50 protein-coding genes, 5 tRNA genes and 2 pseudogenes are annotated in these 57,671 nt (G+C 53.6%); 20 read left to right on the top strand and 37 right to left on the bottom strand.

Annotated elements, in window-relative coordinates:
- The 5 genes from V5P19_RS13815 to V5P19_RS13835 all read right to left on the bottom strand — a co-directional run.
- The coding region (locus V5P19_RS13815) for a GTP-binding protein (RefSeq protein WP_227507214.1) at positions 1–158 on the bottom strand (158 nt) is incomplete at its 3' end.
- Between the two features lie 118 nt (positions 159–276).
- Positions 277–352, bottom strand: a tRNA-Thr gene (locus V5P19_RS13820).
- A gap of 6 nt (positions 353–358) precedes the next feature.
- Positions 359–433: transfer RNA gene (locus tag V5P19_RS13825), tRNA-Gly, on the bottom strand.
- Between the two features lie 117 nt (positions 434–550).
- Positions 551–635, bottom strand: a tRNA-Tyr gene (locus V5P19_RS13830).
- Between the two features lie 8 nt (positions 636–643).
- A tRNA-Thr gene (locus V5P19_RS13835) sits at positions 644–719 on the bottom strand.
- Between the two features lie 318 nt (positions 720–1,037).
- Between V5P19_RS13835 and coaA the strand changes: the two genes are divergently transcribed.
- Entirely contained in the window at positions 1,038–1,988 is a 951-nt protein-coding gene (coaA, locus tag V5P19_RS13840) for a type I pantothenate kinase (protein WP_334404182.1), read from the top strand.
- 43 nt (positions 1,989–2,031) lie between these two features.
- On the opposite strand, the gene dppF is transcribed toward coaA, so the two are convergent.
- The 9 genes from dppF to V5P19_RS13885 all read right to left on the bottom strand — a co-directional run bounded on the left by dppF (position 2,032) and on the right by V5P19_RS13885 (position 12,521).
- Entirely contained in the window at positions 2,032–3,030 is a 999-nt protein-coding gene (dppF, locus tag V5P19_RS13845; RefSeq protein WP_334404184.1) for a dipeptide ABC transporter ATP-binding subunit DppF, read from the bottom strand.
- Positions 3,027–4,010 (bottom strand): dipeptide ABC transporter ATP-binding protein, encoded by a 984-nt coding sequence (gene dppD / locus V5P19_RS13850; protein ID WP_334404186.1) that lies wholly within the window; start codon positions 4,008–4,010, stop codon positions 3,027–3,029. The genes dppF and dppD overlap by 4 nt, the downstream gene beginning before the upstream one ends.
- A 9-nt stretch (positions 4,011–4,019) precedes the next feature.
- On the bottom strand, positions 4,020–4,922 hold the full coding sequence (dppC, locus tag V5P19_RS13855) for a dipeptide ABC transporter permease DppC (RefSeq protein ID WP_334404188.1): 903 nt from the start codon (positions 4,920–4,922) through the stop codon (positions 4,020–4,022).
- A 9-nt stretch (positions 4,923–4,931) separates the two neighbouring features.
- Positions 4,932–5,951 carry a dipeptide ABC transporter permease DppB gene (dppB, locus tag V5P19_RS13860; protein ID WP_211446289.1) on the bottom strand — a complete coding sequence of 340 codons (1,020 nt, stop codon included), beginning with the start codon at positions 5,949–5,951 and terminating at the stop codon, positions 4,932–4,934.
- Positions 5,952–6,054: 103 nt separating this feature from the next.
- On the bottom strand, positions 6,055–7,662 hold the full coding sequence (dppA, locus tag V5P19_RS13865; protein ID WP_334404194.1) for a dipeptide ABC transporter periplasmic-binding protein DppA: 1,608 nt from the start codon (positions 7,660–7,662) through the stop codon (positions 6,055–6,057).
- 621 nt (positions 7,663–8,283) lie between these two features.
- Positions 8,284–8,360, bottom strand: a tRNA-Pro gene (locus tag V5P19_RS13870).
- Between the two features lie 91 nt (positions 8,361–8,451).
- Positions 8,452–10,146 carry a kdo(2)-lipid A phosphoethanolamine 7''-transferase gene (gene eptB, locus V5P19_RS13875; protein WP_334404196.1) on the bottom strand — a complete coding sequence of 565 codons (1,695 nt, stop codon included), beginning with the start codon at positions 10,144–10,146 and terminating at the stop codon, positions 8,452–8,454.
- Positions 10,147–10,380: 234 nt separating this feature from the next.
- Positions 10,381–11,583 carry an MFS transporter gene (locus tag V5P19_RS13880; RefSeq protein ID WP_334404198.1) on the bottom strand — a complete coding sequence of 401 codons (1,203 nt, stop codon included), beginning with the start codon at positions 11,581–11,583 and terminating at the stop codon, positions 10,381–10,383.
- A gap of 239 nt (positions 11,584–11,822) precedes the next feature.
- Positions 11,823–12,521, bottom strand: coding sequence for an autotransporter outer membrane beta-barrel domain-containing protein (locus V5P19_RS13885; protein ID WP_334404200.1), 699 nt, complete (start codon positions 12,519–12,521; stop codon positions 11,823–11,825).
- A gap of 162 nt (positions 12,522–12,683) precedes the next feature.
- Between V5P19_RS13885 and tag the strand changes: the two genes are divergently transcribed.
- Together tag and V5P19_RS13895 are read left to right on the top strand one after the other, a co-directional pair.
- Positions 12,684–13,265: a DNA-3-methyladenine glycosylase I gene (gene tag / locus V5P19_RS13890; protein ID WP_334404202.1), complete on the top strand. Its 582-nt coding sequence runs from the start codon at positions 12,684–12,686 to the stop codon at positions 13,263–13,265.
- The gene (locus V5P19_RS13895; RefSeq protein WP_334404203.1) at positions 13,243–13,689 is read left to right on the top strand and encodes an N-acetyltransferase; all 447 of its coding nucleotides are present in this window, start codon (positions 13,243–13,245) and stop codon (positions 13,687–13,689) included. Before tag ends, V5P19_RS13895 begins: the two co-directional genes overlap by 23 nt.
- On the opposite strand, the gene V5P19_RS13900 is transcribed toward V5P19_RS13895, so the two are convergent.
- Positions 13,652–15,979 carry a molybdopterin guanine dinucleotide-containing S/N-oxide reductase gene (locus tag V5P19_RS13900; RefSeq protein ID WP_334404205.1) on the bottom strand — a complete coding sequence of 776 codons (2,328 nt, stop codon included), beginning with the start codon at positions 15,977–15,979 and terminating at the stop codon, positions 13,652–13,654. The two genes, V5P19_RS13895 and V5P19_RS13900, sit on opposite strands and share 38 nt — an antisense overlap.
- A gap of 163 nt (positions 15,980–16,142) precedes the next feature.
- On the opposite strand from V5P19_RS13900, the gene V5P19_RS13905 reads away from it, so the two are divergent.
- From V5P19_RS13905 to ghrB, 6 genes are all read left to right on the top strand, one after another.
- Positions 16,143–16,805, top strand: coding sequence for an OmpA family lipoprotein (locus tag V5P19_RS13905; RefSeq protein ID WP_334404208.1), 663 nt, complete (start codon positions 16,143–16,145; stop codon positions 16,803–16,805).
- A gap of 118 nt (positions 16,806–16,923) precedes the next feature.
- Positions 16,924–17,940, top strand: coding sequence for a LacI family DNA-binding transcriptional regulator (locus tag V5P19_RS13910; RefSeq protein WP_334404210.1), 1,017 nt, complete (start codon positions 16,924–16,926; stop codon positions 17,938–17,940).
- A gap of 104 nt (positions 17,941–18,044) precedes the next feature.
- On the top strand, positions 18,045–18,794 hold the full coding sequence (locus V5P19_RS13915; protein WP_334404212.1) for a sugar phosphate isomerase/epimerase: 750 nt from the start codon (positions 18,045–18,047) through the stop codon (positions 18,792–18,794).
- Positions 18,795–18,797: 3 nt separating this feature from the next.
- Positions 18,798–19,736, top strand: coding sequence for a sugar kinase (locus V5P19_RS13920; protein ID WP_334404214.1), 939 nt, complete (start codon positions 18,798–18,800; stop codon positions 19,734–19,736).
- Between the two features lie 79 nt (positions 19,737–19,815).
- Positions 19,816–21,096 carry an MFS transporter gene (locus V5P19_RS13925; protein WP_334404215.1) on the top strand — a complete coding sequence of 427 codons (1,281 nt, stop codon included), beginning with the start codon at positions 19,816–19,818 and terminating at the stop codon, positions 21,094–21,096.
- A gap of 28 nt (positions 21,097–21,124) precedes the next feature.
- Entirely contained in the window at positions 21,125–22,099 is a 975-nt protein-coding gene (gene ghrB, locus V5P19_RS13930; RefSeq protein ID WP_334404217.1) for a glyoxylate/hydroxypyruvate reductase GhrB, read from the top strand.
- Positions 22,100–22,157: 58 nt separating this feature from the next.
- On the opposite strand, the gene cspA is transcribed toward ghrB, so the two are convergent.
- Both cspA and V5P19_RS13940 read right to left on the bottom strand, forming a co-directional pair.
- The gene (cspA, locus tag V5P19_RS13935; RefSeq protein WP_006177792.1) at positions 22,158–22,370 is read right to left on the bottom strand and encodes an RNA chaperone/antiterminator CspA; all 213 of its coding nucleotides are present in this window, start codon (positions 22,368–22,370) and stop codon (positions 22,158–22,160) included.
- A gap of 243 nt (positions 22,371–22,613) precedes the next feature.
- Positions 22,614–23,324 carry a DUF3053 domain-containing protein gene (locus tag V5P19_RS13940; RefSeq protein WP_334404222.1) on the bottom strand — a complete coding sequence of 237 codons (711 nt, stop codon included), beginning with the start codon at positions 23,322–23,324 and terminating at the stop codon, positions 22,614–22,616.
- Between the two features lie 331 nt (positions 23,325–23,655).
- Here V5P19_RS13940 and V5P19_RS13945 point away from each other — a divergent pair, with 331 nt between their 5' ends.
- Positions 23,656–23,943, top strand: coding sequence for an HTH-type transcriptional regulator (locus V5P19_RS13945; protein WP_334404224.1), 288 nt, complete (start codon positions 23,656–23,658; stop codon positions 23,941–23,943).
- A 39-nt stretch (positions 23,944–23,982) separates the two neighbouring features.
- Here the strand turns inward: V5P19_RS13945 and V5P19_RS13950 are convergent, their stop codons facing one another.
- The 4 genes from V5P19_RS13950 to V5P19_RS13965 form a co-directional block, all read right to left on the bottom strand.
- Positions 23,983–25,602, bottom strand: a complete 1,620-nt coding sequence (locus V5P19_RS13950; RefSeq protein ID WP_334404226.1) for an ABC-F family ATP-binding cassette domain-containing protein — start codon at positions 25,600–25,602, stop codon at positions 23,983–23,985.
- A 246-nt stretch (positions 25,603–25,848) separates the two neighbouring features.
- The gene (gene glyS / locus V5P19_RS13955) at positions 25,849–27,918 is read right to left on the bottom strand and encodes a glycine--tRNA ligase subunit beta (protein WP_334404228.1); all 2,070 of its coding nucleotides are present in this window, start codon (positions 27,916–27,918) and stop codon (positions 25,849–25,851) included.
- A gap of 9 nt (positions 27,919–27,927) precedes the next feature.
- Entirely contained in the window at positions 27,928–28,839 is a 912-nt protein-coding gene (gene glyQ / locus V5P19_RS13960) for a glycine--tRNA ligase subunit alpha (RefSeq protein WP_003860141.1), read from the bottom strand.
- Between the two features lie 160 nt (positions 28,840–28,999).
- Complete coding sequence (locus V5P19_RS13965) at positions 29,000–29,305, bottom strand: YsaB family lipoprotein (RefSeq protein ID WP_334404230.1); 306 nt, start codon at positions 29,303–29,305, stop codon at positions 29,000–29,002.
- 183 nt (positions 29,306–29,488) lie between these two features.
- Between V5P19_RS13965 and V5P19_RS13970 the strand changes: the two genes are divergently transcribed.
- On the top strand, positions 29,489–30,484 hold the full coding sequence (locus tag V5P19_RS13970; protein ID WP_334404232.1) for an acyltransferase: 996 nt from the start codon (positions 29,489–29,491) through the stop codon (positions 30,482–30,484).
- Here the strand turns inward: V5P19_RS13970 and V5P19_RS13975 are convergent.
- The 4 genes from V5P19_RS13975 to xylA all read right to left on the bottom strand — a co-directional run bounded on the left by V5P19_RS13975 (position 30,477) and on the right by xylA (position 34,895).
- The gene (locus V5P19_RS13975) at positions 30,477–31,397 is read right to left on the bottom strand and encodes a helix-turn-helix domain-containing protein (protein ID WP_334404234.1); all 921 of its coding nucleotides are present in this window, start codon (positions 31,395–31,397) and stop codon (positions 30,477–30,479) included. The genes V5P19_RS13970 and V5P19_RS13975 overlap by 8 nt on opposite strands.
- On the bottom strand, positions 31,397–31,936 hold the full coding sequence (locus V5P19_RS13980; protein WP_334404236.1) for an isochorismatase family protein: 540 nt from the start codon (positions 31,934–31,936) through the stop codon (positions 31,397–31,399). The genes V5P19_RS13975 and V5P19_RS13980 overlap by 1 nt, the downstream gene beginning before the upstream one ends.
- A 104-nt stretch (positions 31,937–32,040) precedes the next feature.
- Complete coding sequence (xylB, locus tag V5P19_RS13985) at positions 32,041–33,495, bottom strand: xylulokinase (protein ID WP_334404238.1); 1,455 nt, start codon at positions 33,493–33,495, stop codon at positions 32,041–32,043.
- Positions 33,496–33,572: 77 nt separating this feature from the next.
- Complete coding sequence (xylA, locus tag V5P19_RS13990; RefSeq protein ID WP_334404240.1) at positions 33,573–34,895, bottom strand: xylose isomerase; 1,323 nt, start codon at positions 34,893–34,895, stop codon at positions 33,573–33,575.
- A gap of 371 nt (positions 34,896–35,266) precedes the next feature.
- Between xylA and xylF the strand changes: the two genes are divergently transcribed.
- The 4 genes from xylF (at position 35,267) to xylR (ending at position 40,244) form a co-directional block, all read left to right on the top strand.
- Complete coding sequence (gene xylF / locus V5P19_RS13995) at positions 35,267–36,259, top strand: D-xylose ABC transporter substrate-binding protein (RefSeq protein WP_334404242.1); 993 nt, start codon at positions 35,267–35,269, stop codon at positions 36,257–36,259.
- Between the two features lie 72 nt (positions 36,260–36,331).
- A complete protein-coding gene (locus tag V5P19_RS14000; RefSeq protein WP_334404244.1) occupies positions 36,332–37,873 on the top strand; it encodes a xylose ABC transporter ATP-binding protein in 1,542 nt (513 codons plus the stop codon).
- Positions 37,851–39,032, top strand: coding sequence for a xylose ABC transporter permease XylH (gene xylH / locus V5P19_RS14005; protein ID WP_334404246.1), 1,182 nt, complete (start codon positions 37,851–37,853; stop codon positions 39,030–39,032). The genes V5P19_RS14000 and xylH overlap by 23 nt, the downstream gene beginning before the upstream one ends.
- A 33-nt stretch (positions 39,033–39,065) precedes the next feature.
- Complete coding sequence (xylR, locus tag V5P19_RS14010; protein ID WP_334404248.1) at positions 39,066–40,244, top strand: D-xylose utilization transcriptional activator XylR; 1,179 nt, start codon at positions 39,066–39,068, stop codon at positions 40,242–40,244.
- A 38-nt stretch (positions 40,245–40,282) separates the two neighbouring features.
- Here the strand turns inward: xylR and V5P19_RS14015 are convergent, their stop codons facing one another.
- On the bottom strand, positions 40,283–41,107 hold the full coding sequence (locus tag V5P19_RS14015) for a protein bax (RefSeq protein ID WP_334404250.1): 825 nt from the start codon (positions 41,105–41,107) through the stop codon (positions 40,283–40,285).
- A 314-nt stretch (positions 41,108–41,421) separates the two neighbouring features.
- Here V5P19_RS14015 and V5P19_RS14020 point away from each other — a divergent pair, with 314 nt between their 5' ends.
- Positions 41,422–43,452: an alpha-amylase gene (locus tag V5P19_RS14020; RefSeq protein ID WP_334404252.1), complete on the top strand. Its 2,031-nt coding sequence runs from the start codon at positions 41,422–41,424 to the stop codon at positions 43,450–43,452.
- Between the two features lie 176 nt (positions 43,453–43,628).
- Positions 43,629–44,885, top strand: coding sequence for a valine--pyruvate transaminase (avtA, locus tag V5P19_RS14025; protein ID WP_334404254.1), 1,257 nt, complete (start codon positions 43,629–43,631; stop codon positions 44,883–44,885).
- 4 nt (positions 44,886–44,889) lie between these two features.
- Here the strand turns inward: avtA and V5P19_RS14030 are convergent, their stop codons facing one another.
- Together V5P19_RS14030 and V5P19_RS14035 are read right to left on the bottom strand one after the other, a co-directional pair.
- Positions 44,890–45,360: a 4Fe-4S dicluster domain-containing protein gene (locus V5P19_RS14030; RefSeq protein ID WP_334404256.1), complete on the bottom strand. Its 471-nt coding sequence runs from the start codon at positions 45,358–45,360 to the stop codon at positions 44,890–44,892.
- 3 nt (positions 45,361–45,363) lie between these two features.
- A pseudogene (locus V5P19_RS14035) lies at positions 45,364–45,708 on the bottom strand (IclR family transcriptional regulator C-terminal domain-containing protein); the annotation flags it as partial.
- A 257-nt stretch (positions 45,709–45,965) separates the two neighbouring features.
- On the opposite strand from V5P19_RS14035, the pseudogene V5P19_RS14040 reads away from it, so the two are divergent.
- Positions 45,966–46,860: pseudogene (locus tag V5P19_RS14040) on the top strand (type I restriction enzyme HsdR N-terminal domain-containing protein); the annotation flags it as partial.
- Positions 46,861–46,863: 3 nt separating this feature from the next.
- On the opposite strand, the gene V5P19_RS14045 reads toward V5P19_RS14040, so the two are convergent.
- The 3 genes from V5P19_RS14045 to V5P19_RS14055 form a co-directional block, all read right to left on the bottom strand.
- Positions 46,864–47,271 carry a type II toxin-antitoxin system HicB family antitoxin gene (locus V5P19_RS14045; RefSeq protein WP_334404259.1) on the bottom strand — a complete coding sequence of 136 codons (408 nt, stop codon included), beginning with the start codon at positions 47,269–47,271 and terminating at the stop codon, positions 46,864–46,866.
- Positions 47,272–47,285: 14 nt separating this feature from the next.
- Positions 47,286–47,471: a type II toxin-antitoxin system HicA family toxin gene (locus tag V5P19_RS14050; protein WP_334404261.1), complete on the bottom strand. Its 186-nt coding sequence runs from the start codon at positions 47,469–47,471 to the stop codon at positions 47,286–47,288.
- A gap of 212 nt (positions 47,472–47,683) precedes the next feature.
- Positions 47,684–48,424: a MipA/OmpV family protein gene (locus V5P19_RS14055; RefSeq protein ID WP_334404263.1), complete on the bottom strand. Its 741-nt coding sequence runs from the start codon at positions 48,422–48,424 to the stop codon at positions 47,684–47,686.
- A gap of 117 nt (positions 48,425–48,541) precedes the next feature.
- Here V5P19_RS14055 and V5P19_RS14060 point away from each other — a divergent pair, with 117 nt between their 5' ends.
- Complete coding sequence (locus V5P19_RS14060) at positions 48,542–49,507, top strand: LysR family transcriptional regulator (RefSeq protein ID WP_334404265.1); 966 nt, start codon at positions 48,542–48,544, stop codon at positions 49,505–49,507.
- On the opposite strand, the gene V5P19_RS14065 is transcribed toward V5P19_RS14060, so the two are convergent.
- On the bottom strand, positions 49,504–51,042 hold the full coding sequence (locus tag V5P19_RS14065; protein WP_334404267.1) for an aldehyde dehydrogenase family protein: 1,539 nt from the start codon (positions 51,040–51,042) through the stop codon (positions 49,504–49,506). The genes V5P19_RS14060 and V5P19_RS14065 overlap by 4 nt on opposite strands.
- Before the next feature lie 165 nt (positions 51,043–51,207).
- Between V5P19_RS14065 and V5P19_RS14070 the strand changes: the two genes are divergently transcribed.
- Positions 51,208–52,092 carry an ROK family protein gene (locus V5P19_RS14070; protein ID WP_334404269.1) on the top strand — a complete coding sequence of 295 codons (885 nt, stop codon included), beginning with the start codon at positions 51,208–51,210 and terminating at the stop codon, positions 52,090–52,092.
- A gap of 4 nt (positions 52,093–52,096) precedes the next feature.
- On the opposite strand, the gene selB is transcribed toward V5P19_RS14070, so the two are convergent.
- The 5 genes from selB to V5P19_RS14095 all read right to left on the bottom strand — a co-directional run bounded on the left by selB (position 52,097) and on the right by V5P19_RS14095 (position 57,617).
- Positions 52,097–53,935 carry a selenocysteine-specific translation elongation factor gene (gene selB / locus V5P19_RS14075; RefSeq protein WP_334404271.1) on the bottom strand — a complete coding sequence of 613 codons (1,839 nt, stop codon included), beginning with the start codon at positions 53,933–53,935 and terminating at the stop codon, positions 52,097–52,099.
- Positions 53,932–55,317, bottom strand: a complete 1,386-nt coding sequence (gene selA, locus V5P19_RS14080; protein WP_334404273.1) for an L-seryl-tRNA(Sec) selenium transferase — start codon at positions 55,315–55,317, stop codon at positions 53,932–53,934. The genes selB and selA overlap by 4 nt, the downstream gene beginning before the upstream one ends.
- A gap of 104 nt (positions 55,318–55,421) precedes the next feature.
- Positions 55,422–56,030 (bottom strand): glutathione S-transferase, encoded by a 609-nt coding sequence (locus tag V5P19_RS14085; protein WP_334404275.1) that lies wholly within the window; start codon positions 56,028–56,030, stop codon positions 55,422–55,424.
- A gap of 91 nt (positions 56,031–56,121) precedes the next feature.
- Entirely contained in the window at positions 56,122–57,258 is a 1,137-nt protein-coding gene (locus V5P19_RS14090) for an HlyD family secretion protein (protein WP_334404277.1), read from the bottom strand.
- A 2-nt stretch (positions 57,259–57,260) separates the two neighbouring features.
- The gene (locus tag V5P19_RS14095) at positions 57,261–57,617 is read right to left on the bottom strand and encodes a DUF3302 domain-containing protein (protein ID WP_334404279.1); all 357 of its coding nucleotides are present in this window, start codon (positions 57,615–57,617) and stop codon (positions 57,261–57,263) included.
- Between the last annotated feature and the right edge of the window lie 54 nt (positions 57,618–57,671).

Below are 57,671 nucleotides of genomic sequence, written 5' to 3' on the forward strand. Positions count from 1 at the left end.
GCGTTATCGATCTGGTCGAATGCACGAGCAGAACCACCGTAGGTTTTAGCCAGTACGGTAGTGATTGCAGCGGTCAGCGTTGTTTTACCATGGTCAACGTGGCCGATAGTACCGACGTTAACGTGCGGTTTTGTACGTTCAAACTTTTCTTTAGACATCGATTGTCCCTCTAAGACACGGATAAATCGGTGATATCACCACATCAACCAGGCGAAATGCCTGAACTGTTGAATACATTTAAATTGAAACAGAGAGAAACGGGAGGGAGAAGTGAAGTGGTGCTGATACCCAGAGTCGAACTGGGGACCTCACCCTTACCAAGGGTGCGCTCTACCAACTGAGCCATATCAGCACGTATTGGAGCGGGCAGCGGGAATCGAACCCGCATCATCAGCTTGGAAGGCTGAGGTAATAGCCATTATACGATGCCCGCATCCTGAAACTCGGCTACCCAGTTCTTTCTGTAACAAAAAAAGAGATTTCTCTCTTTTTAAGTTCGAGCTGGCTAATTTTTTCAACCAGCTCCGGCGGCGTTAACGCTGCCAGAAAGTGGTGGTGGGGGAAGGATTCGAACCTTCGAAGTCTGTGACGGCAGATTTACAGTCTGCTCCCTTTGGCCGCTCGGGAACCCCACCGGACTTGATGGTGCCGACTACCGGAATCGAACTGGTGACCTACTGATTACAAGTCAGTTGCTCTACCTACTGAGCTAAGTCGGCATCAAGTAGCGCGCATTCTATGGAGACCTGCGCAGTCATGCAACTAAAAAATTGCATAAAACGTTCTTTCGCTCACATTTTATGCGAAAGGAGCGCTGAGTGCTGTAAAAACAGTCGTTCGTGGTTAAATATTCATCATGAAAGCGTGATTTACACCGTATATAGCGTAGCGTGATGGCTCCCGCGTAAAGCATCGCTTCCCCATATTTTTTCTTATTATTCCTGTCATCTGGTGTTAACCTCCTGCCCATTGTCCAAAATTAACTATGTAATGGGCCATGGCGGGCGGTTTTGTCGATGGTTCACTGAAGCATGCTTATGAGCAAAAAAGAGCAAACGTTAATGACACCTTATCTTCAGTTTAACCGCAGCCAGTGGGCTGCCCTGCGTGATTCCGTCCCTATGACGCTGACGGAAGGTGAAATCGCACGGTTAAAAGGGATAAACGAAGATCTCTCGCTGGAAGAAGTGGCGGAAATTTATCTCCCCCTCTCCCGCTTGCTTAACTTCTATATAAGCTCTAACTTGCGCCGTCAGGCCGTACTGGAGCAGTTCCTTGGGACGAACGGTCAACGCATTCCTTATATCATTAGTATCGCGGGCAGCGTCGCGGTAGGGAAAAGTACCACTGCACGTGTGCTGCAGGCGTTGCTGAGCCGCTGGCCAGAACACCGCAGCGTGGAGCTCATCACCACCGATGGTTTTCTGCATCCGAACGAAGTTTTAAAAGAACGCGGTCTGATGAAGAAGAAGGGCTTCCCGCTCTCTTATGATATGCACCGTCTGGTGAAATTCGTTTCCGATCTGAAATCTGGCGCGCCGAATGTGACTGCACCTGTCTATTCGCACCTTATATACGATCGCATCCCAGAGGGAGACAAGACGGTTGTACAACCGGACATCCTGATTCTGGAAGGGTTAAACGTTCTGCAAAGCGGAATGGATTACCCGCACGATCCGCATCACGTGTTTGTGTCTGATTTCGTCGACTTCTCTATTTATGTCGATGCGCCGGAAGATTTGCTGAAAAACTGGTATATCAACCGCTTCCTCAAGTTCCGCGAAGGCGCGTTCACCGATCCTGATTCTTACTTCCACAACTACGCGCAGCTCTCTGAAGAAGAGGCTATTAACGTCGCGACCGGGCTATGGAATGAGATCAACTACGTGAACCTGAAAGAGAACATCCTGCCTACACGCGAGCGCGCCAGCCTGATCCTCACCAAAAGTGAGAAACACGCAGTCGACCAGATTCGGTTGCGGAAGTAATAACGCAGACATAAAAAAACCGGCTTATCGCCGGTTTTTTTATTTACGCATGCGGCTTTTCGCCGTTTTCATCCTGATCGACGGCAAAGCAGGCGACCAGTTGTCCACCGTAATCCTTCAGCTGCGGCTGCAACTGCGTGCAAGGACCAAAGCGGCGACGGCAGCGAGCGTTGAACGCGCATCCCGGAGGCGGATTCAGTGGGCTTGGCAGCTCACCGGTCAGCTTAATACGCTCACGGCGGTCGTCCGGGTTGAGACGCGGCGTCGCAGACAGCAGAGCCTGTGTATACGGATGGCGAGGGTTATTAAAGATCTGGTCTTTTGTCCCCTTCTCGACGCAACGCCCTAAATACATCACCATGACTTCATCAGCAATGTGTTCTACCACAGACAGGTCGTGTGAGATGAAGACGTAGGACAGACCCAAATCATGCTGCAGATCCATCATCAGGTTCAGCACCTGTGCGCGCACGGAGACGTCGAGCGCAGAGACAGGTTCATCGGCAATCACCACGTCCGGGTCGAGCATCAGACCACGGGCGATAGCAATACGCTGGCGCTGCCCACCCGAGAACATATGCGGATAGCGATCGTAATGCTCGGTTTTAAGGCCGACTTTCGCCATCATCGCCAGCGCTTTTTCACGACGCTGCTCTTTGCTCAGATTGCTGTTAATCAACAGCGGCTCTTCCAGGATCTGCCCTACTTTCTTACGTGGGTTCAGGGAGCCGTAAGGGTTCTGGAACACAATCTGGATTTTCTGGCGACGCAGCTTTTGCGCCTGCGGATCGTGCTTGAGGAGATCTTGCCCCTGATAATAGAGCTCACCGCCGGTTGGCGTTTCGATCATCGTAAGCAGGCGGCCCAGCGTGGATTTCCCGCAGCCTGACTCCCCTACCACTGCCAGTGTTTTGCCGCGTTCAAGGGTAAACGAGACCCCATCCAGCGCTTTCACCAGGCGCTCGGGAGCAAACAGACCCTTCTTCACCGGGTAGTGTTTTTTCAGGTCGGTAGCCTGCAACAACGGTTGTTGCGTACTCATAGTGTTGGCCTCCCGGCATCATCGAGTGGGTAGTGGCATTTCGACTGACGACCGTCAGCAAGCGGGTTAAGCTCCGGCTCTTCTGCACGGCATTTATCTGTCGCATACGGACAGCGCGGATTGAGCAGACAGCCCAGCGGGCGGTCATATTTGCCCGGTACCACACCCGGCAGTGATGCCAGACGCGCTTTATCCTGAGCAAACTCCGGCAACGCGCGCAAAAGCGCTTGCGTATACGGATGCCGTGGCGCGCGGAAGATATCGTGTGAACTTCCTGTCTCAACCACCTGTCCTGCATACATCACGATGATTTTATGCGCTGCTTCCGCCACTAATGCCAGGTCATGCGTAATCAGCACCAGCGCCATATTCTCTTTCTGCTGCAGCTCCAACAGGAGCTCGATGATTTGCGCCTGAATAGTGACGTCCAGCGCGGTGGTCGGTTCATCTGCAATCAGCAGTTTTGGCCGACAGGCAATTGCCATGGCGATCATCACGCGCTGGCTCATCCCACCCGACAGCTGATGCGGGTAAACGTCGAGGCGCGATGACGGGTCAGGGATCCCCACCTGCGTCAGCAAATCGATGGCGCGCTGACGACGGGTTTTCTTGTTGCCGCCCTGATGCACCTTAATGGCTTCCATAATCTGGAAGCCAACGGTATAACACGGGTTGAGGCTGGTCATTGGGTCCTGGAAGATCATCGCCACTTCCGCGCCCACCAGTTGGCGGCGCTGTTTTTCGGAAATGCGCTGCAGATCCTGTCCGTTAAACGCCAGGCTTTCCGCCATGACGCGACCCGGATAATCAATCAGACCCATAATCGCCAGTGAGCTCACTGACTTACCGGAACCCGACTCACCGACAATACCTACCACTTCGCCCTGATTTACGCTGTAGCTGATGCGGTCCACGGCGCGAAACGGTGTGCCTTCATCGCCGAAGTGCACCGATAATTTATCTACATTTAATAACGCCATTTCGAGCCTCTACTGCTTCAGTTTGGGATCAAGTGCATCACGCAGACCATCACCCATCAGGTTAAATGCCAGCACCGTTAGCAGAATCGCCAGACCCGGGAAGGTGACGACCCACCAGGCGCTTTGCGCGAACTGCAACACATCAGAGAGCATCGTGCCCCACTCCGGTGTTGGCGGCTGCGCACCCATGCCAAGGAAGCCAAGAGCGGCCATATCGAGAATGGCGTTAGAGAAACCGAGCGACGCCTGAACAATCAGCGGCGCAAGGCAGTTCGGGAGAATATTGACGAACATCTGGCGCATGGCGCCCGCACCTGCAACGCGAGAGGCGGTAACGTAGTCGCGATTAACCTCCACCAACACTGCCGCTCGGGTTAATCGCACGTAGTGGGGAAGTGCCACAAAGGTTAACGCCAGGGCAGCATTACTAATCGACGGCCCAAAGACCGCCACCAGCACCAGTGCGAGCAGCAGGCTCGGCAGCGCCAGCATAATGTCGACGATACGCATGATGATATTATCGACGATGCCGCCGAAGTAACCGGCAACCAGTCCGAGAATAACCCCCATGATCAGCGACAACACCACCACCAGACAGCCGACCAGCAGCGACAGACGTGCGCCGTACATCAGACGCGACAGCACATCGCGGCCAACGTCATCGGTACCCAGCAGATGCGTCAGGCTACCGCCGTCCTGCCAGGCCGGTGGCGCGAGCAGCGCATCACGGAACTGATCCGCTGGGTTGTATGGGGAAAGGAAGTTCGCAAAGACCGCGATAAGAATCATGATGGTGACATACACCAGCCCGACTACCGCGCCTTTGTTGCGCTTAAAGTAATGCCAGAATTCCTGCAGCGGCGTCATTGGAACCGGTGCAGCAACCACTTTATTTTGAGAAACATGTGACATGATGGCCCCTTACTTCTTATGACGAATACGCGGGTTCACCACGCCGTACAGCAAATCGACCAGCAGGTTGACGAGGATAATCATCGTCGCGACCAGCAATACACCGCCCTGCACAACCGGATAGTCACGGCGCTGCAGCGCGTCAATCAGCCAGCGTCCAAGGCCAGGCCAAGAGAAGATAGTTTCCGTCAGGATCGCCCCCGCCAGCAATGTCCCCACCTGCAGTCCAATAACGGTGACCACCGGCAGCATGGCGTTACGCAATGCGTGGACGATGATGACGCGCATGCGGGTCAGGCCTTTTGCACGGGCTGTACGGATGTAATCCTCGCCCAACACTTCCAGCATGGAGGAACGGGTCATACGTACGATCACCGCCAGCGGAATAGTGCCCAGCACCATCGCAGGCAGGATCATATGCGCCACGGCATCGATGAAGTTACCCTCTTCACCCCAGATGGCCGTGTCGATCAGCATAAAACCGGTCAACGGATTAGTATCGTCAAGGAAGACCATATCGCTGACGCGTCCGGAGACCGGCGTCAGGTTCCATTGCACGGAGACCAGCATGATCAGCATCATGCCCCACCAGAAGATAGGCATGGAGTAGCCGGTCAGCGCCAGGCCAACGGCAGTATGGTCGAAAATAGAACCACGCTTGACGGCAGCCAGTACTCCAACCGGAATACCCACCGCAGTTGCAAAAATCATGGCGCAGATGCCCAGTTCCAGCGTTGCTTTAAAACGCGGTACGAACTCGTCCCACACCGGAAGGCGGCTTTTCAGCGAAATACCCAAATCACCGTGCAACACACCCCAGATATAGTTGAGGTATTGCTGCCATAACGGCTTGTTCAGACCAAGCTCAGCCAGCAACTGTGCATGACGTTCAGGGGAGATACCACGCTCGCCCGCCATAATCATTACCGGGTCGCCGGGGATCATATGAACGAAGGCAAATGTGAGAAGGGTGATACCGATAAACGTGGGGATAACAAGTCCCAGACGTCGGAGGATGAACTGCAACATAACCCGGATTCTCTCTGATGACGCACGACCAGCGGCGTGACGTCTGTATTGCTCAAAAATGTAAATTCCCTCTCCCACTGGGAGAGGGACAAAACCCTACTTATTATTCAACAGAGACGTTTTCGAAGTGGTGTTTGCCAAGTGGATCAACCACATAGCCCTTCACTTCTTTACGCACTGGTTCATACACGGTGGAGTGAGCAACAATCAGCGCCGGAGCCTGATCGTGCATAACAACCTGAGCCTGCTTATACAGTTCAATACGTTTGTTGTGATCGTCGGTCGCACGTGCCGGTTGGATCAAATCTTCAAACGGCTTGTAGCACCAGCGAGAGTAGTTAGAACCGTCTTTGGCCGCCGCACAGCTGAACAGGGTAGCGAAGAAGTTGTCCGGATCCCCATTGTCGCCGGTCCAGCCCATCATCACGGCCTGATGCTCACCCGCTTTGGCGCGTTTCAGATACTCGCCCCACTCGTAGGTCACGATCTTCGCCTGAACGCCTACCTTAGCCCAGTCAGCCTGAACCATTTCCGCCATACGGCGTGCGTTCGGGTTGTAAGGACGTTGAACAGGCATCGCCCACAGTTCAACGGTAAAGCCCTTCTCCTGGCCTGCTTCTTTCAGCAGCGCTTTCGCTTTCTCAGGATCGTAGGTGTAATCTTTAATATCGTCGTTGTAGCCCCACATGGTTGGTGGGATCAGGTTCTTAGCGGCAACGCCTGCACCCTGATAAACCGCTTTGATGATCGCTTCTTTGTTCACCGCGTAAGTCAGCGCCTGACGGACTTTCACGTCATCAAACGGTTTCTTCTCGGTGTTGAAGGAGAGATAGCCCACGTTCAGGCCAGCCTGCTCCAGCAGGTTGATGTTTTTGTCCTGCTTCATGCGCGCGATATCGGCCGGGTTCGGATATGGCATGACCTGGCATTCGTTTTTCTGCAGTTTTGCGTAACGCACAGACGCATCCGGCGTGATGGAGAAGACCAGACGGTCAATCTTCGGCTTAGTGCCCCAGTAACCTTCGAAGGCTTTATACAGAATACGGGAGTCTTTCTGGTACTGCAGCAGCTGGAATGGACCGGTGCCGATTGGGTTCAGGTCCACTTTTTCCGGCGTGCCGGCTTTCAGCATGTTATCCGCATACTCTTTTGACAGAATAGAGGCGAAGTCCATAGCCAAGTCAGCCAGGAATGGTGCTTCCGGACGAGACAGCACGAACTGAACGGTATTGTCGTCCACTTTTTTCACTTCAGTGATCAGGTCTGGCAGGCCCATCCCTTCGAAGTATTCATAGCTGCCGCCAGAGACTTTGTGGTACGGGTTCTGAGCGTTTTTCTGACGGTCGAAGGAGAACACAACGTCGTCGGCGTTAAAATCGCGCGTTGGTTTGAATTCTTTGCTGTCCTGCCACTTCACGCCCTGGCGCAGATGGAAGGTATAGGTTTTACCGTCTTCGCTGACGTCCCACTTCTCCGCCAGACCCGGAATCACTTCCGTAGTACCGGTTTTGAATTCAACCAGACGGTTATAGATCGGTACAGAGCTTGCGTCGTAAGTCGTACCAGAGGTAAAGAGCTGTGGGTTAAAGCCTTCCGGCGAGCCTTCAGAACAGTAAACCAGGGTTTTTGCCTGTACGCTTGCTGCCACGGTCATAGCCACCAGGCTCAGACCAAGCTTCAGCATCCCTGACTTCTTCAAGGAAATACTCATTATTCTGCTCCAATGTGATGTTTTGCTTTGTTGTGTTACGCCGCCTGACCTTTATTTATTTTTTACCCGGTCCGGTCGGTGATGCCCGAAGGCGTTATAAGGGATGGAGAATCCTTTCAGAAGAGCGTTTGAGTTGCAGCGCAGATCGTCCCTGAAATGCCCCTCGTGCCCTACAATCTGTCAACAGAATGTGAAAACGTCAATACAGGTGACGGGGATTTACGCGGAGTGTGAGAAACCGCAAACAAAGATTAAAAAAACCTTCAGTGCCAGTTTTCAGCAGGGAAATTTATGCTACTCGGCATGTTGCAGCACAAGTATCTTCATATTTAGCAACAATCAGTGATTAACTTTTATTCAGAATGGGTAAATTTTCTTGCAAAATGGTGATTATCTGAGCACTAAATTCCGCGAACGTTAAAACGCACAGCGAAAAATGCTGAGGTTATCCATAAGCAACGCGAAAAAAGATCAATCTATATATAAAAAAATACAATGGATTATGTCACGAAATCGTTAACAGGCAGGGAGAAGCAGGGATAAGGGTCATTTTGGTTAATTGGGATGAGTAAATCGCTAATGCAAAAAGGGCTAACCTTGCGGTTAGCCCTTTTTTAAATGTGGTCGGCGAGAGAGGATTCGAACCTCCGACCCACTGGTCCCAAACCAGTTGCGCTACCAAGCTGCGCTACTCGCCGAATGCGGAGCGCATCTTACTGCTGAGGTGCGCCCCCGTCAATCCCTTAATTTCAAAAAGCCACTCAACTGGCGATTATCTCGCCAGAGAAGCTATTGCGTGGCTTTCTTGCTGCTTTCAGGGATGTTGCACCAGTTGTTATTTTCATTGATGCCGCCGTTCGGGGAGGTGTAGCCGAGACAACCCATAATGGTGTCGTACAGCTCAACGTGACGGCGAGGGACCTTAATTTCCGCCTGCTGTTTCAGATGGGCAAACATTTTAGCTTTGTCAGGGTTTTCAAGGTACTTATCCGACATCCACATGATCATCGGCACACGGAACTGCTCTGGCGGCGCCAGCTTGCGCGGTGTACCGTGCAAATGTTCTTGTTCGTTGATGGATTCGCCGTGGTCAGCCGCGTAGATCACAATCGCTTTCTTATCGCGTAGCTGGTCTATTACCCGGCTCAGGAAAGTATCGACATACAGCACCGTGTTATCGAAAGCATTTACCAGCTCTTCCTTACTACAGCTGGCATTAATACTGACACACTCCGGCTGCCACTTCGCATAATCGCGCGTATAACGCTGGTAATAGCTGTAATGTGAACCTTTGGTATGCAGAATGATGAGATGTTTACCCTTAGGATGGCTTTTCAGAGACTGTGACATTTCCTCAAGTAATAACATATCATCGACGCTCTTTCCACGGTTACGCGGCTCAGCACCAATCTGCTCACGATAGGCGATGTTATCCGCCAGGGTGTTGGTGTAGAACCACATCTCACTTTGCATGGCGAAAAGGTCAGAGCTAAAGCCAAGCTGCTTCAGCACAGCAAACACGTTTTGCTCTTTAAGGGTACGCTGAGGGTTATCACTCGCGCCGCCCTCACGCACAAACATACAGCGCAACGAGAGCTTTGTGGCGGTATCGCAGGAGTACCCACGGTAAGCCACAAGGTTCTTTTCCTGGGCCAGTTTTGGCGTGGTATCGCGATCGTAGCCCAGAATTCCCATATGATCCCAGCGCGTCGTTTCGCCTATGACAAAAACGACGTAAGTATCATCGAGACCGTCTGCCGGAGCCTCGTAACTGAATTTCTTCAGCGGGTTAATCAGCGATTTCACATCACTGGACTCATCCGCCTGCGCCCAGGCATAAAGGCCTAACGCCGACAGCCAGTTGGACGGCAGATACGAGTTGGCGACCACGCCGCCATAGCTTGGCATATCTACGCCCGTCGCCTTTTCGACATTTCTTTGCTGTTTTTCCATCAGGCGAATTGGCGCCCATACCAGCAGACCCGCCAGCAGAACGACGACGACGTTGCGGATACGCTGACCCCGTGTACGCAACTGGCGTAACAGGGTATAGCGGCAGGTATTACTCCAGATAAAGAAGAGCGGCACCAGGCAGGTTAAAATGGTCCACAAAATGAACCCTTTTCCCACCACCTCTTTAGAGAGGTCAATGTCCGTGGTCATCACTGAGGCGACAATACCGTAGCCAATAACCACGTTCATGAACGTCATGTAATAGCTTGCAGCGGCGGAGATGATCACCACAAGCGAGGCCAGAATTTGCCAGGTACGGCGACCAAAAAGCGAGAGCAGGCGTAACAGGAAGAATGTCGCGAGGACGGAGCCAAACACTTCAATCGTGGCGAAAATCCCATTTCTTACGGTGAGGTCTTCAAAATAACCTTCCACTCGTCTGAACAGCACCGCGCCATTCAGAAATAATCCGATATAGACAGCCAGCATCAAACACAATCTTTGCTGGGTAAGAGACCTAATATATTTCATGCAAACAACCCTGGGGGAAGGGGTATATAGACCCGCCGAATCTCAATGAGAAAGTTGACAGAGTAAGTAGTTGCGAGAGAAACCGTTATCAGAAACGTCTACAAGCGCGATAAGTAGACCACAGCGGGGAAGAAAAGTGGCAGCAGAGAATGTGATCGTTAAAGATTTTTACAAAATAACAAGTCTGAAAGTGATGCTGGGATAAAAAAGAGGCCCTGCGGCCTCTTATGAAAATCATGCATGCGCTTCGTTAAACACCTCGCGCTGCGGCTGGCGAATCGTTGTGGAAAGCGCCAGTGAAATAATCAACAAGGCGAATATCACGCAGAAGGTCACATAGAACCCACCAAACAGCGAAGCGATAAGCGAACCGCAAATGCTGCCGATACCGAACCCCAGGTAAATGACACCGTAGTTTTTCGCCAGGTTGTTGAGGCCGAAGAACTCGCTCACCAGCGACGGGAAAACGGTAATAGTGCCGCCGAAGTTAAAGGCCACACAGGCAATCGCGGCAAAGAAGGTTGCTTCATTCAGCGGCGCGAACAGCAGTGCTGCCATACCCACCAGCGACACCACCTGCCCAATCGTGATGACGCGGATGCGGGCAATTTTGTCAGACAGAATACCCAGCACCAGACGGCCTGAAAGGTTGGCAATGGAGATAACGGTCACCGCGTTTGCCGCCGTCATCGCATCCAGTTTCACCATGCCCTGAGCGATATCTTTCGCCACTCCGATAACATACAGTCCGCTCATGCACGCCGTCAGGAACATCACCGCCAACATCCAGTACTGTGGCTTACGCATGGATTGCGCCAGCGTAAAGTCATTCTCCACCACGCCGTTAACGCTTTTCACTTCCTGCTGCGGAGCGTCTTTCATCAGCGTTGCGCCAAACAGGATCATCACGAGGACAATAACGCCCCAGATCATGAAGGTTTTCTCGAGGCCAACGGAAGCCAGCAGGTGGGAATCAATAAATTTGAACCCGAGGCTACCCAAACCATAAGAGCCGATGGCAAATGCAGAGATTAAGCCTTTACGCTCCGGGAACCATTTCACGCAGTTCGACAGGGTCAGCAGATAACCTGCACCGTCCGCCAGGCCGACCAGCACCCCGGCGCTCAACCACAGCATCATCAGGTTGTTTGAATGCGCTGTCAGGAAAAAGCCCACCCCCAGCAGGATGCCGGACGCCATGGTGACGCGCTTCACGCCAAAGCGCTCCTGCAATTTACCCGCAACGGAAGAAGAAAGTGCTAACCCCAGACTCAGAAGACCAAATGAGAAAGCGACCTGGCTAACCGGCGCACCGAGCTTATCGGAAAGCGCGCTGTTAAACAGGCTCCAGGTATAGACTGAACCCAGCGCAAACTGCGTGACGATAGTGCCAAAGAGCGTCAGCCAACGTGTACGGTTATATGTTGAGGTATTCATGGCAGTTGTCCTGCAAGAGAAATTAAGGGAATTCGCTGAGGACAACAATAAACAAAACCCTAATACACCTGGGGTAAAACGGCATGAAATGCAGGCGAGGCGGAATGAAATGCCTGGAATCGGGAATGAATGACCTTGCCGGGGGAGTAAAGCGAGCTTTAGTTAGTAATCGCTATCACCACAAGCCCCGTGGTTATTGTATTCAAAATGTTATCGCAACGTTTAAAATGCGTTCAATGTTAAAAATTCGCGCTCACGCCAAGGGTGTACATAAACTGCTCCCCTGTCGTGCTGTTTTCGCCCTGAGCCAAAGACGCATAGGCCGCCAAATGGGTATTAAACGGGATATCTGTACCCACGGTCACATCCATCCAGCTGCCATTTTGGGCTAGCGCGGGCGTTTGTGGCATACCAAACTGGGATTTCCATTGGCTTTCGCCTAACTGCTGGTTATAGCTAATTTGGGCCCAGGGACGAAGGTCGCCATACCGGGTATCGACGCGCCAGCCAAGGGAACTGACGCTGGCGTGCCAAAGCGGATCGGTAAGCGATTGCGTGCTCACCGTATCGCCAAACTCGTTCACCATCGCAGGGGCTGTACCATCATAGCGCCATGCCATTACCGGACCTGTTGAAATATTCGCGGATACGGGAAAGTTCCAGCCCACGCTCATGGCATCTGACGCATCTGCACCCGAAGGCAGATTCAGAGCGAAACCGGCGGCGTTCTGTGAGGTGTAAATACGTTCAGCAAGAATATCCTCATAACGTGGTTGGTGATCCGCATCCCATGTATAGCGTTCCGCCGTATTACTTTGTGCGTCTGAAACGATATATTCCTGTTGCCAGGCAATCGCTGTATTACAGAAAAACAAACAGGCTGAAATCCCCACCAGGCCAAAAACAGCATGGCGACCACTGATTTTTTTTATCATCATCAAAGCGACTCCAGAAAGAGCCGAACGCGGCGATTTTTATCATTGTTGAGAAAGAGGTATAAGGGCATATGGCCCTGTATTAACTATTGTCTTTATAGTAGACACGTCAAGCCAGACAGATTGAAAATTTTGCGATGACCGAATGAATAAGGGATATAACCTATGCAACGTTGCGGTTGGGTAAGCCAGGATCAGCTCTATATCGACTATCACGATCGGGAATGGGGCGTTCCGGAAAGGGATGGGAAAAAACTTTTTGAGATGATCTGTCTTGAGGGTCAGCAGGCGGGTTTGTCATGGATCACGGTACTAAAAAAACGGGAAAACTATCGGAATGTTTTCCACCAGTTCGATCCTGTCGCGGTCGCCGCCATGACCGACGAGGACGTGGAACGGCTGGTGCTGGATGCCAGTATTATCCGCCATCGCGGTAAGATTCAGGCCATTATCGGCAACGCACGCGCCTTTTTGGCGATGGAACAAAACGGTGAATCGTTCTCAGAGTTTGTCTGGACATTCGTCGATAACACGCCGCAAGTCACCCAGGCCGCGACGCTCGCGGGGATCCCTGCATCCACCCCTGCGTCAGATGCACTCTCTAAGGCTCTGAAAAAACGCGGCTTTAAATTTGTTGGTTCCACCATCTGTTATGCCTTTATGCAGGCCTGTGGACTGGTTAATGACCACGTTACTGACTGTTTCTGTCACCCAGGAGGTCACGATGATCCGCAAATGGCAGAGTGATAATACCGATCCGCTTCTGAGTTTGTGGCTTGAAAGCACCACCGAAGCGCATCCGTTTATCGACGCGAGCTACTGGGAAGAGAACGAGAGCATGGTAAGGGATGTCTACCTACCCGCCGCCGAAACCTGGGTCTGGGAAGAGGAAGGAATACCGCGCGGGTTTATTAGCGTAATGCAATCCCAATTTATAGGCGCGCTGTTTGTTTCACCGTCGTTTATTGGAAAAGGTATCGGGTGGGCGCTGCTGAGCCATGTTCAACAGCGCTTCCCTTATTTAAGCCTGGAGGTGTACCAGAAAAACGCGCGGGCGGTGAATTTCTACCATGCTCAGGGTTTTCGTATTGAAGACAGCGCCTGGCAGGATGATACTCAACACCCGACCTGGATCATGAGCTGGCAGGCGGATCAAACGCCGTTAACGTGAGTTCTGGTCCCTGATATTTCTCGACCCAGGCCAGTGCCGTATTGCCCGCACAGCCGTTCCCCAGCTTCGAGCTGGGGAGATCTTTGGTCAGTACGTTAACCGCCCCGTTTTTACAAAGACTGCCTTCACTCTGCTCCAGGTCCGGCCATGCGCCTTGGTGGATGCAGATAACGCCGGGTTTAATCCCCTCGGTGACCACCGCCCCTGCCAATACCTGCCCTCGCTGGTTCCACACGCGGACCACATCGCCGTCCTTAATCCCGCGGGCTTTGGCATCATCGGTATGTAAGGTGATCGGCTCACGGCCGGCAACCGCGTACTGTTCTCGCAGCGACGTATAGTTCAGCTGGCTGTGCAGGCGGTGCGCGGGATGCGCGGATAACACCTGCAATTGCTCCGGCTGGGCATTGCCGTGCCACTCGTCCGGTTCCAGCCACGCGGGATGCGGCGGGCAGTCGGCATACTCAAAGCTGGCAATGCGCTCGCTGTAGATCACAATCTTACCGCTTTCGGTTTTAAGAGGGTGATTATCAGGATCCCGACGGAAGTCGGCAAAGCGGACAAACTGCGCGTTCTGCTCGCTCTCCGGCATCTCAAAAATCGCGTTCGCTTCCCAGAATTCAGCAAATGGCGGCAATGTCACACCCTGGGCGGCTCCCCGTTGAGCGGCGATCTGGTAGAACGTCTCCAGCCATTCCAGGTCTGTTTTGCCTTCGGTGAAACGCTCGCGACCGCCTGCTTCCCACAGCTCGCTCAGTTCAGCAAAGACATCAAGATCGTCACGCGCTTCATCACGCGGGGGCACAACGCGCTTCATCGGCACCATATGCTGATTACTGTAGTCGCCGGTCATGGTGAGATCGTTACGCTCAAATGAAGTGGTGGCGGGTAGAACGATGTCAGCATGCTTGGCCGAGGCGGTCCAGAAGCACTCTGATATCACCACCAGCTCAGGTTTCTGCCAGGCGCGGATCAGGCGATTAGTATCCTGATGATGCGTAAAGTTTGCCCCACCCGCCCACCAGACAAAGCGGATATCCGGGAAGTGACGATCCAGACCATTGTGCTGATAAAACCCGCCCGGTTTTTCCAGTGCCTCAACGATGCGTGCTACCGGAATTTTATCAACGGCATCTATGCCGTCCTGTACCGAGCCCTGCAGTGAGGCCAGCACGGCGGCTTTGCGGGTCGGGTTACCGCCATTGGCGAAGTGATAAGAGAGGCCGAAACCGCCGCCCGGCGTACCAATCTGCCCAAGCATCGCGGCGAGCGTCACCAGCATCCAATGTTTCTGCTCGCCAAACTGCTGGCGCTGCATACCCCAGCCGGACATCAGCATGGTGGTGTTTTGATGGAACAACGCCGCCAGTCCACGGATTTTAGGGGCATTAATGCCACAAATATCGGCCGCCCATTCAGCGGTTTTGGCTGTGCCATCCGCTTTCCCCGTCAGGTAGTCGGCGAATTTGTCGAAGCCCGAAGTGCAACGCGCGAGGAAATCGCTATCGTGCCAGCCGTGCTCCACCAGGGTATGCGCAATGCCCAACATCATCGCCACGTCGGTGCCCATATGTGGAGCAAGCCACTCGGCGCTGTCACCAAAGAAATCCATGGTTTCGGAGCGCATCGGGTCGATACAAATGATACGCTTGCCGCTTTTACGCAGCGCGTCGAAGTAAGGAATGCCCTGTTCGTCGCTGGCATTCCACGCAATTTTCAGCGTGTTAAGCGGATTAGCGCTCCACAGCACCACCACATCGGTATGCTCCAGCACCAGCGGCCAGCTGGTTTGCTGCTGATAAACCTCATTACCCCCCACGACATACGGCATGATCGCCTGAGCCGCACCGGTCGAGTAATCCCCCAGGTGGCCGGTATATCCTCCAGCAAGACTCATGTAGCGCTGCAGCAGCGTCGAGGCTTTATGCAACACGCCGTTAGAACGCCAGCCATAAGAACCCGCAAAAATGGATGAGGGGCCATAGCTGTCGCGAATGCGCTTATGCTGCGCGTGGATCAACGCCAGTGCGTCATCCCAACTCACGCGAACAAACTCATCCTGGCCGCGGATACCCTGTGGCTTGTCCGGCGATGCCAGAAATCCTTTACGCACCATCGGCCAGCGCACGCGAGTTTTGCTGTGGACCTGATCGCGAACCACAGTCTGTAACGAGTTGGGATGTAGCGTGGGCAAGGCGCCACGAGATGACAGAACATTCTCGCCGTCGGTTTCGACCAGTATCGGCCCCCAGTGGGCGGCGGTCAGAATGGTTTTTGTTGAGGTGCTCAAGCGTGCGCTCCTGGTTGCGTGCAGGTTGACGGCCTTCTTAATGAGGCTGTTTATGGTTAGTCACAAATTTCAGAGTTATACACTGAATTTTCTCCGTATCCGGACGTCATAATCAACTGCCACGCGCGCTGTGGCAAAGAATAAAAAGGATTAAGGAAATAAGATGAAAAAACGCGTACTCGTGATTGCCGCTCTGGTGAGCGGTGCACTGGCTGTTTCAGGCTGCACAACAAACCCGTATACCGGTGAACGGGAAGCGGGCAAATCCGGCATCGGCGCGGGCATTGGCTCGCTGGTAGGGGCAGGCGTAGGTGCTCTCTCGTCCTCCAAAAAAGATCGCGGCAAAGGCGCACTGATTGGCGCAGCCGCTGGCGCGGCTCTGGGCGGCGGCGCAGGCTACTACATGGATGTTCAGGAAGCGAAGCTGCGCGACAAAATGAAAGGTACCGGCGTGAGCGTGACGCGTAGTGGCGACAACATCATTCTTAATATGCCCAACAACGTGACCTTCGACAGCAGCAGCGCGACGCTGAAACCCGCAGGCGCAAACACCCTGACCGGCGTTGCAATGGTACTGAAAGAGTACAACAAGACGGCCGTGAACGTGATGGGGTACACCGACAGCACCGGCAGCCAGGATCTGAACATGCGTCTGTCTCAGCAGCGTGCCGACGCCGTAGCCAGCTCGCTGATTACTCAGGGTGTTGAGGCAAACCGTATCCGCACTCAGGGCATGGGGCCTGCAAACCCAATCGCCAGCAACAGCACGGCGGAAGGCAAAGCGCAAAACCGCCGCGTAGAGATCACCTTAAGCCCAGTTCAATAAGGGTATTTTCCCCTCTCCCACCGGGAGAGGGGAAACTGGCCGCACGCGCCAACATGAACCACTTGCCATCGTTGATTTTCCCGTTAAGGTGTTCTCACTCACTTCAGGGAAATCAGCGATGAGCAAATCAACACGGGCCACCATCAGCGACGTAGCGAAAGCCGCTAAAACCGGTAAAACCAGCATTTCGCGCTATCTTAACGGCGAGAAGCACCTGCTGTCCGATGCGCTACTGGCACGTATTGAACAGGCGATTGCCGAGCTCAACTACCGTCCCAGCATCATGGCGCGCGGCCTCAAACGCGGCAGAACCCGTCTTATTGGGCTGATCATTGCCGATATCACTAACCCCTACTCTGTGAATGTCCTTAGCGGCATTGAAGCCGCCTGCCGCGAAAAGGGCTTTACGCCGCTGGTCTGTAACACCAATAACGAGGTTGACCAGGAGCAACATTACCTCGATCTGCTGCGCAGCTATCAGGTGGAAGGTATCGTGGTGAATGCGGTAGGGATGCGCGAAGAGGGGCTGAACAGGCTGCAGCAATCCTCCCTCCCGATGGTGCTTATCGATCGTAAAATCCCGGAGTTCGCCTGCGATGTTGTCGGGCTTGATAACACCCAAGCGGCGACAACCGCCACCGAGCATCTTATCGAGCAGGGTTTCGAGGCTATTCTGTTTCTGAGCGAGCCGCTGGGGATGGTCAACACCCGCCGCGAACGGCTAAGCGCATTTCGCGCCACGCTGGACCGCTATTCCGGGGTGATCGCCGAAAACGCCGAAACGCCGCTGCACGAAGGCGAACAGCTCGACAATATCCTGCGTCAGTTCCACATCCGCCATCGTGGAATGCGTAAAGCGGTGATCTCCGCCAACGGGGCGCTGACGCTACAGGTCGCCCGCTCTCTTAAACGCATCGGCCTGCACTGGGGCAGCGATATCGGTTTGCTGGGGTTCGATGAACTCGAGTGGGCAGAGCTGGCCGGTGTGGGTATTACCACGCTCAAACAACCCACCTGGCAGATCGGCTATGCCGCTGTAGAACAAGTGGTTCGTCGTATTGAAGGTATCAGCAATACCGTGCGCGAACAGGTTTTCTCCGGCGAACTGATTGTTCGAGGCTCAACCGCCCGTTAATTTTCCCTTCGTGATGACGATCATAAATTCAACATCTCGAACTTTTCTTTGGAACCGGTTCCATCTAGCGTAATACACATCGATGTCTTTGCTGGAGTGTGGAAATGGGCAGAAAAATAATGGTGGTCACCGCCGCGTATGGCGCCGATCGGGTGCGTGAGGCAGGCGGTCAACGGGCGATGCTCCCTGTCATTGCCGGTGCAGGTGCCGACGGCGTCGAGATCCGCCGGGAACTGTTTAACGGCGAGGAGCTGCTGGGCTTATCTGCTCTGGGTGAATCCATCGAGCTACTGGGGCTACTGGCCTGCTACTCCGTACCCGCCGCCCTGTTTATGCCAGACGGCACGCTCAACCCGCACCTCCCCCGTTATCTGCAAGAAGCCAACACCCTAAACGCATTGTGGCTGAAGGTTTCGCTGGGTCATTTCAGCGACAAGCACCCTCTCGAAGCCTTGCGCGCCCTGCTCAATGAAAGCGGCATGGCGCTGGTGGTTGAAAACGATCAGACCGACTGCGGCCAGCTCGCGCCGATGCAGCGCTTCAAAGCCGCCTGCCGGGTGATGACCCTGCCCGTCACGCTAACATTCGACATGGGCAACTGGCTGTGGGTCGGCGATTCTCCCGAAGAAGCAGCACGTCATCTGGCACCAGCCGTGAGCTATATCCACGTTAAAGCCGCCGTACCGCATAAAGCGCAGTTTCGCGCCGTTGCGCCGGACCACGCCGACGCGCGCTGGCTCGATTTGCTCGGCCAACTGCCGGCCGATGCCCCGCGCGGTATTGAATTCCCGCTGGAAGGAGCAGATTTAACGGCCGTTACTCGTCATTACGTAAACCTGCTGCGCGAGGCGTAAACCATGCAAAAGATGATTGATGCGATCACTATCGGCGAAGCCATGGCGATGTTTGTCGCCACTGAAACGGGTGAACTGAGCGCGATTGAACACTTTATGAAGCGCGTGGCGGGTGCAGAACTCAACGTGGCAACGGGCCTGGCGCGTCTCGGTCTGAACGTGGGCTGGGTCAGTCGCGTTGGCGATGACAGCTTTGGTCATTTCGTTCTCGATTCGCTGAAAAAAGAGGGGATTGATGCCGCAGGCGTGACGCTCGACGGACGCTTCGCAACCGGCTTTCAGCTTAAATCTAAAGTCGAAAATGGAACCGATCCCATCGTGGAATATTTCCGCAAAGGGTCAGCGGCGAGCCATCTCTCTTTGGACGATTATCATGCTCAGTACTTCTCCTCCGCGCGCCATCTTCACCTGAGCGGCGTGGCGGCAGCACTTTCGGCCAGCTCGTATGAATTGCTGGATCATGCCGCAGCAACCATGAAAGCCCAGGGAAAAACGATCTCTTTCGATCCTAACCTACGCCCTGTGCTGTGGAAGAGTGAAGCGGAGATGGTTGAGAAACTGAACCGTCTGGCATTCCGGGCTGACTGGGTTCTTCCGGGCGTGAAGGAAGGGATGATCCTCACCGGTGAAAACACGCCTGAAAGGATTGCCGATTTTTACCTGAACAAAGGGGTAAAAGCCGTGGTGTTAAAAACCGGCGCCGATGGCGCATGGTTTAAAACGGCCGATGGTGAGCAAGGCGCAGTCGCTGCCGTGAAGGTTAATAACGTCGTCGACACCGTGGGTGCAGGCGATGGCTTTGCCGTCGGCGTCATTAGCGCCTTACTGGAAGGCAAAACGCTGCCGCAGGCCGTTGCGCGAGGGAACAAAATTGGTTCGCTGGCGATCCAGGTGCAGGGCGACAGCGAAGGGTTACCCACACGAGCACAACTTGGGGAGTAATTTCCCCCTCTCGACAAAATAAACCACCGTGTACCCTACAGACAACGGCGGTACAAACCTCAACAACAGAGGCAAGCCTATGAACAGTTCGACCAATGCAGTAAAACGCTGGTGGTACATCATGCCAATCGTGTTTATCACGTACAGCCTGGCGTACCTTGATCGTGCCAACTTCAGTTTCGCATCTGCCGCGGGGATCACCGAAGACCTCGGGATCACCAAAGGTGTCTCCTCTCTATTGGGTGCCCTTTTCTTCCTCGGCTACTTCTTCTTCCAGATCCCTGGCGCTATCTACGCGGAACGTCGCAGCGTGCGCAAACTGATCTTCATCTGTTTGATTCTGTGGGGCGGCTGCGCGTCACTCACCGGCGTGGTGAACAACATTCCTGCTCTGGCCGCTATTCGCTTTATCCTCGGGGTCGTTGAGGCGGCCGTCATGCCAGCAATGCTGATTTATATCAGCAACTGGTTTACTAAATCCGAACGTTCCCGGGCGAATACGTTCCTTATCCTCGGTAACCCGGTCACCGTGCTGTGGATGTCTGTGGTTTCGGGCTATCTGATCCAGTCTTTTGGCTGGCGCGAAATGTTTATTATCGAAGGGGTGCCGGCGGTGATCTGGGCATTCTGCTGGTGGGTGCTGGTCAAGGATAAGCCTGCACAGGCTAAATGGCTTTCAGAAGACGAAAAAGCCGCGCTGCAGGCGCAGCTGGATAAAGAACAGCAGGGGCTGAAAGCGGTACGTAATTACGGTGAAGCCTTCCGTTCCCGCAACGTGATTCTGCTCTGCGCCCAGTATTTTACCTGGAGCATTGGCGTGTACGGTTTCGTGCTGTGGCTGCCATCGATTATCCGCAGCGGTGGTGAGAACCTCGGCATGGTAGAAGTGGGCTGGCTGTCGTCCGTGCCTTATCTTGCCGCAACCATTGCCATGATTATCTGCTCATGGGCATCGGACAAAATGCAGAACCGTAAGCTCTTTGTCTGGCCATTGTTGCTCATTGCTGCCTTTGCATTTATTGGCTCATGGGCCGTCGGTACTAACCACTTCTGGGCCTCTTACACCTTGCTGGTCATTGCCGGTGCAGCCATGTACGCCCCTTACGGCCCATTCTTTGCCATTATCCCGGAAATGCTGCCGCGTAACGTGGCGGGCGGAGCCATGGCGCTGATCAACAGTATGGGTGCACTGGGCTCATTCTGCGGGTCCTGGTTCGTGGGTTACCTGAACGGTGCAACGGGTAGCCCGTCGGCCTCGTACATATTTATGGGGGTAGCACTTTTCGCCTCAGTATGGCTTACTCTGATTGTTAAGCCTGCTAATAATCAACACGTTCCCATCGGCGCACGCCACGCCTGACCGACCCTTTTAATCAACGGAGATTAGCATGAAGCCGTCCGTCATTTTGTATAAAGCACTCCCTGAAGATCTGCAGAAACGCCTGGAAGAACACTTCACCGTCACTCAGGTGAAGAACCTCAGCCCGGATACCGTGGCGCAGCACGCCGAGGCATTTGCCAGCGCCGAAGGCCTGCTGGGGTCAAGCGAGAAAGTGGATGTCGCTTTGCTGGACAAAATGCCGAAGCTTCGTGCTACGTCTACCGTTTCCGTGGGTTATGACAACTTCGACGTTGATGCCCTCAACACACGCAAAATTCTGCTGATGCATACACCGCATGCGCTGACCGAGACGGTGGCCGATACGCTGATGGCGTTGGTGTTGACCACTGCCCGCCGTGTAGTGGAAGTGGCCGAGCGCGTTAAAGCTGGCGAATGGACAAAGAGCATTGGCCCAGACTGGTTCGGCGTTGACGTACACGGTAAAACGCTAGGGATTGTTGGCATGGGCCGTATCGGCCTTGCGCTGGCACAGCGCGCACATTTTGGCTTTAACATGCCGATTCTGTACAACGCACGCCGTCATCACAGTGAGGCGGAAGAGCGCTTCAATGCGCGATACTGCGAGTTAGACACGCTGTTACAGGAGGCGGATTATGTCTGCCTGATACTGCCGCTGACGGACGAAACCCATCATCTGATTGGCAAAACGGCATTTGAGAAAATGAAGAAGTCGGCCATTTTCATCAACGCAGGTCGCGGCCCGGTAGTAGATGAAAAAGCATTAATTGAAGCACTGCAAGGAGGTGAGATTCACGCCGCAGGCCTGGACGTCTTTGAACAGGAGCCGCTGCCGGACGATTCCCCTTTGCTAACGCTGCCCAACGTTGTCGCCCTGCCCCATATTGGATCGGCAACCCATGAAACGCGCTACAACATGGCGGCTACCGCAGTGGATAACCTGATTGCGGCGCTGGGCGGAAAAGTTGAGAAGAACTGTGTTAACCCGCAGGTTCAGAAGTAGAAACGAAAAAACCCGCCAAAAGGCGGGTTTTTAGAATTTTTGCTACTGGGTTGGAAGCTTACAGGCTTACAACGTTACCAGCTGCTGGGCCTTTAGCGCCGCTTTCGATGGTGAAGGAAACTTTCTGACCTTCGTCCAGAGATTTGTAGCCTTCGTTCTGGATAGCAGAGAAGTGTACGAACACGTCTTTTGAACCATCGTCAGGAGTGATGAAGCCGAAACCTTTATCAGCGTTGAACCATTTTACCAGACCAGTCATTTTACCAGACATAGAAATTACCTTATTAAAATATATTGTGCCTTCCGGCTTGATGGGTTGCGTTACAGATTTCTAAGCGATGAAGGAAGGGTCACTACGAAGGGTATCTATGGATAACAATCTGGACTGCTTTACTAAACTGCTTTAGGTCTGTGTAACAAACCGACGCAGATAGTTATACCGATGTGGTAGATGAATGACAAGCTTTATTTTCACTATATATAAAAAACCCCGCAGTGAGCGGGGTTTCATTTCTTATTCGGTCGCGGCGACCGCCGCGCTCCAGGCCTGACTGAAGGCCTGATGCTGGGACGCCAACGGCCCAATCAGCGTGTTGTACTGACTCGCCTGTTGAGACGTCGGGAACTGAATCCCGTTAGAGACGAAGCTCACCTGAGTGCCCTGCGCGGAGATGAAATCCCCTACCTGTACCAGCTGCTGAGTAAATATCTGTGCGGCTGGAATCAGCGGTTGCATCGCGTCAGAAGGTTTGGTCACCACTTTCTCATAAACCTTGTCAAAGACCGGCTTGAGATCGTCGCCCTGCTTCAGCGCAGAACGCGAAGCATCGGCCTGCATTTTCGCATTCTGCAACTGCTGGCTCAGCACGCCAAGCGCTCCGTTAGACTGACGCAGAGGTTCACGCTGGGTCATGTAGTCCTGAGGCACACGGATAGCGTTCACGCTATCCAGCACCGGACGCAGACCAGAGTCCATCGCCTGACTCACCTGCTGTGAGTATCCATACAGAATGGCGTAATCAGACACGAATGGACCAAACTGTTTTTTCTGATCCGCAGTTAGCGTTGGTAAACGCTCGCCGCTGCGCATCACTGTATTCTGCAGAAAATCGATAAACGCTTTGCGCTGATCGCCTTCTTTATCGAAACACCCACTCAGGCTAACAACCATCAATAACGCCGCAATAGGCGCAAACCAGCGAGAGCAGGACTTTCCTGTCGCCATTTTATTACTCCTTTCACCCAAAAAAGCGCACACCGGCACACGCGTGCCCAACGCTGACAAGGATAGTCCAGGTCCGGCCTGCAAGATACTCTTTTCATGCAAAACGGCTATTGCCGTTTTCTTGCTTACCATTTACAAAAAAATACCTACCGACGCCGATATATGGTTAATCAGCTAATTAGCATAACTATCCAGAGTGCTGAAACGCATAAAGCGATCGTTACCGCACGATTAATCACATGCGTGACGATCCCGCCTGCGTATTAGAGGCTATTCTTAACTGGCTCTCTGATGTTCTTGATCCCCGTGTGTGATTTAAGAGGAGTTCTCAATGGAATATAAAGATCCTGAGTTTGAGCTGCTGAGCAGCCTGGAACAGATTATTTTTAAAGATGTACCGCAGACGATTACTCTGCAAAATAAGCCCAATCCCTTTACAGAATTTGAGCAATTGCGCAAAGGGTCAGGCCTCAAAAATGATGAATTCGCCAGAGCAATGGGTGTCAGTGTGGCCATGGTGCTTGAGTGGGAGTCAAAACGCGAAAAACCCACACCAGCCGAGCTAAAACTGATGCGCCTGATTCAGGCCAACCCTGTACTCAGCAAGCATATCGCCTAGTATCCGTTTGAATGCCCCCGCACCTGCGGGGGTTTATGTTTAAAGGCTTGTACAACGCCACCCCGATATTTCCCACCTAAGCTCATGCGTCAAATTTAATTTACTCAAAAACGCGTCATCGTGAGATACCACTACCAACGCCCCAGGAAAACCGGCCAGCGCCGCTTCAATGGCCTGAACCGATGCCAGATCCAGATGGTTAGTTGGTTCATCCAGCAGCAGAAGCTGCGTGGCCTTTTCCCGCCATAGTACGCAGGCCAGCGCCGCTTTCAGGCGTTCACCGCCGCTGAGCGCGGCGAGCGGCAACATGACCTTATCTGCACCAAGCTGAAGCTGTGCTAAACGGGTCCGCAGTGGGCCCTCTTCCAGCGGCGTATTGCTCAGGTTGAGATGCGTCATAACGGATTGCGAAAGATCCAGCTGAGAAAGATGCTGATCGAGATATGCGCAGGTTACCGACACCCTGCAATGACCCGACCGCAGCGGGGTTTCGCCGAGGATCGCTTTTAACAGCGTCGATTTCCCACAGCCGTTCGGCCCTTTTAGCGCAACACGCATCGGCCCGTTCATGCGCCAGTTAAGAGGTGGAACATCCGCGTAGGGCAGGACCACTTCCTCCAGCACCAGTATCTGTTTCCCCTCCGCAATCTGGCTTCCCGGTAGGGTAAACAATACCGGGTTAGCCTCTTCAACCCGTTCACGCGCTTTATTCACCGCAGCATTCAGCGCCTCATTCCGATCGCTATGCTGTTTCTTCCAGGAACCAATACGTTCTTTTGCGGACATTTTGTATTTTACCCGCTCAAACGACGCGATATTAAGGGTATCTACCGTGCGTAATGTTTTTGCCGAACGCCTCTGGCTGTCGTCATGTTCTTTATGCATTCGCGCGCGCGTACGTTTACGCTCGGTTGCCGCATGCTCCAGCGCCGCGCGAGCAGCATGCTGTTCGGCATCGCGCTGGGTTTGATAGTCAGCGTAATTTCCCCCGTAGCTCCGCAGGCCTGCGGCACTCAGTTCCAGAATACGCAGAACTTGCGCCAGTAGCTCACGGTCATGGGAGGCCACCAGCACCCCGCCCTGGTAGCGGGAAAGCTGGTCGTAGAACCACTCCCGGCCTTGTCTGTCGAGATGATTGGTGGGTTCGTCCAGCAGCAGATAATCCGCACCGGCCGTAAATGCACCGCAGAGCAGAGCGCGAATGCGCTCTCCGCCGCTGAGTTCTGTGGCAGGTTTATCAGGATCAAACGCCGGGAGTTTGGCATGGCAAAATGCGTCACTCAGGCGTTCAGGTAAATCCCAATATCCGTCGAGCGTTTCCAGATCGTCAGGCAGATAATTACCGCTGTCGATGCGCTTACGTGCCGCAAAAATCTGCTGATATCCAAGCAGGTCAGCAAGCGTGGTCTGAGGGGAAATATCGTGCTGCTGCGCGACATAGACGTGCGTACCAGCGCGCTCAATATGACCGCTGGCAGGCTCTTCAATGCCCGCAAGTAAGCGTAACAGCCGTGTTTTTCCGCTGCCGTTACGACCAACCAGCGCGCACAGCGTCGCCTCCAGGGATAAATTCAGCGGACCAAAAAGGGTATCGCCCGTCGCAAACTGACAGGTGACCTGATGCAAAATAAAAGAAGGGGACTGCGCAAAATGAGCCATAAGCACTCCTGAATGAAATCAAAACATCCCCTGCCGACGCGGTAGCGTTTAGCAAGGAGCGAAATTCATCAGTCGTGTTTGTTCATTTTTGGGGGGCGCTCCAGAGCGAGAAAGATAACGGGAATAAGGATAGCGGTAATTTGCTGACCATTTCAAGGTTAAATTTTCAGCAGCACGGTATAAAAAAACCCGCCGAAGCGGGTTTTTTTATACCTGTAGGCCCGTGCAAGCGACAGGCAAAGGCACTTACTGCAGCAGCGAAATATCCGCTACGCGCAGGAACAGCTCGCGCAGTTTCTCGAGCATAGAGAGACGGTTAATACGCAGATCTTTATCTTCGACGTTCACCATTACTTTCTCGAAGAAGGCGTCGATGACTTCACGCAGTTCAGCCAGTTCCACCAGCGCTTCCTGGTAGCGGCCCTCCGCGAAATACGGTTCCAGCTTGTCACGCAGTACAACAACCTGCATCGCCAGCGCGATCTCTTCCGGCTCTTTCAGCGTTGCGGCGTTAACACGCTCGTTCAGCGTTTCGTCGGATTTCGCCAGGATATTGGATACACGCTTGTTGGCCGCAGCCAGGGCTGATGCCGCTTCCAGCGTACGGAAGTGGGAAACCGCCTTCATACGCGCATCGAAATCGGCCGGACGCGTTGGACGACGTGCCAGCACCGCCTGAATGGTATCGACGGTGTAGCCTTCGTCCTGATACCAGGCGCGGAAGCGACCGAGCATAAAGTCGATCACGTCATCCACGACTTTCGCGTTGGTCAGCTTGTCACCGTACAGACGCACCGCTTCTTCGGTCAGCGTCTGCAAATCCAGGTTCAGGTTCTTCTCGACGATGATACGCAGCACGCCGAGCGCAGCACGACGCAGCGCGAACGGGTCTTTATCACCTTTTGGATGCTGACCAATACCGAAGATACCCGCCAGGGTGTCCATTTTATCGGCGATCGCGACGGCACAGGCAACCGGGTTAGATGGCAAATCATCACCCGCAAAGCGCGGCTGATACTGCTCGTTCAGAGCAACAGCCACATCTTCCGCTTCGCCATCGTGACGCGCGTAGTGCATCCCCATCACGCCCTGGGTGTCCGTAAATTCGAACACCATGTTGGTCATCAGGTCACACTTGGACAGCAGTCCTGCACGAGTCGCATGATTCACGTCCGCACCGATTTCACGGGCGATCCAGCCGGAAAGCTCCGCGATACGATCGGTTTTGTCGCGAAGCGTACCCAGTTGCTGCTGGAACAGTACGGTCTGCAGGCGCGGCAGGTTGTCTTCAAGACGCTTTTTACGGTCGGTATTGAAGAAGAATTCTGCATCCGCCAGACGCGGACGCACCACTTTCTCGTTACCGGAGATAATCTGGATCGGATCTTTAGATTCGATGTTTGCCACGAAGATGAAGTTCGGCAGCAGCTTGCCGTCGTTGGCATAAACCGGGAAGTACTTCTGGTCACCCTTCATGGTGTACACCAGCGCTTCTGCCGGAACCGCGAGGAATTTCTCCTCAAACTTCGCGGTCAGCACAACTGGCCATTCGACCAGAGAGGTTACTTCTTCCAGCAGGCTTTCGCTCAAATCAGCGTTACCACCAATCTGACGCGCCGCTTCTTCCGCGTCTGCCTTGATTTTGGCCTTACGCAGTTCGTAGTCGGCAATGACTTTACCGCGTTCCAGCAGGATCTGCGGGTACTGATCGGCATTGTCGATGGTGAATTCCGGTTCACCCATAAAGCGGTGGCCGCGGATCACACGATCGGACGCCACACCCAGAATGGTGGCAGGGATGACGGTATCACCCAGCAGTAGAGTCACGGTATGGACCGGACGCACGAAGTGAACGTCCGACGCGCCCCAGCGCATCAGTTTTGGAATAGGCAGCTTGGCCAGTGAGGTTGCCACCATGTTTGGCAGCAGCGCTTCTGCGCTCTCACCCCTCACGTGGGCACGATACAGCAACCATTCGCCTTTATCGGTGGTCAGACGCTCGGCCTGGTCTACGGTGATACCGCAACCACGTGCCCAGCCTTCTGCCGCTTTGCTCGGTTTGCCATCCGCGTCGAACGCCTGAGCAATCGCCGGACCACGTTTTTCCACTTCACGATCTGGCTGCGATGCAGCCAGGTTTGCCACTTTCAGCGCCAGACGACGCGGTGCAGCAAACCATTCAATTTTGCCGTGCGCCAGGCCAGCGTTATCCAGCTCGGCAGTCACGTTCGCAGCGAAAGATTCAGCCAGGCTGCGCAGGGCTTTTGGTGGTAGCTCTTCAGTGCCGATTTCCACCAGGAAAGTTTTCTCAGACATGGCCGCCTCTTATTTGTTTCGGTTGCACATCGGGAAGCCAAGGGCTTCACGGGACGCATAGTAAGCTTCTGCAACGGCTTTGGTCAGGGTACGAATACGCAGAATGTAGCGCTGACGTTCAGTCACGGAGATGGCTTTGCGGGCGTCCAGCAGGTTGAAGCTGTGGGCGGCCTTCAGAATACGCTCGTAAGCAGGCAGCGGCAGTGGAGTTTCCAGCGCCAGCAGCTGCTGCGCTTCTTTCTCGTACTGCTCAAAGCAGGTGAACAGGAAGTCCACGTCTGCGTATTCGAAGTTATAGGTGGATTGCTCCACTTCGTTCTGATGGAACACGTCACCGTAGGTGGTTTTACCCAGTGGGCCGTCGCTCCAGACCAGGTCGTAAACGCTGTCTACGCCCTGAATATACATGGCCAGACGTTCCAGACCGTAGGTGATTTCACCGGTAATCGGTTTACATTCCAGACCGCCAACCTGCTGGAAGTAAGTGAACTGAGTCACTTCCATACCGTTCAGCCACACTTCCCAACCCAGACCCCAGGCACCCAGCGTTGGGTTTTCCCAGTTGTCTTCCACGAAGCGAATGTCGTGAATAGTGGGATCCATACCCAGCTCTTTCAGTGACCCGAGGTACAGTTCCTGAATATTATCCGGCGATGGCTTAATCACCACCTGGAACTGATAGTAGTGCTGCAGACGGTTCGGGTTTTCGCCATAGCGGCCATCGGTCGGACGACGGGATGGCTGCACATAAGCGGTCGCCATAGGCTCCGGCCCCAACGCGCGCAGGCTGGTCATCGGGTGTGAGGTGCCTGCGCCAACTTCCATGTCCAAAGGTTGAACAATGGTGCAGCCCTGACGAGCCCAGTAATCCTGTAAGGTCAGGATCAGGCCCTGGAAGGTCTTGGTATCAAACTTTTGCATAGTATTTCGTGCTGGATACGTGTGGTTTTAAATGGAAGGGATCAGTATACCCGCTGGCTGCAAGATATACAGTACGAAACGGGGTTGTTTAGGGAAAATTGGGAAATAAGCCTTTGCGCCAGAACGCAGAAAGCGTCTGGCTGCTGATTATACGAGCACGTTAGCGCATAGAGAGATGTAAAAACTGGCCGTCCGCATCAAACGAACAGACAAAGCCCTCTTTACGAGAGGTATGGCCCCGCAGCTCATAGCTTCCCTGAAAGCGCTCAAAGCCGGTGACGTCAATATCCTGCGCCTCAGCGTTATAGCGGCGAGCCGCCCGATCTTTGCAAAGCTGCTCCATAGTCAGGGAGCGTTCCGGGCTCACTTTACCCTGCTGCGCTTTTTGCACAGGAGGTTGTTGCGACGCGCTACAGCCTGCCAGCATGACCAGCAGAAAGAGTGACATCACACGCTTCATCATCATTTTTATTACCGCCTTGTTCAGTGGCTGTTATTTTTAGTATCAAAGCTTTTATAGATTATGGTCAGGCATTCTGCGAATCTCGCGGCCTTCGTACAAGCTCACTGAATGAAACTCAGATTTTTCTAAGGGAAGACTTTCAGACAATGACAGTCTCACTCTTTTTATCAGATGTAAGAGGAACTGATGCAGTCAAAAATTAACTGGATTGATAACCTGCGAGGAATAGCCTGTCTGATGGTGGTGATGATCCACACAACGACCTGGTATGTCACAAACGCGCACAGTATCAGCCCCGTTAACTGGGATATTGCCAATATTCTCAACTCCGCCTCGCGGGTGAGCGTGCCGCTGTTCTTTATGATTTCCGGCTTTCTGTTTTTTGGCGAGCGTAGCGCACAGCCAAGGCATTTCGTACGCATTGCCTCCTGTCTGGGATTCTATAGCGTCGTCGCACTACTGTATATCACGCTGTTTACCTCGATTAACGCCGGGCTCTCGCTGAAATATCTGCTGCAAAAACCGGTGTTTTATCACCTGTGGTTTTTCTTCGCCATTATCGTTATCTATATGGTGTCACCGCTGATTCAGGTAAAAACCGTCAGTGGAAAGATGCTGCTGGCATTGATGGTGGTGATTGGCGTGATAGCAAACCCAAATACCGTCTCACAGAAAATTGACGGCTTCGAATGGCTGCCGGTTAATCTCTACATAAACGGCGACACCTTTTACTACGTGCTATACGGTATGCTGGGGCGCGCTATCGGCATGATGAATACCCAAAAACGCGGCATAAACTGGCTTTGCGGCGTGCTGTTTATCCTTGGCGTGGTTGTAATTTCACGCGGGACGCTGCACGAACTTCAATGGCGTGGAAATTTTGCCGATACCTGGTATCTCTACTGCGGCCCGATGGTCTTTATTTGCGCAGTGTCTCTGCTAACACTGGTTAAAAATACCCTGAACGATCGCCCGCTTCCTCTCCTGGGCTTCATCTCGCACCACTCTCTGGGGATTTATGGCTTCCACGCGCTGGTAATCCATGCCCTACGCACCCGAGGCATTGAACTCAAAAGCTGGCCGATGCTGGATATCGTCTGGATCTTTGCCGCTACGTTGCTCGTGAGCTTAATGCTGTCGATACTGCTGCAAAAAATAGATACCCGTCGCTTTGTTAGCTAACGCTGCGCAGCCGGGCACGATGAAACTGGCGCGGGGAGGAAAACCCCGCCGCCAGCGACGCCTGTTCAACGCCACGCCCCTGCACAAGCCACTGTTCAGCCACCGCCAGCCGCAGCTGCTCCAGATAATCCCGAACGCTGATTCCTAAATGCGCCTGAAAAAGCCGGGTCAAATGGCGCGGGCTGACGTGCGCCTGCGCCGCGATATCCAGCACACGCCATGCTTTTTGCGGTTCGGCGGTGAGTACATCCTGTGCACGATGAATGGCAGGGTGAATATGGTTTCGGTAGCGTAACCAGGGCGAAAGTTGCGGATCGTCACCAGACCGGCGGAACCAGACCACCATCTCCCGCGCCACGGCCAGGGCTTTTTCCGGCCCACGCAGACGGTTAATCATATGCAGCGCCAGATCGATGCCAGACGTTATCCCGGCGCTGGTCCAGATATTCTCATCCTGCACGAATATCCGGTTTTCTTTGATCGTCGCCGTTGGGGCGGCCGAGCGCAAACGGCCAATGACATCGTGATGAGTAGTACACTGCCGGCCATTCAGTAAGCCCGATTTCGCCGCCAGAAGCGCCCCGGAGCAGACGCACATGAGCGAAATCTCCTGACGCTGAATCTGTGGCTGAAGGCGCATCAGCCAGTGCTGAATGCGCTGTGCCTGCGGTGTGGAGAACTGGTGTCGGGAGTCACTCACGCCAGGCAATACCAGCAAGCTCCCTTTTGGCAGATTTTCCGGCAACGGCTGGATGCCGCTCATTGTCAGGCCAATCGACGTCGGGACGTCCGGTTGCGGGCCGATGTAGTGCAGGCGAAATGCATCGCCTGCCAGTACAAAGGTTTCTGCCGGGCCGGTCATGTCTAATGACAATATCCCGGGCAACATAACGAACCAGACGTCGATACGCATTACAGTGACTCCAGCGTCCCCGCTACCGTTTTAATATCGGCAAAACGCCCCGCCAACACCGTCTCAGTGCGATGGCGAAGTTCGTCAGCGCTTAGGGTAATCCCGTTGTGCGTCATCGGAAACGTCAGCGTTGCCTCACTCACAAAGGTCACAGCATAGCCCAGATCGGAGGCAACCCGCGCGGTTGTTTCGCAGCACTGCTCGGTGCGAATACCACACACGATAAGCTGGTTAATATCACGTTCGCGCAGCCAGCGATCGAGCCCCGTATCCGTAAACGCGTTGTGAACGTGCTTTTGGAAGATAACAGCAGTCTGATGACGTAAAAAGGACATGGGTTTGACATAGCCACTTTGCAGTGAGAAAGGGCCCTCTTCGTCGACATGAAAGATATCAATAATGGGGATACCACGCGACTCGCAGCCGTCAATCAGCCCCAGCATCGCCTGCTGAAAGGCGGGAATGTCCTGCTCCTGCCAGTACTCCCGGTGATGGAAAGACTGTTGGGTATCGATGTTGAGTAATGCAATGCGTGACATGATGGTTCTCCTCGCCAGTGGGTATAACCCTATCCTGGCGAGGAAATGAGAGCACGAACAGACCAAAAAAGGACATCCTCGTGCTTGTTCCAGACAATCGCAATTTATGACATCAGCGGCAGCAACTGCTGGTAAATTTTGCGGAACACGTCGCGCCTTTCCGCATAACGCGCATGCCGTGTGGCATCAGGTATGTGCGCCTGCTCAAGCTCAAGCTGCGGCAACAGCTCTGTAAGCGGCATGTTCGGGTTCACGGCTATCTGTGCGAGGCGTGCCGCACCGAGCGCAGGCCCTACATCACCCCCGGTACGATAGTCCAGCTTCAATCCGCTGATATCAGATAGCATTTGTCGCCAATAGCGGCTTCGTGCTCCGCCGCCAATGAGCGTAATGCTGGATGGCTTCAGGCCGCAGTCATGCACAACGTCCATCCCATCCGCCAGGGCATACCCCACTCCCTCCAGTACCGCGCGCGCCAGTTCAGCCGGGCCGTGCTGATGGGTAAGTCCAAAGAATACCCCTTTCGCTTCCGGGTTGTTATGCGGCGTGCGCTCGCCGGAAAGATAAGGCAAAAACCAGACGGTACCTGCGTTTTCGTCCGCCTGTTGCGCTGCAGCAATCAGAGCCGGAACATCAGCCATTCCGGTGAGCTTCGCTGCCCAGTCAAGGCAGGAGGCAGCGCTCAGCATTACCGACATCAGATGCCATTTTCCAGGCAGCGCATGACAAAAACTGTGAACCGCGCTTTCAGGGTTACTACGATATCCGTCGCTGACGGCAAAATAGACGCCCGAGGTTCCCAGCGAGAGCATCGCCTGCCCGGCGTCGACCATGCCCACACCGACGGCCCCCGCCGCGTTATCGCCGCCTCCGGCGACCACCGGAACGGCAGGCATATGCCAGCGTTCAGCAATAGACGGAGCGAGCGTACCCGTTATTTCACTGCCTTCAAAAAGCGCAGGCATATGATCGCGAGTCAGATGGCAGGCAGTGAGCATCACCTCGCTCCAGTCGCGTTTTGCCACGTCGAGCCACATCGTGCCCGCCGCGTCGGACATATCACTGGCGAAATCACCCGTCATGCGAAAGCGCAGATAATCTTTAGGCAGTAATACTTTCTCCACCTGTCGGAAAACCTCCGGCTCATGGCGTTGTACCCACAGTAATTTTGGTGCGGTAAAACCCGGCATCATCAGGTTGCCAGTGATCTCACGAGAATTAGGGACGCGCGCCTCAAGGATTGCACACTCTTCTGCACAGCGACCATCGTTCCAGAGGATCGCGGGGCGCAACACGTGATGCCGACTGTCCAACAGCGTTGCACCATGCATTTGCCCGGCAATACCCAGCGCTTTAACGCCGCGCAGGCTGTGCTGTTCACCTAAGGCTTTGATTGCGCGATCCGTCGCCTGCCACCATTGTTCCGGGTCCTGCTCCGACCATAACGGATGCGGACGTGAAACCTGCAGTTTTTCTGTCTGCGTTGCTAACACGTCGCCCTGTTCACTCAACAGGATGGCTTTCACACCCGATGTGCCAAGATCAATCCCGATATACATTGCGGTGACTCCTTTAACAGAAATGCCCGGTGGCGTTTCGCTAACCGGGCCTACGTTCTTTTATCCTCAACTATCTGTTATTTATCGAACAGATAATGATTGACCAAATTTTCCAGCAACTCCTGATGTCCGCTCTGATGCTGCGGTGCCAGCTGATGTTGTTCAGCGTACTTCGCGATCTCAGCGAGCGATAACTGCCCTTTCAAAATTTGCTGACCCAGCTCACTGTTCCAGCCGCTATAACGCTTCGCCACGCGCTTATCCAGCTCGCCGTCTTCGATCATGCGGGCCGCCACTTTCAGCGCCAGCGCCATGGTATCCATTGCCCCGATATGGCCATAGAACAGATCGTATTTGTCGGTACTTTGACGACGTACTTTGGCATCGAAGTTCAGCCCGCCGGTGGTGAAGCCACCCGCTTTGATAATTTCATACATCACCAGCGCATTCTCTTCCACGCTGATCGGGAACTGATCGGTATCCCAGCCCAGCTGCGGATCGCCGCGGTTAGCATCCACAGATCCGAAGATACCCAGGGCAATCGCAGAAGCAATTTCATGGTGGAAAGAGTGACCTGCAAGCGTCGCGTGGTTTGCCTCAATGTTTACTTTGATCTCTTTTTCCAGACCAAACTGCTTCAGGAAGCCGTACACGGTTGCAACGTCATAATCATACTGGTGCTTGGTGGGTTCCTGCGGCTTCGGTTCAATCAGCAGCGTGCCGCGGAAGCCAATTTTGTGCTTATGGTCGACAACCATTTGCATAAAGCGGCCAATCTGCTCACGCTCCTGACGCAGGTCGGTGTTCAGCAGGGTTTCATAACCTTCACGGCCGCCCCACAGTACGTAGTTTTCGCCGCCCAACTGATGCGTCGCGTTCATGGCGGTGACCACCTGCGTTGCCGCCCAGCTAAACACTTCTGGATCCGGGTTGGTTGCCGCCCCTGCGCCGTAGCGTGGATTGGTGAAGCAGTTTGCCGTGCCCCACAGCAGCTTCACGCCGCTTTGCTGCTGTTTTTCAGCCAGCACATCCACCATCTGCGCGAAATTGTTCATATATTCTTTCAGTGACGCGCCTTCTGGTGAGACATCCACATCGTGGAAGCAGTAGTACGGCACGTTCAGCTTGTGGAAGAACTCAAAGGCGACATCCGCTTTACGCTTCGCCAGCTCAATGGCCTCGCCCGGCTGCTGCCACGGACGGTCAAAGGAACCCACACCGAACATATCGGCTCCATTCCAGCAGAAGGTATGCCAGTAGCAGGCGGCAAAGCGCAGATGATCTTCCATGCGCTTACCCAGAACCAGCTCATCCGGGTTGTAGTGACGAAATGCTAAAGGATTGGTTGATTTCGGGCCTTCGTAACGAACGCGATCGAGTTGGTCGAAATAAGCTTGCATATTGAGCTCCATAATCAGGGTATGCGGCGAGTCATTGATACTGGAGTAATAGTGAATACACATTCCGGGTTGCTCAATTACGTTATTTCACACTGCTATTGAGAGAATGCACAACTGTGCGCTAGCTCGCAAAATAAAGCGCAGGCAAACTATTTTTCGGCGTTTATTCCAGAATCAAATGTAATTAATAGGTTACGCATTTTAAAACCCGATCGCGGTCATAAATTCAGAAATAAACCAAATATCATAATGGGAAGATAAAAATCTGTAATTGCCAGCGGGCCTTTCCACGTTAAAAATTTGCTGCGTCTCAGCAGTGAATGTTTCTTTTATCTCAGCGACACATACCCCTACAAAAAGGCCTAATAATTATGAAGATAAAGAACCTGTCCCTTACACTCTGCACTTCTCTCCTGCTTGCGAGCTTTGCCGGGCACGCCAAAGAGGTCAAAATCGGTATGGCGATTGACGACCTGCGCCTGGAGCGCTGGCAAAAAGATCGCGATATTTTTGTGAAAAAAGCGGAATCACTTGGCGCAAACGTCTTTGTTCAGTCGGCAAACGGCAACGAAGAAACGCAAATGTCGCAAATCGAAAATATGATCAACCGAGGCGTCGATGTGCTGGTGATTATCCCGTACAACGGCCAGGTATTAAGTAATGTGGTGAAAGAAGCCAAACAAGAGGGCATAAAAGTTCTGGCCTACGACCGTATGATTAATAATGCGGACATTGATTATTATATTTCTTTCGACAATGAAAAAGTCGGCGAATTACAAGCCAAAAGCCTGGTCGATAAAGTGCCTCAGGGGAATTATTTCCTGATGGGTGGCTCGCCGGTAGACAACAACGCCAAACTGTTCCGCCAGGGGCAAATGAAAGTCCTGAAACCGTATATCGATGACGGCAAGATTAAAGTGGTCGGCGATCAGTGGGCTGACGGATGGCTGCCGGAAAACGCGCTGAAAATTATGGAAAATGCGTTAACCGCCAACAACAACAAAATTGACGCCGTTGTCGCCTCTAACGATGCCACCGCAGGCGGCGCCATTCAGGCACTTAGCGCCCAAGGTCTGGCGGGGAAAGTCGCCATTTCCGGTCAGGATGCCGATCTCGCCGGGGTAAAACGCATCATTGCGGGTACGCAGACCATGACGGTTTACAAACCCATCACCGAACTTGCTAACACCGCAGCCGAAATTGCCGTTGAGCTGGGGAATGGTCAGCAACCTAAAGCAGACGCCTCTCTGAACAACGGGCTGAAGGATGTTCCCTCACGTCTGCTCACACCAATTGAAGTCAATAAAGAGAACATTGACGCCACCGTGATTAAAGACGGATTCCACAAAAAGAGTGAACTGTAATCCAGCGCTGCCCCTGCCCTGCGGGGGCGCACCGGCTTGTCCTGTACTTTCCTCGGGCCACGTGGAGCAGTTATGCCTTATTTACTTGAAATGAAAAGTATCACCAAAGCGTTTGGCGCGGTGAAAGCGGTCGATAACGTGAGCCTGCGGCTTAATCCTGGCGAAGTGGTTTCGCTGTGCGGTGAAAACGGTTCGGGCAAGTCGACGTTGATGAAAGTGCTGTGCGGCATCTATCCGTACGGCAGCTACGAGGGTGAAATCGTCTTTGCTGGCGAGGTTATTCAGGCCACCCATATTCGCGATACAGAACGTAAAGGCATCGCCATCATCCACCAGGAGCTGGCATTGGTGAAGCATCTCACCGTGCTGGAAAACATTTTTCTCGGGGCCGAGATTTCGCGCCACGGCGTGTTGGATTACGACACCATGACGCTGCGCTGTGAAAAACTGCTGGCTCAGGTGAGTCTGGCTATTTCTCCCGATACGCGCGTGGGGGACCTGGGGCTGGGCCAACAGCAACTTGTTGAAATCGCCAAAGCGCTCAACAAACAGGTTCGCCTGCTGATCCTGGATGAGCCCACCGCCTCCCTCACCGAACAGGAAACGGCCGTCCTGCTCAATATCATCCGCGATCTGCAAAACCACGGCATCGCCTGTATTTATATTTCGCACAAGCTCAATGAGGTAAAAGCCATTTCGGACACCATCTGCGTGATCCGCGACGGCCAACATATCGGCACGCGTGAAGCCGAAGGCATGAGTGAAGATGACATCATCACCATGATGGTCGGCCGCGAGCTGACGGCACTTTACCCAAATGAACCCCACGCTTTGGGTGTTGAAGTGTTACGCGTGGAACACCTCACTGCCTGGCATCCCGTAAACCGCCATATCAAGCGCGTAAACGACGTCTCCTTTACGCTCAACCGCGGGGAGATTTTGGGCATTGCGGGACTGGTCGGTGCCGGGCGTACCGAAGCCGTACAGTGCCTGTTTGGCGTCTGGCCCGGGCGCTGGGAAGGCAGTATTTTTATCGACGGCAAGCCTGTCAAAATCCACAACTGCCAGCAGGCGATTGCCTACGGCATCGCCATGGTGCCGGAAGACCGCAAAAAAGATGGCATCGTGCCGGTTATGGCGGTCGGTAAAAACATCACGCTGGCGGCACTCAATCAGTTCTCTGGTGTACTGACGAGCCTGGATGATGCGGCAGAGCAGCAGTGCATTCTTCAGTCGCTGGCCAGACTCAAGGTGAAAACATCCTCCCCTGAACTGGCCATTGGACGCTTAAGCGGCGGTAACCAACAAAAAGCAATTCTGGCGCGCTGCCTGCTCCTCAACCCACGCATTTTGATCCTGGACGAGCCGACCCGCGGGATTGATATCGGCGCAAAATATGAAATCTACAAACTGATCAATCAGCTTGTGCAACAAGGGATTGCCGTCATTGTTATCTCGTCTGAATTACCCGAAGTGCTGGGCCTAAGCGATCGCGTGCTGGTCATGCATGAAGGGAAACTGAAAGCCAACCTGATTAACCAGAACCTGACGCAGGAGCAGGTAATGGAAGCCGCTTTAAGGAGCGAACGTCATGTCGAAAAGCAATCCGTCTGATATCAAAGTCGCGGGGCCAACTCCCGGCGCATTCGCGGGGCTAAAAGCGCTGAACCTGCAGGTTTTCGTGATGATCGCGGCAATTATCGCCATCATGCTGTTCTTTACGTGGATGACAGATGGCTCTTACCTAAGCGCGCGAAACGTCTCTAACCTGCTGCGTCAGACCGCCATTACCGGCATTCTGGCCGTGGGGATGGTGTTCGTGATTATCTCTGCGGAAATCGACCTGTCGGTGGGATCTATGATGGGTTTGCTCGGCGGCGTAGCGGCGATTTTTGACGTCTGGCTCGGCTGGCCGCTGCCGCTGACCATTGCCGTTACGCTGGTGCTGGGTTTGGTGCTTGGGGCCTGGAACGGGTGGTGGGTGGCCTACCGTAAGGTGCCGTCATTTATCGTCACCCTGGCGGGGATGCTGGCCTTCCGAGGGATATTGATTGGTATTACTAACGGCACCACCGTTTCGCCCACCAGCGCGGCCATGTCGCAGATTGGTCAAAGCTACCTCTCTGATGGTGTAGGCTTCACGATCGGCGTCGTGGGTCTGATGGCCTTTGTTGGCTGGCAGTGGCGTGGACGCATGCGCCGTCAGGCGCTGGGTCTGGCTTCTCCTGCTTCGACATCCACCGTCGGTCGTCAGGCACTCACCGCCGTGATTGTGTTGGGTGCCATCTGGCTACTGAACGACTATCGCGGCGTTCCTACCCCCGTCCTGCTGCTGGCGCTCTTGCTGTTGGCGGGGATGTTTATGGCCACGCGTACCGCGTTTGGTCGCCGTATTTATGCCATCGGCGGAAACCTTGAGGCTGCTCGTCTGTCAGGTATTAACGTGGAGCGTACCAAGCTCGCTGTCTTTGCCATCAACGGCCTGATGGTCGCCATTGCGGGGTTGATCCTCAGCTCGCGCCTGGGCGCTGGCTCACCGTCCGCAGGGAATATCGCCGAGCTGGATGCTATTGCTGCGTGCGTCATTGGTGGCACCAGCCTCGCGGGGGGTGTAGGCAGCGTAGCCGGTGCGGTGATGGGCGCATTTATTATGGCTTCGCTGGATAACGGGATGAGTATGATGGACGTCCCGACGTTTTGGCAGTATATCGTCAAGGGAGCCATTCTTTTGCTGGCGGTCTGGATGGACTCTGCCACCAAGCGACGTGCCTGAGAACAGTATCGTTACTTAATTGGGAAGTAAGCCATGTTTGAAAAGCGTCACCGCATTACGTTGTTATTCAATGCCAACAAAGCCTACGACCGCCAGGTGGTTGAAGGCGTGGGTGAATATTTGCAGGCGTCGCAATCCGAGTGGGATATTTTTATTGAAGAAGATTTCCGCACCCGTCTGGAAAACATCAAAGAATGGCTGGGCGATGGCGTCATTGCAGACTATGACGACCCCGTCATTGAGCAACTGTTGACTGACGTCGACGTCCCAATTGTGGGCGTCGGCGGTTCCTACCATGCGCCGGAACATTATCCGCCGGTCCACTATATCGCTACCGATAACCACGCCCTTGTCGAAAGCGCTTTCCTGCATTTAAAGGAAAAAGGCGTACATCGCTTCGCTTTTTATGGGTTACCGACAACCAGCGGCAAGCGCTGGGCTGTCGAGCGCGAACATGCTTTCTGCCAGCTGGTTGCACAGGAAAAGTATCGGGGCGTGGTATATCAGGGGTTGGAAACTGCGCCTGAAAACTGGCAGCACGCGCAGAATCGCCTGGCGGACTGGCTGCAAACCCTGCCACCGCAGACCGGCATTATCGCCGTAACGGACGCTCGCGCCCGCCACGTGCTGCAGGTGTGCGAACATTTGCATATCCCGGTGCCTGAAAAGCTGTGCGTGATTGGTATCGATAACGAAGAACTGACCCGTTATCTTTCTCGCGTGGCCCTCTCATCGGTGGCGCAAGGGACGCGCCAGATGGGTTACCAGGCCGCGAAGCTACTCCATCGCCTGCTGGATAACGAATCCCTGCCGCTCCAGCGCTTACTGGTTCCCCCTGTTCGCGTGGTCGAACGACGCTCAACCGATTATCGCTCGTTAAGCGATCCGGCTGTCATTCAGGCTATGCACTACATTCGCAACCACGCGTGCAAAGGTATCAAGGTTGATCAGGTGCTGGACTCGGTCGGCATTTCCCGTTCGAATCTGGAGAAGCGCTTTAAAGAGGAGGTCGGCGAAACCATTCATGCCGTCATACATGCGGAAAAGCTGGAAAAAGCGCGCAGCTTGCTGATCTCCACCTCACTTTCGATCAATGAAATCTCGCAAATGTGCGGCTACCCGTCACTGCAATACTTTTACTCGGTATTCAGAAAAGAATACGACACCACGCCAAAAGAGTACCGTGAACGCTACAGTGAAGTGCTGATTTAGAAAAGAAAACGCCTTCCGATGGAAGGCGTTTTTTAAGATTACATATGTGCTGCGATGAGACGTTGATTATCCTGGTACATAGCAAACAGGTAATTATTGTAGCGCTGTCCCTGAGTGGAATAGCCTTTCAGCTTATGGATCATCGTGCTGGCTGTGACTTCCTGATCCGCTTTACGCAGCTGAGCGCGCGACTTGCGGAACGAAGAGTAGGCAGGGTGCGTGTTGAGGTTCACCACATAAGCATTCACGGAATCTTTAACAGATTCAAACTGCGAATATCCCTTCACTTTACCCGGCGCATTGTTGCAACGACCTTTCACGCATTTCATGCCGAAAAGGTTGTTGTTATTGCGAGCCAGCTTCGAGGTACCCCAGCCACTTTCGGCTGCAGCCATCGTGGCAACCATGCTGCCTGGGATGATATCCACGCGCTCAAGAAGCGTGTTCCACGGCACACGACGCGTGTTACCGTTCCAGCTTACCTTATAGCGCTTCGCAATATCTTTCAGACGCGTGCGTTCAGACGGCGACCAGCGGCTATCGTACTGTTTTGAGATCATCCAGTTACGATCGGCCGTAATCGCGGCATTTTGACTCGTGATGTAAGGCATTACCGTCCGGAGAAACGCTTTTTTCCTTGGTGTTCCGGAAGGGTATTTTCGCAAATCAGGAAGTGAACTACTCTTTGCACTATTGCGAGAATACTCTTGTTTACTGCTAACCTTACTACTTGTCGTCTTTATGACGTGGGCTTTCTTACTCGTTGTATCCGTGTGCGTCTTAGCAAGCACCTCACCCGAAAATGCCATGGTGAGTAACATGAGTATCGCGGCCCCATATCGTCGAATGGGAGTCGATATCATTAGGTCTCCTGGTCGGATATAAACATTCCAACACCTTATTTTTTTCACAAAATTGAGAGCGGAATCTCAAATCATATCAAAAATAGACTTCAAGAGCACGTTTAGAAATAGTCCAAATCTGAAACTATGTCACCTAAAAGTTGCTCACAAAAGAGTCATTTCTTAAAAAACGTGTGCGATATCGCAGATAACTGCCTAATTTTGCGCGAGATCACTCATCCCTTCGTATCCTCCTGACAGAACGTGCACAAGGATGATTTTTTCATCCGCAACGGGTGGCACACTGGCCAAAAATTGCGCGACAGGAAAATGGAATGAAACGCACCGCATTAGCTTTTCTGATGATACCCGCACTGGCACATGCAGACTGGTCATCACCTGACTTTAACGCCTTTCGCGCGGAGGGTACCGGTGTCTTCATCAGTCAGGCAAAGCTTGCGAAGGGTACGCGTCCTCTTACGCTACGTCTTGACAACGCGTGCTGGCAGCCAACAGATGCGATAAAACTCAATGAGATGCTCTCACTTAAGCATTGTGACGGTACACCGCCGCAGTGGCGTTTGTTCCGCGACGGCGAATACCAGATGCGTGTGGATACTCGCTCCGGCACGCCAACCCTGATGCTGACAATCCAGAGCGCTGCCGAAAAGCCTGTCGCAGACGTTATCCGCCAGTGTCCTAAGTGGGACGGCAAACCGCTGACGCTGAACGTCATTCAAACCTTCCCGGAAGGTACCGTGGTGCGTGATTTCTACAGCAAGCAAACCGCGACGGTTCAGAACGGAAAAATCACCCTCCAGCCTGCCGCTAACAGTAACGGCCTGCTGCTGCTTGAGCGCGCCGAAACCGACAAACCCGCGCTGTTTAGCTGGCAAAATGCCACGGTATATTTCGTACTGACCGATCGCTATGTCAATGGTGATACCGCCAACGACAACAGCTACGGCCGCCAAAAAGACGGTATGCAGGAAATCGGCACCTTCCACGGCGGCGATCTCAAAGGGCTTGTCGGTAAGCTCGATTATTTGCAGCAGCTGGGGGTTAACGCACTCTGGATAAGCTCTCCGCTGGAGCAGATACACGGCTGGGTTGGTGGTGGCACGAAAGGTGATTTCCCCCACTATGCCTATCACGGTTATTACACTCAGGACTGGACAACGCTTGATGCCAACATGGGCACTGACGCTGATTTACGTCAGTTGGTCGACGAAGCGCATAAGCGCGGCATCCGCATTTTGTTCGATATCGTCATGAACCACGCGGGTTACGCAACGCTTGCCGACATGCAGGAGTATAAGTTTGGCGCGTTGTACCTGCAGGGCGATGAGCTGAAAAAGACGCTGGGTGAACGCTGGACAAACTGGAAGCCCGGCGCTGGCCAAAGCTGGCATAGCTTTAACGATTACATCAACTTCAGCGATAAAGCCGCGTGGGAAAAATGGTGGGGTAAAAAGTGGATCCGCACCGATATCGGTGATTATGACAATCCCGGCTTCGACGATCTGACCCTGTCGCTGGCCTTTTTACCCGATCTGAAAACAGAATCCACAACGCCTTCTGGCCTGCCGAATTTTTATCAACATAAGTCCGATACGCATGCTAAAGCCATCCCAGGTAACACCCCGCGTGATTACCTGACTCAGTGGCTCAGCCAGTGGGTGCGTGACTACGGCATTGATGGTTTCCGGGTGGATACGGCAAAACACGTTGAGCTTGCCGCATGGCAGCAACTGAAAGACCAGGCAAACCAGGCGCTGGCCGCGTGGAAAGCCGCGAACCCTGACAAAAAACTCGACAACGCGCCATTCTGGATGACCGGCGAGTCATGGGGTCACGGCGTCATGCAGAGTGATTATTATCGCCACGGGTTCGACGCGATGATCAACTTTGACTACCAGGAACAGGCTGCGAAAGCGGTGACTTGCTTTGCCGATATCGACATGACCTGGCAGCAAATGGCGGACAAACTGCAAAGCTTCAACGTTCTCAGCTATCTCTCTTCACACGATACCCGCCTGTTCCGTGAAGGCGGTCAGCGTGCCGCTGAGCTACTGCTGCTGGCGCCGGGCAGCGTACAAATCTATTATGGAGATGAATCTGAGCGCCCATTCGGCCCGACGGGCTCCGACCCATTACAGGGAACCCGCTCGGATATGAACTGGCAGGACGTAACGGGCAAACAAGCCTTAACCGTCGCCCACTGGCAGATCCTCGGGCAGTTCCGCGCCCGCCATCCCGCGATTGGCGAAGGCAAGCAAACCACGTTGTCGCTAAAAGAAGGATACGGCTTTGTGCGTGAGCATAATGGCGATAAAGTGATGGTCGTCTGGGCGGGGAATCAGTAGCCCCCTCTCACCTAACCCTCACCCCACGGGGTGAGGGTTATCTCAGAACCATTCACTACCTAAACCAATAACAACCACATAAAACAACAAATCCGACCACATCACCCGATTTGCACCAGCACGGTGCTAGCGTTATGGTTACCCCCTTTCATAATAAGCCCGACAGATCACCTGCTATGACGTTTTCACTTTTTGGCGACAAATTCACCCGCCATTCAGGCATTACCCGCCTGATGGAGGACCTCAACGACGGGCTGCGCACACCGGGCGCAATCATGCTCGGCGGCGGAAATCCGGCTCAAATCCCGGAGATGAATACTTATTTCAAGACCCTGCTGGCGCAGATGCTGGAAAGCGGCAAAGCGACTGATGCGCTTTGCAATTACGACGGCCCTCAGGGTAAAACCGAATTGCTAAAACTCCTCGCCGACATGCTGCGTGAAGAGCTGGGCTGGGATATCGAACCGCAGAATATTGCACTAACAAACGGCAGCCAGAGCGCGTTTTTCTACTTGTTTAACCTGTTCGCTGGACGTCGCGCCGACGGCACCACCAAAAAAGTGCTGTTCCCGCTAGCGCCGGAGTATATTGGCTATGCCGATTCCGGCCTCGAAGAAGACCTGTTCGTCTCTGCGCGCCCTAACATTGAATTGCTGCCGGAAGGCCAGTTCAAATACCACGTGGACTTTGAACACCTGCACGTTGGCGAAGAGACGGGCATGATTTGCGTATCGCGACCCACCAACCCAACGGGTAACGTGATCACTGACGACGAACTGATGAAGCTGGATGCGCTGGCAAATCAGCATGGCATCCCACTGGTGATCGACAACGCCTACGGTGTTCCCTTCCCGGGCATTATCTTCAGCGAAGCGCGTCCCCTGTGGAATCCGAACATCGTCCTGTGCATGAGTCTCTCCAAGCTGGGCCTGCCTGGCAGTCGCTGCGGCATTATCATCGCCAATGAAAAAATCATCACCGCCATTACCAATATGAACGGCATTATTAGCCTTTCTCCAGGCGGTATTGGCCCGGCAATGATGTGTGAAATGATTAAACGCAACGACCTGCTGCGTCTGTCGAACGAGGTAATTAAACCGTTTTACTTCCAGCGCGTGCAGGAGACAATCGCGACACTTCGCCGCTACCTACCGGAAGATCGCTGCCTGATCCATAAACCTGAAGGGGCCATCTTCCTGTGGCTGTGGTTTAAAGATTTGCCGATTACGACAGAGTTACTTTACCAGCGTCTTAAAAAACGCGGCGTGCTGATGGTGCCGGGTGATTATTTCTTCCCGGGGCTGGATAAGCCGTGGCCGCACACGCATCAGTGTATGCGTATGAACTACGTGCCCGATCCGGACAAAATCGAAGCGGGGGTGAAAATTCTCGCCGAAGAGATTGAAAAGGCCTGGCGCGAAGGCAGCCAGTAAGGCGTTACGCCAGATTATGCAGCCGTTCGTTGCGTAATCTGGCGGGATCGACGCAGCGTAATGCGTGAGTCGGACAGGCTTCCACACAGGCAGGCCCACCCTCGCGATGCGCGCATAAATCGCACTTCAACGCCTGAGCATGATTTCCCGCCCTCTGAACCTGCATCGCGCCAAACGGGCACGCCAACACACAGCTTTTACACCCAATACAACGTGCCTGTTCTACGTGCCAGACGCCCGAGGTCCGGCTAATTGCATGCGTTGGGCAGACGTTGGCGCAAGGCGCATCTTCGCACTGATGGCAACCGACTGCCGTCGTGTATGCCCCGCCTTTGACAACCCGAATGCGGGAGGTAAACACGTCTGAAGAGACAGCGGTACAGTCTTCTGTTTCCTGATGTGCCACCACGCACGCCACTTCGCAGGTGCGACACCCGATACATTTTTCCGCTTCCGCGACGATAAATCGGTTCATCTGTTACGCCTCACGCACGTTAAAACCCCGCTCTTTTGAGATAGCCTCTGCCGTTTCACGCAGCGGTATGAGCACGTTTTTCTCACCTACCTGCTTCATGCGTGACGTCGATAGCGAGAAAGAGATCGCATACGGCACACGGCCATGAATATCAAACTCCGGCACCGCAAAGCAGGTAACGCCCAGCTCATTCTCGTCTGTGTCCATCACCATACGGTGCTCACGGATTTCCGCAAGCTCATCATACATCGCGCTCAATTCAGTAATGATGTTGCGGGTCAAAGGTTGGATCTGTTCCTGATGGCCAAACGCCATGCAGATCTTACCCATCGCCTAACTGTACAGCGGCCACGTGGATACTATTCAGTGATGACAGCGCCTTTGCTGGGCGGCGGAAGTGAACCTGAAGTGCTTAGAGAATATCTGCCGCCCTGATGCTCTGGCGGACTGACGCGCCAGGCCTGAAGTTTCGCTAAATGGTGTAGGGGTTACGGGCGACGTGTAGCGAGGCTATCTCGACCTCACCCGCTGTTGGCAAGAGGATTGGTCGTCACGCTGCAGAATCGGAAGCGCTTATTCCCTGGTTTAGCCGGGCTAACCAGGGTAAAGGCGAGAAAATTGACTATGCCATTATGAAAAATAAATGATGAACAGATACTCATTGAATGCAAAAAAATCGGTGAATCGTTAAATATAAATCACGCATCGCAGCTTTTTAGATACTTCCATGTAACAAATGCGAGAATTTCAATTCTAACAAATGGTCAAATCTATAAATTTTTTACCGACCTGGATGCTCCTAACAAAATGGATGAAAAACCATTTTTAGAAGTAGATCTTCTTGATATTGACGAAAATATAATTCCAGAATTAAAAAAGCTAACAAAATCCTCATTTGATCTGGAATCAATTATCAATGCGGCTGGTGAATTGAAATACGTCAGCCAAATCAAAAGAATTCTTCATTCTCAACTGAATAATCCAGAAGACGATTTTGTGAAATTTTTCGCATCTCGAGTTTACGATGGCATTTTAACACAAAAAGTTAGAGAGTCTTTTTTAAATCTGACCAAAAAGGCGGCAAGCCAATATATAAACGATCAGGTCAATGAGCGACTGAAATCTGCCATCACAGGTGTAAGTCCAGCAATGATCGAGACGCACAGTGAATCATCTCATGTTGAAGAAGAAGAACAGAAAGATGAGCACGATGTTGTAACCACATTAGAGGAACTTGAGGGATACCATATCGTTAAAGCAATCACCAGAAGGATACTAGAGGCTCCACGAATTACTCACAGGGATACCAAAAGCTACTTTGGTATCCTTGTGGATGATAATAATCGTAAACCAATTTGCCGATTACACTTTAATCGAACACAAAAATACATTGGGCTTTTCGACATTGAGAAGAACGAAACGCGTCACCCAATCACTTCCGTGGATGATATCTATTCCTTTGCCGATATCCTGAAAGCAACAGCAGCTCTCTATAACTAATCGTTACCCTGGCAGCACGCGACGTGCTGCCTCGGCCAGAAAAGCACTCCGGTTACTAAATTGAGGATGCTCACTCACAAAGGAATCAATCTTCACTAGCAAACGTCGGGGCATGGTGATATTGATGCGTTCAGCTCTACCGTCGAACTGATTCATATTGACATCCACCAGCAACCATTGCCCCCCGATAAAATCGCCAGGAGCTGCTACAAGATGCGCTTCAACATGACCTGGCAGGGGAAGTTCTTCATCACTTTCAAACAACGTTTCGAAGTGAGCGATCAAAGCATCACGTGCGTCCTCAAAAGCCTCATCCAGAGAATCACCTGCAAAAAAACAGCCCGGTACGTCAGGAAAAAAACCGCTGGCGCTACCGTCGGAGTCAGAATGAATGTAAGCCGGATAAAACATAATTACTCCTGATATCAATGTTTGATTCCCGCCTGACGCCAGATCTGAGCGAGGGTGCCAAGTTTAATGTCTTTTCTGGGATGAGGAACCGTTACAAGCCCCTTTTGTAGCGGATGACGGAATTGGTGATGACTTCCTTTCGTTCTTACGCATTTCCAGCCATAGCTGACCAAAAGAGTGATGACATCCGCACTTTTCACATCCCGATTCTTCGATAATTATACACACAATACACACCCCTATGTCGATAGGCTTCACAATAGCGCAGGGTAAAAAAGAGTGCAGCCGGTTTATGGCAAAACGGGAAGGCGTTACGGGAAAGAAAAATGCAACCCAGATCGTTACGGATAAAGATGCGAGGAGTATAGCAATCAGAGAGGCTGCCCCCATCCGTGGGGACAGATTTATAACATCAGAAACGCCAGGTCAGGCCGGTCATCAGCGCGAAGCTGTCATCGCGGTCAATCATCGGGCTGTTCTTCACGTCATCGGGCAACACGGTATAGATCGCGCTGGCGTTGAGATACAGGTTCTGGGTCAGCTGATATTTTGCCGCGAGGCCCACATAAGGCATCCAGCTGTCGCCCGCCGTGTATTCGTCGAGGCCCGAACGGTGGGATTCGCTGCCGGATACGCCGTAGTAGTAGTTGTTATAGCTTTCGTCGCTATAAAAAACGCCTACCGACGGGGTCAGGGTCAGGCGTTCCATCCGGATCGGACGGAAATATGAGATCTCACCCAACACGCCACCACTCTCATCCATGGCATCGCCGGAGACGGCAACTTTCAGGCTCCCCCAGCGCTCATGGCGGTAGTATGCGCCCCCCAAAAATGCGGACGCTTTTCGCTCATCAAGGTGCTTCATCTGACGATCGTCATTGTCTTGCGGATCGAACTGCAGCGGCATCCAGGATGCGGTCAGGCTGAGTTCGTTTTTGCTGTCTTTCCACAAAATCCATCCGCCCGTGGTTTGACGAACATAGAAATTATCACTTTCGTAGCTAATGAGCGGAACAGCCGTCGTATTTTCGTTATACCCCTTGTAAGGCGACTCATTAAAAACAGCCCCCGCTCCAAGTGAAAAGTCACCGGCCATTGCGGATGATGTTGCAAATAACGTGGCAGCGATGAGTAAATTTTTTTTAATAGTCATTCAATGCAATCCATTTAAACGCCAAACAAGCGAGGCGAATAATAATGGTTACAAATTTGCCAATGCAACGATGCTGTTTATATAATATTATATATAAAATCATATAGATGGGTGCGCATGATGAGTAACCTGCAACTGAAGCCGCGTGAGTTAAAAATCATTTCCGTCATTGCCGCCACGCATAGCATTGGTGACGCAGCCGCGCTGTTAGGCATGGCGCAGGCCAATGTGAGTAAATATTTATCTGATTTTGAAACGCGCGTTGGGCTCAAGGTGTTTGAGCGAACCACCCGCCAGCTGGCACTCACCCAGTTTGGCGAGGCCTTGCTACCTTACATCGACGCCACGCTGGATAAAAATAACCAACTGATTAATTTCATTGCTGATTACAAGCATGAAAAACGTGGCAAAGTGACCATTTACGCCCCAACGGGGATCGTCACCTATCTGGCACGCCACGTTATTCACAAAATTGAAGCGATCGGCGATATTCGCCTCTCGCTGAAAACATATAATCTTGATCGTAATGAATTTTCGGAAGGTGTTTCGTTTCCTGACGACTGCGACATTTTAATTACCTACGCCCAGCCAAAAGATGAAAACTTAGTGGCAAGCGTGCTGACAAAATATTCCGTCACGGCGTTTGCCACAAAAGAATATTTAAATCTTCATCCCATATCCGGGCCTGATGATTTAATTAACCATTCGTGCATATTAATAGATTCCATGCTGGTTGATGATGCCAACATTTGGCGTTTTCGCATACACGGTGCGGAGGCAGTTCAGGATTACAAAGTAACTGGCAATTATATTTGCGACAATACGCAAACCGCGCTGGAGCTGGCCAGAAATAATTTAGGAATCGTTTTTGCACCGAAAGAGAGCCTGAAAAAAGAATTAACGCACGGCATGCTGGTCCCCTGTTTCCCACATCAGGAGGAGTGGTGGCTCGATTTAACGGCTATATTTCGCAAGCGCGAGTATCAACCCTGGCGCGTGCAGTATGTGCTGGACGGTATTCTTAACTGTCTGCGCCAGCAGATTGTTCAGGCCGCCCAGGGACAGCCTGAACAGGATGATTAGAACAGGCCCAGCGGTTTATCGGAATAGCTAACCAGAAGGCATTTCGTCTGCTGGTAGTGTTCCAGCATCATCTTGTGGGTTTCACGCCCAATACCCGATTGCTTGTAGCCGCCAAACGCCGCATGTGCCGGATAAGCGTGGTAGCAGTTGGTCCACACGCGCCCGGCCTGAATGCCGCGTCCCATTTTATAAGCCAGATTCCCGTTGCGGCTCCAGACGCCAGCCCCTAAGCCATACGGGGTATCGTTGGCGATCTCTAGCGCCTCATCCATCGTCTTGAAGGTTGTCACGGCCAGCACCGGGCCAAAGATCTCTTCCTGGAAGACGCGCATACTGTTCTTCCCGAACAGAATGGTTGGCTCCAGATAATAGCCTTCCTGCAGATCGCCGCCCAATACCTTACGGCGGCCGCCGGTCAGGATATCAGCGCCCTCTTTTTTACCGATATCAATGTAATTGAGGATGGTTTCCAGCTGTCCGCGCGAGACCTGCGCCCCCATCTGCGTGACGTTATCCAGCGGGTTGCCGCTGCGAATCGACTCCACACGGCGGATGGCACGCTCCATAAAGCGTTCATAAATAGACTCCTGTACCAGCGCGCGGCTCGGGCAGGTACAGACTTCTCCCTGGTTAAACGCAAACAGCGCAAACCCTTCCAGCGCCTTATCGAAGAAAGCATCCTCCTCATCCATCACGTCGGCGAAGAAGATATTCGGGGATTTCCCGCCCAGCTCTAGCGTTACCGGAATGATGTTCTGGGTCGCGTACTGCATGATCTGCTGGCCCACTTCAGTCGACCCGGTAAACGCCACTTTGGCGATACGTTTTGAGGTCGCCAGATATTCACCAATTTCGCCTCCGGCTCCGTTTACCACGTTAATCACCCCTGGCGGCAGCAGGTCTCCGGCGATTTCCATCAACAGCAGCACCGAAAGCGGCGTTAAGCGCGCCGGTTTCAACACCACGCAGTTACCTGCCGCCAGCGCAGGCGCCATTTTCCAGCTCGCCATCAGCAACGGGAAATTCCACGGAATAATCTGCCCCACCACGCCCAGCGGCTCGTGGAAGTGGTACGCCACGGTGTCGCTATCGACCTCGCTGATCCCGCCCTCCTGAGCGCGAATACAGGAGGCGAAATAGCGGAAGTGGTCAATCGCCAGCGGGACATCTGCCGCCATAGTTTCACGAATAGGTTTGCCGTTGTCCCAGGTTTCCGCCGTTGCCAGCAGCTCCAGGTTCTGCTCCATGCGGTCAGCGATTTTGAACAAGATAGCGGCCCGGTCCTGAACGGAAGTTTGGCCCCATTTATCTTTGGCTTTATGCGCCGCGTCCAGTGCCAGATCGATATCGCCCTTGCCCGAGCTGGCTATTTCGCACAGCGGCAGGCCGGTGACGGGCGTTAGGTTGGAATAGTATTCGCCGTCGACGGGAGCCACCCAGTCGCCGCCAATAAAGTTGTCATAACGGGGTTTTAGCTTTAGGGGAAAACCATATTCACCGGGGTGAATGCGCGATGAGGGAGGATTGTTTGTCATGACCATCTCCTTGCTGTTGGTGTACATCAAGGGTAGTTCCGACAGGTGATTTTCTCGCCAGTCGGTGACGGGTTTACGAGGCGTATCACGGATTACCGTACTTTACGTTTCGTTTCTGCCGCTGAGCCATACTTAACAGCGACAGATCTCATGAGGAACGATGCGATGCAGCTATTGATCGGCTTTGACGTGGGTGGAACGCACATAAAACATGGCGTGATGGATGAGAACGGTCAGGAGCTGACGACGGACGAGTACGACACCCCGGACGATAAAGAGACGTTTAAACAGAAATGGAAAGCGGTCGTCGAAGACTATCGAAAAGAGTATGACATCGTAGGTATCGGCGTAAGTTTTCCCGGCCATATCAACCACCATACCGGCGAAGCAGCAAAAGCGGGCGCGCTTGAGTACCTTGATGGCGAAAACCTGTGCGCACTTTTTGGTGAGCTCACCGATCTTCCCGTCACGGCGGAAAACGATGCTAACTGCGCGGCGTTGGGTGAGCGTTGGCGAGGCGCGGGCAAAGACTATGAAAATTTTGTTTGTATCACCATCGGGACCGGCATCGGAGGAGGGATCGTCATGGACGGCGATCTGTATCGCGGTTCGCACTATCGGGCGGGGGAATTTGGCGTGCTTCCCGTCGGGAATAACGGCGAATGCATGCACGAAGTTGCCTCTACCCGCGGCCTGATGAAAGCCTGTAGCCGCGCGCTGCGGCTTTCAGAAGACGAAATGCCTCACGGCGAGGAGCTGTTCAAGCGCATGGAAAGCGATGTGCACCTGCGCGAAGCCATTGAGGAGTGGGCGCATTTTTTATCGCGCGGGGTCTACAGCGTGATATCCATGTTTGATCCGCAGGTGGTACTGATAGGCGGCGGTATAAGCGAGCAGGAGAAAATCTATCTCCTGCTCGATAAGTATTTACAGCGCTTCGAGGAGTGGGAGGCGCTGAAAGTTCCCATTCTCCCCTGTGAACTGGGTAATCAGGCGGGAAGACTGGGCGCAGTCTGGCTGGCCAGACAGAAGCAGGCGCGCAGCGCTTAACGCCCTACGGGAATAGCTGCGCGTCGCGCAGCACATGGTCATTGCCACGACGGCGGGTAAAACCGATGCGGTTAAAATATTCCAGGATCTGGATCGCCAGCTTGCGGCCGACGTTCAACCGATCGCGGAAGTCAGCCGCACAGGTCGAACCCCGTTCCTGATCCAGCTCGCGGATCAGGTTAGCAAACGCCACAATGCGATCGTTGCGGTAATAACGATCTTTAACGATCGCAACTATCAGCCCCTGCTGCGCGGCATGACGCAATACCTGGCGCATCACCTGCTCGTCGGTATTCGTCTCGCGCGCAAGATCGCGCACCCACCACGGCTCATCGCTAAATAACGGCGCCACTTTTTGCCAGACCGCCTCTTGTTCCGCCGTAAACCCGGCTTTGTGATCGGGCAGATGCAGCCAGCCGTGGTGGCTTTTTATCACGCCACTTTCGCGCATGTTCTCAAACAGCAACAGCACCAGGGCATCGTCTTCCATCGGCAATGCCATACGTCGCAGCCGCTCACGCCCCGGGCCAGGCTCATCCTGATGCTGTTCATGGTAGATGGCGAGCGTGTTCAGCACTTTGCGCTGCCAGCTCGCCGCAACCGGCGCATTGAGCAGGCTATGACCGGCCTGAATAAAACCGGGTTCTTGGGTCAGCTGATATAAGCCTTCACCGCTGAGCTGACGAGCCCATGCAAAATCAACCAGATTCACCGCTCCGCGATCGAGATGCACCAGCAGGGCGGCCTTATCATCACGAGCCTGTTCCAGCGCTGCCAGCCACTGGAGATACTCTGGCTTACGCTTGCCACGACGCGGCGGATTGAGCGTTACCACGCGCGCCCCGGCCAAGGTTTCACGGGCAGAGATATCGCGCAGAACCAGCCGGTCATTATCGGCAAGCCAGAGCGGGGAATCGAACACCAGCTCTGCGAGGTTATTTTCCAACAGCGACACGCGGCCGGTGATATGGCTGGCTGCGTGGTGGATATGCAGCGGCTGCCACTGAGTAAGCGGAGCGTGCGTCTGTAGCGAGACAATCACCCGTTCAGCAGGTTCTGGCGGCGCATCGGCTAACAGCCAGTCGCCGCGATTAAGCCGCTCTTTTTCAGCGTCGCCGACAATATTCAGCGCGATGCGTTGCCCGGCATGGGCATGCTCAACGGGCTGATTTTGCGCGTGCAATCCACGCACGCGCATCGGTTTGTTGACCCCCGTCAGCCACAGCGTATCGCCTACGTTGACTTCACCACTCAGCGCGGTACCTGTCACCACCAGCCCGGCGCCTTTAACGGTAAACGCCCGGTCAATGGCCAGACGGAAGCGATGATGGCTCGCGTGTTCGCGTGACGTCAGCCGCTGCAAATGACCGCGCAGGGCGTCAATACCGCGCCCTTCTGTTGCCACGGTGACGAACAGCGGCGCATCGGCAAAACCGTATTCACGCAACGTGGCCTGCACCGAGTCGCGAACGGCTTTAACACGCGCGTCGTCCACGCGGTCGGCTTTGGTCAGCGCAACGGTGAGCGGTGGATTGCCCGTCAGCTGCAGTATTGCCAGATGTTCACGCGTTTGCGCCATCACGCCGTCATCGCATGCCACCACCAGCAGGGCATGATCGATACCTCCGACCCCCGCCAGCATATTGGAAAGAAATTTTTCGTGCCCCGGCACGTCGATAAAGCCCAGCACGCGACCATCGGACTGCGGCCAGTAGGCATAACCCAAATCGATGGTCATGCCGCGCTTTTTCTCTTCCGGCAGGCGATCGGCATTCACGCCGGTAATGGCCTGCAATAAGGTGGTTTTTCCATGGTCGACATGACCGGCGGTGGCAATAATCATTTCAACAGCATCTCCAGAAACCGCTCTTCATCTTCAAGACAGCGTAGATCTAACCACATTCGGCCGTCGTATATACGCCCGATAATCGGTGTTGGCAAGGCTCGCCAGCGGGCTGAAAGCGCGTCAAGCTGGCTACCGCGCCCGTCACGCGGCGTGAACGTCAGCGCTTCGCTTGGCAGCCGGTCTACCGGCAGCGAGCCGCTGCCAATCTGCGACTGGCAAGGTTCGATACGCACGTCAAAATCGGGATAACCTGGGGCCACCAGCGGCTGCAGCAATTCACCCTGAGCGCGAATCGAGGCGGCATCGCGGGTTAACAAACGCAGCGTTGGCAGGCGCTCGGCCAGTTTTTCCGGGTGAAGATAGAGCCGCAGCGTCGCGTCCAGCGCGGCAAGGGTCATTTTATCCGCACGCAGGGCGCGCTTGAGCGGATGCTGCTGCAGCTGCGTAATCAGCGCGCGTTTACCAACAATAATTCCCGCCTGCGGCCCGCCCAGCAGTTTGTCGCCGGAGAAGCTCACCAGGCTCACGCCCGCCGCAATCATCTCCTGCACCAGAGGCTCTTTTGGCAGCCCGTACTGGCTCAAGTCCACCAGCGAGCCGCTGCCGAGATCGGCAATCACCGGGATATTCAACTCGCGGCCGATTGCCGCCAGCTCTGCCTCTTCAACCGTTTTGGTAAAGCCTTCAATATGGTAATTGCTGGTGTGAACCTTCATCAGCAGCGCGGTGTTTTCATTTGCTGCCGCGCGATAATCTTTGGCATGAGTCCGGTTGGTCGTACCCACTTCATGCAGGGTACAGCCCGCCTGACGCATGACATCAGGAATACGAAACGCGCCGCCGATCTCCACCAGCTCGCCGCGAGAGACGACAACCTCTCTACCGCTGGCGGTAGCCGCCAGCATCAACAGTACCGCCGCCGCGTTGTTATTCACGATACAGGCATCTTCTGCGCCGGTGAGCTGACAGAGCATGTCCGCCAGGGCCCGATCGCGGTGCCCACGCCCCGCGCCATCCAGATCGTATTCCAGCGTCACGGGTGTTCGCATGGCCTGCGCGACGGCAGTGACCGCCTCTTCCGCCTGCTGCGCGCGCCCCAGATTGGTATGCAGGACGGTTCCCGTCAGGTTAATGACCGATCGCAACGCGCTTTGAGTTTTGTCAGCCAACCGTTTTACGACCTCCATTTCCCACGCCGTGCACCAGCCGGGCAACGCGTTTTCTGCCTGAATAGAGGCCCGGGCTTCGTCCTGAAGCAAACGGAGCATATCGACCGTCGCGGTATGGCCGAACCGTTCCAGCGCGGTAAGAAGCTGGGGCTCACGCAGGAGACGATCGGTGGCAGGAATTTGGCTGTACAGGGAGTGATGAGTAGTCATGAATACGCCTGGCGAGTGGATATCTTCCCCCCTCCCGACGGGAGAGGGAGTTAACATATGGAGGAATTGTACCGCCTCCGGCCACGAAGTGTTATATACCTGCGTCAAGCCTTTGGCGGTTCAGTGCGGGCAAAGCTCTCGCGCTGGAAAAGCGTCTCGGCAAGTTTCACCAGCAGCGGACGATCGACGCACCAGCCGGGAGAGACATGACGAAAGTTGAGATAACCAATGGCGCAGGCGATAGCAATCGTCGCCAGGTTCAGGCTATCGGGTTGGATCTTACCCTCCCGGATAAGTTGCTCGCACATGTCCAGGCTGCGGCTGATTTTTTCGCGCTGGCGCAACAGCTCGTTTTCCGATTGCTGCGCGACGGGTCTTGCCTGCTCACGCACTGAGGTTAACGCCGCATCCATGATGCCATCGGCCAGCGCTTCAATTTGCTTCACCGCCAGCGCCGCTTTCGGTTCGGCCGGCATCATGGCCGGGGCAACGCCGAGCAGCTCGATATACTCCGCAATAATCGGAGAATCAAACCAGTATTCCCCCTCGTCCGTGACCAACGCCGGGACTTTTCCCAACGGGTTATACTGCGCAACCCCGTTCTCGGCGTTGTAAGGCTGTTCATTGACGAATTCAAACTCTATCCCCTTCTCCAACAGGAGAATCGAGATTTTACGCACGAAGGGACTGGTATAGCTGCCGATGAGTTTCATTGCCTGCTCCTGAATGCCCGCAAAGAGGTCAGTATGGATCAAGCGCTGAAAAAAGGGCAGGGATGCGTGTCGCATTCCTGCCCTGGAGGGGTTAGTGATCGAGGTAGAGGTAATGCATCCAGCTGGTCATACGCAGCAGCACTTTACGCATCACCGAAACGTGGGCGAAGTGATCGGAATAGACCGCCACCTGAGCATAGATACCGTCCGGCAGTGCATCCACATCAGCATTTGGATCCAGCTCAATCGTCCCAATCACGCCATCCGAGCCCGGAACCACCGTCAAAGATTGCAACGCGCCCTGCGCCTGATACGACCCACCCGGCACTACCGGCAGGATGCTGGTGAGCTTACCCGAGAACACTTGTCCTGGCAGCGCGTTGAACACCACTTCCGCTTCGTCACCCGGCTTCAGGCGCAGCAACGAGTTCTGACGGAACTGAGCAACAATTTGACGTTTCTGTTCCGGAATAAAGACCATGACCGGACGCAGAGGCAGCGCGGCGGCGTAAGTCCCCGGACGAATCAGCACTTGGGTGATATACCCATTGCTTGGCGCGCGTACCACGGTCTGATCGAGGTTGTATTTGGCTTCGGCAAGCTGGGCGCGTAAAGAGGCAATCTGCGACTGTTCGCCGTTAACCATGCTGTCCAACTGGCTTTGGATCTGCGTCTGTTCGGCAACAGAGCCTTTTACCAAGGCATCCTGAGCCAGATAGTTCTGCCGCGCGTTGTCGATATCGCTTTCAGAGAACGGGTTAACCTTAGCCTGACTGCCTTTCAGGTAGCGTTGATAGTCTTTGTACAGGCGATCGCGTTCAGCAGAGACGCGCGTGGTATTGGCTACGGCTTCCGAGAGCTGCGCTTTCAGCACCTGAATATTATGCGTTGCCGTCACAAGATCGGCCTGCAATCTGTCGACGCGCGCCTGATAGCGGCCTGGGTCGAGCTTAAATAACACTTCGCCTTTTTTAATAAGCTGGTTATTTTTATCCGTCACTTCGCTGACCACGCCAGTTACCTGTGGCGTAATAGGAATTGAAATAACGGCTTTTTGCGCCGTAAAAGTGTACGGGTGGTTATAGTTCATCAATAAAATAAGTCCAGCAACAATAAATACACCACCCAACGTTGCGGTAGCGAGCGTCCATTGGTTGACCGGAATACGGAATATTTTAAAGATGGCCCAGGCAAACGCTACATAGGTTAAAATAATTAACAGATCCATGATTAGCGCTCCAGCACATTCTTATCAGCAGCGGGCGGCACCGCAGCCAGTTTTTGTTCGAGTTCGGTGACGCGTTTGGTTAACGCGTTCATGCCGGGCACCTCATCAGGCGTGGAGATGTGGTTTTGCATACCCCAACCCCGGTCTTCCCTGTACAGCGTTGCCCAAATCCACAGAAACGGCCAAATAGCATGGAGCGTAAACAGGCTGATCCATCCCGCCGTGTGAATCGCATCGGCATGCGGATGGTTTCGCTTTTTAGCCATATTATAAGGAATGTCGTGAATAGCGATGATTCCGTAAAACAGAACCAGAAATACAAAAATCAATACGCCCAGCGCAAAATAGTTGAGAAACATATTCGCCTCACTTAAAACAATGTCAACTTATTAATTGAATTAAACGATACGCAG

The organism is Enterobacter sp. UNJFSC 003, from assembly GCF_036903355.1.
In the GTDB taxonomy this organism is placed as follows: Bacteria; Pseudomonadota; Gammaproteobacteria; order Enterobacterales; family Enterobacteriaceae; genus Enterobacter.

Excerpts from the sequence above, each read along its gene's own strand:
- coaA (WP_334404182.1), top strand. The coding sequence starts at position 1,038 with ATGAGCAAAAAAGAGCAAACGTTAATGACACCTTATCTTCAGTTTAAC.
- dppF (WP_334404184.1), bottom strand. The coding sequence starts at position 3,030 with ATGAGTACGCAACAACCGTTGTTGCAGGCTACCGACCTGAAAAAACAC.
- dppD (WP_334404186.1), bottom strand. The coding sequence starts at position 4,010 with ATGGCGTTATTAAATGTAGATAAATTATCGGTGCACTTCGGCGATGAA.
- dppC (WP_334404188.1), bottom strand. The coding sequence starts at position 4,922 with ATGTCACATGTTTCTCAAAATAAAGTGGTTGCTGCACCGGTTCCAATG.
- dppB (WP_211446289.1), bottom strand. The coding sequence starts at position 5,951 with ATGTTGCAGTTCATCCTCCGACGTCTGGGACTTGTTATCCCCACGTTT.
- dppA (WP_334404194.1), bottom strand. The coding sequence starts at position 7,662 with ATGAGTATTTCCTTGAAGAAGTCAGGGATGCTGAAGCTTGGTCTGAGC.
- eptB (WP_334404196.1), bottom strand. The coding sequence starts at position 10,146 with ATGAAATATATTAGGTCTCTTACCCAGCAAAGATTGTGTTTGATGCTG.
- V5P19_RS13880 (WP_334404198.1), bottom strand. The coding sequence starts at position 11,583 with ATGAATACCTCAACATATAACCGTACACGTTGGCTGACGCTCTTTGGC.
- V5P19_RS13885 (WP_334404200.1), bottom strand. The coding sequence starts at position 12,521 with ATGATGATAAAAAAAATCAGTGGTCGCCATGCTGTTTTTGGCCTGGTG.
- tag (WP_334404202.1), top strand. The coding sequence starts at position 12,684 with ATGCAACGTTGCGGTTGGGTAAGCCAGGATCAGCTCTATATCGACTAT.
- V5P19_RS13895 (WP_334404203.1), top strand. The coding sequence starts at position 13,243 with ATGATCCGCAAATGGCAGAGTGATAATACCGATCCGCTTCTGAGTTTG.
- V5P19_RS13905 (WP_334404208.1), top strand. The coding sequence starts at position 16,143 with ATGAAAAAACGCGTACTCGTGATTGCCGCTCTGGTGAGCGGTGCACTG.
- V5P19_RS13910 (WP_334404210.1), top strand. The coding sequence starts at position 16,924 with ATGAGCAAATCAACACGGGCCACCATCAGCGACGTAGCGAAAGCCGCT.
- V5P19_RS13915 (WP_334404212.1), top strand. The coding sequence starts at position 18,045 with ATGGGCAGAAAAATAATGGTGGTCACCGCCGCGTATGGCGCCGATCGG.
- V5P19_RS13920 (WP_334404214.1), top strand. The coding sequence starts at position 18,798 with ATGCAAAAGATGATTGATGCGATCACTATCGGCGAAGCCATGGCGATG.
- V5P19_RS13925 (WP_334404215.1), top strand. The coding sequence starts at position 19,816 with ATGAACAGTTCGACCAATGCAGTAAAACGCTGGTGGTACATCATGCCA.
- ghrB (WP_334404217.1), top strand. The coding sequence starts at position 21,125 with ATGAAGCCGTCCGTCATTTTGTATAAAGCACTCCCTGAAGATCTGCAG.
- cspA (WP_006177792.1), bottom strand. The coding sequence starts at position 22,370 with ATGTCTGGTAAAATGACTGGTCTGGTAAAATGGTTCAACGCTGATAAA.
- V5P19_RS13940 (WP_334404222.1), bottom strand. The coding sequence starts at position 23,324 with ATGGCGACAGGAAAGTCCTGCTCTCGCTGGTTTGCGCCTATTGCGGCG.
- V5P19_RS13945 (WP_334404224.1), top strand. The coding sequence starts at position 23,656 with ATGGAATATAAAGATCCTGAGTTTGAGCTGCTGAGCAGCCTGGAACAG.
- V5P19_RS13950 (WP_334404226.1), bottom strand. The coding sequence starts at position 25,602 with ATGGCTCATTTTGCGCAGTCCCCTTCTTTTATTTTGCATCAGGTCACC.
- glyS (WP_334404228.1), bottom strand. The coding sequence starts at position 27,918 with ATGTCTGAGAAAACTTTCCTGGTGGAAATCGGCACTGAAGAGCTACCA.
- glyQ (WP_003860141.1), bottom strand. The coding sequence starts at position 28,839 with ATGCAAAAGTTTGATACCAAGACCTTCCAGGGCCTGATCCTGACCTTA.
- V5P19_RS13965 (WP_334404230.1), bottom strand. The coding sequence starts at position 29,305 with ATGATGATGAAGCGTGTGATGTCACTCTTTCTGCTGGTCATGCTGGCA.
- V5P19_RS13970 (WP_334404232.1), top strand. The coding sequence starts at position 29,489 with ATGCAGTCAAAAATTAACTGGATTGATAACCTGCGAGGAATAGCCTGT.
- V5P19_RS13975 (WP_334404234.1), bottom strand. The coding sequence starts at position 31,397 with ATGCGTATCGACGTCTGGTTCGTTATGTTGCCCGGGATATTGTCATTA.
- V5P19_RS13980 (WP_334404236.1), bottom strand. The coding sequence starts at position 31,936 with ATGTCACGCATTGCATTACTCAACATCGATACCCAACAGTCTTTCCAT.
- xylB (WP_334404238.1), bottom strand. The coding sequence starts at position 33,495 with ATGTATATCGGGATTGATCTTGGCACATCGGGTGTGAAAGCCATCCTG.
- xylA (WP_334404240.1), bottom strand. The coding sequence starts at position 34,895 with ATGCAAGCTTATTTCGACCAACTCGATCGCGTTCGTTACGAAGGCCCG.
- xylF (WP_334404242.1), top strand. The coding sequence starts at position 35,267 with ATGAAGATAAAGAACCTGTCCCTTACACTCTGCACTTCTCTCCTGCTT.
- V5P19_RS14000 (WP_334404244.1), top strand. The coding sequence starts at position 36,332 with ATGCCTTATTTACTTGAAATGAAAAGTATCACCAAAGCGTTTGGCGCG.
- xylH (WP_334404246.1), top strand. The coding sequence starts at position 37,851 with ATGTCGAAAAGCAATCCGTCTGATATCAAAGTCGCGGGGCCAACTCCC.
- xylR (WP_334404248.1), top strand. The coding sequence starts at position 39,066 with ATGTTTGAAAAGCGTCACCGCATTACGTTGTTATTCAATGCCAACAAA.
- V5P19_RS14015 (WP_334404250.1), bottom strand. The coding sequence starts at position 41,107 with ATGATATCGACTCCCATTCGACGATATGGGGCCGCGATACTCATGTTA.
- V5P19_RS14020 (WP_334404252.1), top strand. The coding sequence starts at position 41,422 with ATGAAACGCACCGCATTAGCTTTTCTGATGATACCCGCACTGGCACAT.
- avtA (WP_334404254.1), top strand. The coding sequence starts at position 43,629 with ATGACGTTTTCACTTTTTGGCGACAAATTCACCCGCCATTCAGGCATT.
- V5P19_RS14030 (WP_334404256.1), bottom strand. The coding sequence starts at position 45,360 with ATGAACCGATTTATCGTCGCGGAAGCGGAAAAATGTATCGGGTGTCGC.
- V5P19_RS14045 (WP_334404259.1), bottom strand. The coding sequence starts at position 47,271 with ATGTTTTATCCGGCTTACATTCATTCTGACTCCGACGGTAGCGCCAGC.
- V5P19_RS14055 (WP_334404263.1), bottom strand. The coding sequence starts at position 48,424 with ATGACTATTAAAAAAAATTTACTCATCGCTGCCACGTTATTTGCAACA.
- V5P19_RS14060 (WP_334404265.1), top strand. The coding sequence starts at position 48,542 with ATGATGAGTAACCTGCAACTGAAGCCGCGTGAGTTAAAAATCATTTCC.
- V5P19_RS14065 (WP_334404267.1), bottom strand. The coding sequence starts at position 51,042 with ATGACAAACAATCCTCCCTCATCGCGCATTCACCCCGGTGAATATGGT.
- V5P19_RS14070 (WP_334404269.1), top strand. The coding sequence starts at position 51,208 with ATGCAGCTATTGATCGGCTTTGACGTGGGTGGAACGCACATAAAACAT.
- selB (WP_334404271.1), bottom strand. The coding sequence starts at position 53,935 with ATGATTATTGCCACCGCCGGTCATGTCGACCATGGAAAAACCACCTTA.
- selA (WP_334404273.1), bottom strand. The coding sequence starts at position 55,317 with ATGACTACTCATCACTCCCTGTACAGCCAAATTCCTGCCACCGATCGT.
- V5P19_RS14085 (WP_334404275.1), bottom strand. The coding sequence starts at position 56,030 with ATGAAACTCATCGGCAGCTATACCAGTCCCTTCGTGCGTAAAATCTCG.
- V5P19_RS14090 (WP_334404277.1), bottom strand. The coding sequence starts at position 57,258 with ATGGATCTGTTAATTATTTTAACCTATGTAGCGTTTGCCTGGGCCATC.
- V5P19_RS14095 (WP_334404279.1), bottom strand. The coding sequence starts at position 57,617 with ATGTTTCTCAACTATTTTGCGCTGGGCGTATTGATTTTTGTATTTCTG.